Source organism: Micromonospora sp. ABR4_055, assembly GCF_056160425.1.
The window spans coordinates 1-47,738 of the sequence record NZ_JBSWXD010000029.1 but is presented as its reverse complement, the minus strand read 5'-3'; the positions used below and the strand labels follow the sequence as shown (position 1 = coordinate 47,738).

Here is a 47,738-nt window from a genome sequence, read left to right as displayed (position 1 = left end):
TGGGTGGGGGGGTTGGCTGTCCTCCTCCCCCCCTCCGCGTCCGGCAAGCAGGTGGCTCATGCCGGTGTCCCGGTCGCCGTCGAGGCGGCCGGCACGGCGGTGGACGGCCACTGTGCGTCGTACAACCGGCGGAACCGGCCCGACACCAGCCACTGCAGGACGCCGACCGCGATGCCGGTGGAGATGGCCACGTTGGTCGCGAACGCGACGGCGGTGAAAACCGTCAGGAAGCCCGCGCCGCGCCGGCGCAGCACGTAGCGGTACATCGCGGCGTCACCGGCGAGCATCCCCGCGAGCAGCGCCCCGGTGGCCAGTAACGCCCACGGGCTCAGCACGACCAGTGGCAGACTGGCCAGCACACCGAGCGCGGCGAGCGCGGCGAGCGAACGTGAGGCGCTCTCGAAGCCCTTGGCGAAGCGCCGACGCCGGGCGAACAGCGGCACCCGCAGCCGCGCCCGGCGGAACAGCTTGCGCATCAGCGGCAGCAGCTTGTCGTCGTCGTCGTGCCAGCCCCGGACCGCGTCGGTGACCCGGATCTGGTAGCGGGTGGACATCCGCTGCCCGTAGTCGACCTCCTCGGTCTGGCGCAGCCGGGGATTGAACGGGCCGACTTCGTCGAACACCCGCCGGGGGATCGCGGTCAGCGACGAGAACAGGAAACTGACCTCGCCGAGCGATGCCATCCGCCAGCAGTACGCCTGCAGCACCCGGCACTGCTCCACCACGCTGTCGCGGATCAGCGGCTCATCTTCGTAGATGCCGCAGACCGCACCGTACTCGGGATGCGCGCGCAGTTCGGCGACCGCCGTCTCGATAGCGTCCGGCCGCAGCGCCACGTCCGAATCGACGAAGAACAGGATCTCGCCACGGGCCGCGGCGGCCCCCATGTTGCGGGCCACCGCGACGCCGCTGTTGCGGGCGGTCCGCAACACCGTGACGGCCCGCTGCCGGGCGATCGCCAGTGAGTCGTCGGTGCTGTGGTCGTCGACAACGATGACCTCGATCGGACGGTACGTCTGGTCCAGCGCCGCGTCGACGCACCGGCCAATGGAGTTGCCGTAGTTGTAGTTCGGGATGATGACGGACACGAGCGGGTCGGCCATTGCTGCTCCTTGTCGGGTTGGGGCGGTAGTCGGCTGAGGGTGGGCCCGGCCGTCGGTCAGCGCAGCCGGGCGGTGAGATCGAGCGGCACGGCGTAGTGCGCGGCGAGCAGCGTGCCGGCCAGCAGCACGCCCCACAGCAGGGCGTTGACGACCATGACCCGGTCGCGCAGCAGAATCCGGGTCGGTTCCCCGCCGTCCCCGTCGACCACCAGGACCTGCAGGTACCGGGCGACAGCGAAGAACGCGAACGGCACCGAGCCGAGCAGGGCCAGACCGGTGTACGGGTCGGCCACCGTCTCCTGCAGGGAGAACAGGAAGGCGACCACGGTCAGCACCGCGCAGAAGACGATGAGGTGATCGAGGTACTGGACCGAGTACCCGCGCAGCGACGGCCGGTGGTCACTGCCGGAGACGGTCACCTCGTGCCGCCGCTTGCCGAGGATGAACAGCAGGCACAGGGCGAAGACCGCGACCAGCAACCACCGGCCGACCGGTGCGCCGACGGCCAGCTGACCCTGGACGACCCGCAGCACGAAGCCGACCGCGACCACGCACACGTCGACCAGTGGCAGGTGCTTCAGGCCGCAGCTGTAGGCCAGGTTGAGTACCAGGTAGCCGGCGATCGGCCACCAGGCGATGGTCGGCCCGAGCAGCACCGCGGCGGCCAGCAGCAGCGCCAGGGCAAGACCGACGGCGTACGCCACCGGGACACTGATCCGACCGGCGGCGATCGGCCGGTGGCGTTTGGTGGGATGGGCCCGGTCCCGGTGCCGGTCGTAGACGTCGTTGCCGACGTACACCAGGGACGAGGCGAGGGTGAACAGTACGACCGCCCAGCCGGTCCGGGCCAGCGGTCCCGGCCCCAACGCCGGTGCGTCGATCAGGGCGAGCGGAACTACCAGCAAATTCTTCGCCCACTGGTGCGGACGGATCAGACTGATCAGGTCGGTCAGCAGGCCGGGCCGGCGGGCGCCGGCCGGCGGTGGGGTCGGGTTGGGCCCGGCGGTGGGACCGGTGCCGATGGGCTGGTCGATGGCGATGGTCACGACGAGCTCCGGTGGGTGTGGGAGGCGTGGGGTGAGCTACCGGACGGTTCAGAAGACGGCCTTGGCCAGGCTCAGGACGCCCTGTTTCCACGGATCCCGGCTGGTCCGACCGGCCGACGGGCCGCCAGCGGGTGCGGCGGCGCGGTTGGTTCGCCACCAGTGGTACGTACGCAGGATCGCGTCGCGGTTGGAGTACTGCGGCCGCCAGCCGAGGACCTCGCCGGCCTTGTCGATGCTGACGTACGAGTCGTTGCACAGCTTGTGGACGAGCCGCCCGTACACCGGCGACAGCCGCAGCCGTTCGAGCAGTCGCAGAACGGCGACGGCGGGGCGCGCCGGGATCGACACCACCCGCCCGCCGTGCCCGGCCGCGTCGAGCACCGCCTGGAAGTCGTCCCGCAGCGTGCCGAACTCGGCCGCGCCCAGGTTGAACGTGTCGTTGGCGTGGTCGGCGGGAGCGTGCAGGACGACCCGGACCGCGTCGACCAGGTCCTCCACGGCGAACATCTGGATCCGCACGTCGCCCCGGCCGAGCACCGGAAAGCTCCGGCCCTCCTCGGCCCATTCGAACAGCATCGCGAACAGGCCCATCCGGCCAGGACCGAGGAAGGTCTTCGGTCGCAGCATCGGCACGCACATCCCGCTGGCCCGCGAGCGCTCACCGACCTCCTCGGCGGCGGCCTTCGCCCGGCTGTACGGGTCGACCGGGCAGCGCGGGTGGTCCTCGGTGGTCGGTACCTGCCTGGGCAGCCCGTACACGGCGGTGGTCGAGATGTGCACGACCCGGTCGGCGCCGACCGCCCGGGCGGCGTCGAGCACGTTGCGGGTGCCGTCCACGATGATCGACCGGATCTCGGGTTCCGGGTAGCTGGGCAGCGCTGCGGCGGTGTGCACCACCACGTCCGTACCGCGCAGCGCCGCGCGGACCCGGGCTGCGTCCCGCACGTCGGCGGTCAGGTAGTCGACGCCGGGCACCGGTTCGGCCGGTGGCCGCAGGTCGACGCTGCGTACCTGCCATCCGTCGCCGGCCAGGGACCGCACCAGGTTGCCACCGAGCATGCCGCTGCCGCCGGTCACGGTCACCGTCCCGGCCGCGGCCCCGCTCACCACAGCGACGACACCTTCTCGGCCACGAAGCGGGCCAGCAGCCGGGTCATGCCGAGTGAGAGAGTCCGGTCCAGGCAGTCGAGGAAGTGCTCGACCTCGGCGGTTTCGACGACCAGTGGTGGCCCCACCACCAGCGGGTTTCTGCCGTTGAGTGTGTAGTAGCTGTAGATGTCGTGGTCGCGGTAGAGGGCGTTGATCACCGCGCAGGTGACGAGCTTGGTGCCGAACTGCGGATCCTTGGCGAGCCCGCCCGGTGCGACCCTGGCCGCCAGGTCCAGCGAGCGGGCGCTGTTCAGGAAGACGCCCCAGAGCGCACCGGCACCCCGTACCTCGGTCACCACGTCGGGATGTTCCTTGGCGATCCTGGCGAGTCCTGGCGCGAGCACCCGCTCGATGGCCCGTGCCCGGGCCGGGAAGTCCTCGTCGACCACCACGTTGATCGCCTCGATCGCGGTCGCGGTCTCCTCGCCGAAGCCGTAGTAGGTGGTGCTGGTGCTCTGCAACAGCGCGTCGTTGAGGCTGCCGTACGCCTTGGTGAAGATCCGCCGCCGGGCCACGTACGCCGAGATCGACGACTTTCCCCCGCCGAAGGACTTCGAGGTGGTCACCACGTCGGGGATGAGCCCGGGGTAGCGCATGAAGTGGAACATGGTCCCGGTCTTGCCCCATCCGGTGTAGATCTCGTCGAAGATCAACACGATGTCCTCGCGGGTGCACAGCTCACGCAGGCCACGCAGGAACTCCTCCGAGCACCACCGCATCGTCGAGGCGCTGAACGGCTCGATGAGGATGGCGTACACGTCGCTGCGGCCCTTACGGTCGCGGCTGGCCTCCACCGCCGCCCGTACGGCGGCCAGGTCGTCGTAGTCGAACGACACCACCCCGGGGATGCCGGGGAAGGCAAAGTGGTTCTGGGTGCTGCCGGTGAGGCTGCCGGAGCCGAGCAGCTTGCCGTGGAAGCTGATGTCGCTGCGCAGGATCGTGTTGCGCCGCCCGCCGTGGTACTTGTACGCCAGCTTCACCGCGCCCTCGACGGCCTCCGCGCCGGAGTTCGGCAGGAACGACATGTCGAGGTCGCCGGGCAGGACGGCGGCCAGGTTGTGTGACAGCGCGGCGAGGTACGGCGAGAAGTAGGTCTTGTGCACCTCCATCCGCTGCCGCTCGGCGAACCGGCGTCGGGCAGCCACGATGCGCGGATGGTTGTGGCCGTGGTTGAGCACGCCGACGCCGCCGGTGAAGTCGAGAATCCGCCGGCCGTCGCGGGTGTGGATGTAGGCGCCTTCGGCCCGGTCGGCGAGTTCCCGGCCGAACCCGAACGAGGTCATCAGGCTGACCTGGCCCTTGTTCACGTGCCGGCGGTAGAGGTCGTGCACCTGCTCGACGCTGAGCTGTTCGGCGTCGTCGATGGACAACAGTGGTGGCATCTCGCTGGGTCCTTTCTTTCTCTGATCGCGGCGAGCAGGTGCCCGCCGATGGTGGGCGGTGGCGTGCGGTAGCGGGTCAGAACGAAGCCGGGGCCGGGGACCGTTCCGCCGAGGTGTCCGTCGACGTGGCGGCCGCCCGCGCGGCACGCCGGTCGCGCAGCGCGGTCACGAGCAGGGCGGCCCCGGCGGTGAGGACCTCGGCGAGCGTGCAGAGCACCCGGCTGGCGATGGCGGTCGTGACCGCCGCCGGCAGCGGCAGCACGACGGTGAGGGCGGCGATCAGCAGGACGTCGCGCACCCCGACGCCGTCCGGGACGAACAGGGCCAGGGTGCCGGCCACGCTGGCGATCGCGAAGGCGCCCAGGGCCACTGGCAGCGCCTCGACCGGTGCGGCGCCCAGCAGGGTGGCGACCAGCCAGACGTGCACCCCGAACAGCACCCACGAGGCCGTCTGCCAGCCGATCGACCGCCGCAGGTGCTCCGGCCGGGCCAGCCGGGCCGGCTGCGGGCGACGGGCCAGCCTGGCCGCCACGGCCACCACCCGGTCGACCAGCGCCGGCCGGACGAGCAGCAGCCCGAGCAGCGCGCCGAGGGCCGGGAAGAGCCAGAGTGCGTGGGCGCCGAGCAGGGCCGGCGCGACCAGCAGGCCGACGGCCCCACCGCTGAGCAGCACCACCACCACGTTCACCAGGTAGATTCCGGCCATTCTGGAATGGCTCACCCCGGCCCGCTCGCCGAGCTTGAGCAGGGCGAGCAGTCCCCAGACCCGGCCGGGCAGGAACTTGCCGAGGAAGCCGACGAAGAACATCCGGACACCGGCGGTGACCGGCACCGGCGCGCCGGTCGCCGAGATCGTCAGCAGCCAGGCGCGGGCGGCGCAGAGCAGGCCGCCCGAGGTGACCGCGAGCGCCGCGGCCAGCGCCGGTACCGTCCGCGGGCGAGTCAGCTGGCCGAGCGTCGACCAGTCCTGGTCACGTAGTGCGAGCGCGACGGCGACGCAGACGGCGACCACGAACGCCCCGACGACCAGCCGCCCGACGAGTCGGCGACCACGCCGGGCAGTGCCGGTTGCCGGCTCTCGGCCGGCGGGTGTCGGCGCGTCTGTGGCCATGACGGCCTGCTCCTCTCCTCGTGTCGGACGGTTCGTCGGCGGGCCGCCCGCGCAGGGCAGATCGTGGCCCGACCAGGCTCACCACCACGACAATCGTCAATGGGTCGACGGTAGGGGCCGGCCCCTGGGCCGGCCAAGGTGGCAGAGCCCCACTCGCCGACAAACTCCATGAAGGTGGCGACACCGGCTACGACGAAGGACGCGCGACGCCTCGACCAACGACGCGTACGGATGCAGCCGGGACGCACGTGCACCGCCGGTCGGACGACGCGCGGGCGGGCGGGCGGAACGCAGGCCGTCGGACGAGGTTTCGCCATCCACCCCGGAAGCACGACAAACAGGCCGACCAAGTCCGACCGGTTAGGATTACAGTTGATTTATATCGGTAAATTACTAAAGCAACACTTATGGCCTGCATAAATCGTGACCACAGGCTACATACAAGCGGCCCTGGCAGGGATAATCCAATCCCGACACTCAGACCCCGCAAGGGGTGGATGTTCCAGTCGGGAGCGCTATCATAAGTCTCCGTGACAGGAGTCGACGGGGAGGCCTCTTGACAACTGGGCGTGACGCGGACGCGGCCCGAAGCCCGGACACCACGGGGATCCTCGACGAGATCCTCAGTGCGTTCACCAGGGCCCTGCGGCGGCAGGGCAGCCAGTTGATCAGCCGGCCCGAGGTCGTCGACCAGCTCGCCGGCCAGGTCGCGTCGGTCCTCGACGACGTGGCGGCTCAGCTCGAACTGCCGGACGCACCCCGGGTAGCGCTGACCGGTGAGGCTCGACTGTCCAGTGTTGAAATCGGCGCGCAGCGGGCCGAGCACGGCATCCATCCGGTGGAGTCGCTACGCGCCGCCATCACGTTGTTCGAGGTCGGCCTGCCGATCATCAATCGGGAGTTCGCGCCCTCCGACAACATCAGCGCGACCCGGATCAGCAAACTGTTCCATAAGGCGATCATGGCGCGGGTCGCCGTCGGATCCCTGTCCTACGTGACGTTCCTGATGACAAAGCTGCAGGAGTCCCGGCAGGAGGAACGGCGACGGATAGCTCGCGAGTTGCACGACCGGGTGCTGCACGGCATGAGCCTGACGCTGCACCGACTGGACCTTAACCGGCACTACGCCGAACACGACCAGGCGCGTGCGCGGGCCCATCTCGACAGCGCGGTCGAGTACCTCGGCGAGGCGGTGCGCACCGTACAGCAGCTCTCCGCTGAGCTGCGCCGTTGCGTCGGCGAGGAGGGCCTGGCGAGCGCGCTGCGCGACTACCTGAAGGTGACGACACCACCATCGGTACGGGCCTCGCTGCGCATCGCCGGCGATGTCAAGGCCCTGCCGCCGGACACCGCCGAGGAGCTCTACCTGATCCTGCGCGAGGCGGTCCGCAACGCGCTACGCCACGCCGCACCGCGCCGGCTGGACGTCACCGTCGACATAGCTGCCACCGAGGTGCGCGCCGTGGTCTCCGACGACGGACAGGGCTTCGACCCGGGTGGACCGGACCGGGCCGGCGGCGGACTACCGTCGATGCGGGAGCGGGCACTGCTGCTACGGGGCCGACTCGCCATCGTCAGCGAGCCAGGCAAGGGCACCCGCATCGAGGTACGGGTCCCGCTGATGGAGAGCGGGCTTTGACCGCCCCGGACCGGCCGCAGATCCGGGTCTGTCTCGCCGACGACCACACGCTGATGCGCGACGGCATCCGCGAGATGCTCTGCACCGATGCCGGATTCACGGTCGTCGGCGAGGCGTCGACCGGGCCGGAGGCGGTGGCCGTGTGCGTCCGGTTACGACCCGACGTCCTGCTGCTGGACGTGGAGATGCCCGGCCTCGGCGCCGCCGCCGTCGTCCGCCAGGTCGGCCGGGCCGCCCCACAGACCCGGGTCGTCGTGGTGACCATGCACGACGACCCGGACCTCGTGTCCGAACTGCTGGCGGCCGGCGCGGTCGCGTACCTGCTCAAGACGATCCTGCGGGACGAACTCGTCGCCGCCGTCCGGTCGGTGGTGCGCCGGCCCATGCAGAACGTCCTGCTGGCGGTGTCCCGCGCGACCGTGGAACGGCTCGACCGGCAGCGACCGCGCACCACGACGCCGTTGACCGAACGCGAGTTGGAGGTGCTGCGGTTGACCGCCGAGGCGCTGAGCAACGCCCAGATCGCCGGTCGGCTGTGCATCACAGAGGCCACCGTCAAACGGCATCTGACGAACATCTACGCGAAGCTGCGCGCGGTGTCGCGAGTCGACGCGGTCCGCAAGGCCACCGCCGCGCGGCTGATCAAGCCGGTGCCGCAGGCACCGGTCAGCTGACCGGGCTCGCCCGCATCGCCGCACTTCGGCGCTCGGCGTCGCCGCTGGCCACCGCCGGGCCTGGCAAGAACATTCGGCCTAGGGTCCGCGATGGTGCCGAGCATTCGGCAGCCGTAGGTTGATCACCGGACCCGAGAACAGGAGGTGATGTCGGTGGTCGAGGAATCCCAGTGGATGGACAGTCCGCGAACGGGGCCGCATCGCACCTTCGCGCACGGCTGGGTCGAGTTGCTGACCGGCCGGGACGGTCGACTTGACCTGGTCGAGGGCCGGCAGCTGCTCGACCCGGTGACCGGTCGGGCCGGCCGGGACCGCTCGGGCCGGCATCGGTGGGAGGTGAGCGCCCTGGCCGCCGGTCGTCTGCACGGCAGGGACGTCGTGGTGTCCGGCGACCGCCTGGGTACGGTCTGGGTCCGCGACGGGGTGTCCGGCGCCCCGGTCGGTGAGGTGTTGCGCACCGACGGGAAGGTGACGGCCCTGGCGATCGGCGACCACCAGGGGCGGGCGGCCGTGTTCGTGGCCGGTAACGACAGCCCGTGGGGCCCGGATGCCGCGATGATGCTCACCGTATGGGATCCGGACACCGGTGAACGCATGCACGTGTACGGCGACGCGAAGGACGCCACGGTCCGTGCCCGGTTGGTCGACGGGCCGCCCGCGCAGACCTCCATCCATGCCCTGGTCACGTTCGCCGGGCGCATCGTCACGGTGGAGGCTGCCGGGTCCGGGTTGTGCGTGTACGAGCCGGAGACCGGCTCGCCGGTCGGGCCGGTGTTCGGCGATGACCAGCCGTTCCGGATAGCGGCGACGACGGTCGACGACCAGCTCCTGGTGGCGACGTTGAAGGAAGGACGTGTACGGGTGTGGTCCGCCCGTACCGGGGAGCCGGTCGGACCGCCCCTGGAGCCGCCGACCGACGACCCCTTCTGGGAGGTGTGGTTGGGGCCGGTGGCGGGTCGGCTGACCGTGTTCGCCCAGACCGACTCAGGGAGCGTGCGGGCTTTCGCCCCGGACACTGGCGAACCGGCGCCGGTTGCGGTGGTCGACGGGCTCCACGTGGCGTCGATGCTCGTGACGGAGCTCGACGGACGCACCACGGTCGTGTCAAAGGACTACAACAACTCGTACTCCTCGCCAGTGCTGGTGTGGACCGTCCCGTCCGCCGGCGCACCGGAACTGGTCGGCCGGTTCGGGTCGAACGCCAGCCATGTTGTCCTCGCCGCCGCCGCGGGCAGGCCGACCGTGGTCACCGGTGCCGTCGACGGTGGCGTGCGCCAGTTCGACCTCACGACGGGAGTGCAGTCCCCCAGCCTCTACCACGGCTGCGACGCCAGCGGGCCGATGGTCGTGACCGAGGTCGACTCGCGGCCGTTGCTGGTCGGCGGTGGCTCCGACGGGCTGCACCACAGATCTGGAACGCGGTCTCCGGCAGGGCGATCCGCTGACCGAGCCATGGTCGCCCGAGCGTCGGATCCAACAGCTGCACGCCCGGATCACCGCACCTGAACAGCGCAAACACCTCGGCCGGCGGGGAGCATGAGATCGGTGGTACGTCCTCCGAGGCTTCATGCTGCTGGATCAGGTCCAGGCTTGTTCGAGTGCCAGAGCCAGTCGCCTGGTCCATTGCTCGGCGGTGCCGGTGATCGCGGGGTACTCATCGGTGAAGTTGGTCCAGTCGACTTGCCAGGACAGCACCGTCTCGGCCGTGAAGGTGTCCGCTTCGACGCCAAGCTCCGGCCTCATGAGCTGACGGACCAGGTCCTGGTCGACGGTGGTGTGTTCGGCGAGCAGGACCGCGTCGTACAGGTCCTTGCCCTGGGGCCACATGTCGGTAGCCAACCAGAGCAGCTTCCACGCCAGCGACAGGGAGGCGGACGCCGCCAGGATCGGCTTGCCCACCCCGGGAAGCGCCACCGCTTCCGGCGGGCAGGGCAGTTGCTCACCGAAGACGACGTCGATCTGCACCTCGCCATCTGGTAACCCCGGCGCGACGAACGGAACGACGAGGCGGCGGCCGTCGGCGCGTTCGTAGGTCCAGATCCCCGACTCGGCGATCCGCTCTGGTCGCAGCCCCGGACCCGGGTCCGCTCGCAGAGCGCTGCGGATGTCGTCGAGCAGGACGCGGGCATCGGCACTGTCGCTGGTGACGGTGTGCGGGGTGACGACGAAGTCGAGATCGCGAGGCTCACGGGCATCATCACCGAACCAGGCGGCCATGGTGACGCTACCCCGCAGAACAAGACAGCCACCCGCTGACGTTGTCGCGATAGCCGCCAAGACGTGGTTCATCGCAGCACGCCGGGCAGCAGCCCACCGCTGACCGACACTTTCCACCGCGAAGTCTGGTTCAGCGGTGCGGTAGGCATTCGGGTACTGCTTGAGTGCTGGGTCGAACACCGCTCCCTGGCGGACGGTCGAACTGGCCGGTACGGGCAGGTACGTCGGTGGGAAACCCGGGGAACCCGCCGGAGCAGATCGCATCTCGGCCTCACGCGCCTGGACCCAACCGCTCGCAGTCCGCTTCGGCAGGTCCAGCCAGCCCTGGTCGTGGTGGATGTCGCTGTCGAACACCACGTACTCCTGCTCCACCCTGACCGCCTCGTGTCCGGCAGCGTTCAACGCCTGGAGCAGCTCATCCAACCGCTGCTTGGCCGTGACGAGCCCGATACCATGGCACCGCTGGTTGACGAACCGTTCCTGGGCACCGTCCGCCGTTTCCCGACGGGCGTTACGTGACAGCCGCGCCCCGTACGGCACGACCAGGTCGGTGACTGCCAGCAGATCCGCCACCGTCGTCCTGGTCAGCAGCAGTTTGACGTGATGCTCAAAGTACCGGCCCGGCGGCTCGGCCACCGCCTGTTCATCCGACTGCGGTACGCCGACGCACCACGGCGCCGCCTCGATCTTCGAACGGCACGGGTACATGCCCGCCTCACGCAGATCGCGCTGCCAACGCTGCACCGACGCACGCTGTTCGACCAGGGTCCCTTGCCCGGTCAGGGTGATCATCGGTTGAGACGTGAACCTGCCACGATCGAGTACGATGTGGACGAACTTCAGGCCGTGCTGCGCAGCGAACGCGGACAACTTCTCGGCCTGAGGGGCGTGAACCGTAATGTGGATCTCGAAGTCCCCCGCCACATCCAGCACCGGCGCAGTCTATGGCACGCCCACCAGACGGCCCCACGCGATTCCGAGACCAGCACCGGCGGCGTCAAGCCGTCGAGTCGCGCCGTCGCCAGCGGCTGCAGACAGCCGCGCCCGACCCGAGGCCCAGGGTGGCCGCATCCCTCAGCGGCGAACAGACATCCCGGAAGCTGTAGCCAGGGGCACCCCCATCGATTCACCAGGAATTTTGGAGGGGTCATGGCTTGGAAGGAAGCGCACGGGAACCGCCACCGGGTCCGGTACCGACACGCGGGCCGGTTGGTCACTGACGGCACCTACGACACAGCCGAAGCAGCACAAGCCCGCGTCAGCCGGCTCGATCGCCTCAACCGAGCCGTCGCATCGAACGCGTCTGGCGACCCGCCTGTGATGGCCACCCCCACCGCCGAGAACCGATCATCACCGGCTTCCGCTTCCACGACCTGCGGCACTCCACCGCACCTGGATGGACGAGGACGGCATCGCCGAAGCCCTGAAAAGCCAACGCCTCGGCCACCAGCTACCCGGCATCGGGGCGTCTACGCCCACGTCACCGAACCCATGCACCGACCACTGCTGGCGGCCCTGCAGAACCGGTGGCTGGACACTCCCCACCTCGGCACCGCGCCCGCCAAGTGAGTCATCCAGGCCCCGAGCCCTGACTCAGGCCGCGTCCAGTCCGGGACCCGAGGTCAGCCGTGCTCAAGACCAGTAGCCTGCTGTGGGCGGCGCGGGACCATGTCGATCTCCCGCAGGAGTCGACCGCGCCGCCCACCACCCGAGGACAACAACCGGTCAACGGAAGCTGTCACTCCCGGAGAGCGGTCCCGCTTCCCCTGTGGACCGGCCCCAGGTAAGGGTCACCACAGCAGCAGGCCCGTTACCGGATGACCGGTAACGGGCCTTGTGACGTGCTTGTACAGCTGGTGGGCGATACTGGGTTTGAACCAGTGACCTCTTCCGTGTCAAGTAACGATCATGGTCCCGTGACCACTCCCTAAACCACCCCTGACCTGGGCCGCGACGTCCGCCGCTATCCGCCAACGTCCGGGGTAGACCATCACGATTGACGCTCAGTTAGACACTCGGCTGGAGCACCGGACGCGCCCGACCACCCCACCGCAGACGCCGTTCGCTCCGCCGCCGGAGGGCGGTAGGTGCCCCGTCGGCACCAGCCCCGTGACCTGGGCGTCCGTGCATGGCGAACCGCCGGAGCGCCGAACTTCGGCACCACTTCGGCACAGACGTGCGACTGAGGAGCCGGACTCCTCCCCGTCGGAGGCGGGAACCCAACCGTTGACCCGGCGGGATACGTCATGCCAGTCTGCGCGCCCACGTCCGGCTGATGTCACCCCTGTACGTGACCTGCTGATATAGCTTCCGGTCGGTCCCGCCCGACCGCTACTGAACCTCGACGAATGAGACCAAGACTGAGACCAGGCCCGTCCCGGGGGGCGCAAACCTTGGCATCCGATCGCCGGGTTGCCCGCCCCGCTGCTGCAGCCGCACTGCCGGTGAATGCCAACCCAAGCCGATCAGGGGAAGGCGGCCAAGCTTCTAGCGTGTCACTCTTTAGGCATGGCCATGCGCAGATACGAAACTGAATCACGCATATCAATAGTTGTCTCCCCAAAGTTGCATGGGCGCCAAAAGGATATGCGGGACATTGATAGCGCGGTAGTCGAGGATTGCCACTTGTACGTAGTTTCTCGTCGACCCCGCCTCAGTGTCCATCCGACCTCAGTTCGGGCGACGAGTGGCGGGATTCGATTCGAAATTCGGGCTCAGGTGAGTGACACCTTTGTGAGCTATCCGATGGAGATGGCAAGCAAGTCATTTCGGGGTGAACTTTCTTGGGAGGCTGAGTGGCCGTACGAAGACTTCCGTTTGATGCACGAGGGAAAAGTTGTTCTTGAGGGCGCTGTCGGCATTCTTCCTCACGCAATGCAGGTGGAAGAGGAAAAGCTATTGGAACAGGAAGTGCTGTATATCGGCCAGGCGTTCGGCAAAGATGGCGAGAGAAGTGCGTACGATCGCCTCAAGAGTCATTCAACGCTGCAAGCCATATATGCCGAGAATAGGCCCGACTTTGAGATCTGGCTCACTCATTGTGAGATCAGCGACGTGGCACTGATTCAAGACATGGATACAGGGGATGCGCAAGTTTCGGGCGATGATGACATGGCCCATATGCTGGAGGTCTACCGCCGCGTGAATTCGCCGCAATTCTACAAGAGAGAAGCTTTGGCGATGGCGGAGGCTGGCCTGATTCGCTTCTTTAGACCGCAGTACAATGAGAAGTTCAAGAACAACTTTCCTGATCCAAAACATGTGCATATTTCCACCGCATACGAGCTTGATCTAGCCGACTTAATGGTGGAGCTTGTTGGAGAGGCAATAAACGTAAGGTTCTGGACTAAGCAACAGCCAGGACGGTCGACGTTGTGCCACACTGCCCGCTTCATCCTACGAGCCTCAGGCGGCCTTGCCTCTCTCGTGCTCCCTGATGTCACCCAGAACGCGCCCGAAGTGGAATGATTGACAGTCCTCGGTGCTGTTACCGGATAACCGGCACGGGTCGGCGGGCGGCAGACATGCCGGCTAGGTCTTCGGCGTAATCCGGCCGCTGCGGGCAACGCAGCGGCCGGGTACGCGGCTAGAAGGTGCCTGACTGCTGGATCCGCATCTTGGTCTCCATCCCGGTCTCAGCGCGGGCGCTACGACCTGGAGCCCGGCGACATCTCGCTTACAAGATCCGCTGCCCGCTGTACGCCTCGGTCCGCCACCGCCCACGACCAGGCACACGACCATCCCGAGGACCCTCCCGGACCGCCCCGAACAGCGGTTAACGAGACTGAAACGGAGACTGCATGGCTCCTGTCTCAGCCTGGGAACCGGCCGATTCGGCGTGAAGCAACGAGCCCTGGTCACGTGACCTGACCCGAAACCGCTCTTGAACTGAGCCCAACGTCCGCCGACGCGACGCCAAAGGCGGCGCGTGTACCGACGAGTCCAATGGACGGCGCGCTGAAGCACAGCTGAATCGACTTAACGGAATAAAGCACCCAAACCATTGCAGCACGGATATTCCATCAAATCACCCCTAGACAAAACGTGACGCGTCATGCATCGTCACAGACCGTGTCATCGTCCGAAAAGGTCACCGCAATCATCGCCATCGTCGGTCTACTAACCACCTTCTTCTCTCCCGCCATTGCGGCTTATGCGACAAATAGGACAAACCGCAAGGCTGAACAAAGACAGCTGAAAATTCAGCTTTTGATCGACTTGGCATATCACGTGGAACAGATATCAAAAACAATCGAGGCCATCGCAGACGATCTGCAGGAGTACACACCAGACCGACCGCCAGAACTCGCACACCAGATAACCCTAGACGCGCGCGTCAATCTCTTGGCTCCATATTACATCAGACGAGCATGGAAGCGACTACAAATGGCAGAGGCAAATGTGCTCGAGGACTACAATAATAGGGTCGAATACAGCCAGGGAAACATTCCTTACTTACCCACAGATTCCATCTCCCTCACCGAGGCAAGAAGTGCTATAAAGGACCTCGAAGTACAGATGAGAATAACAATCAAGAACGTTGAGAAACGCTACTAATCCACCAGTAAGGCAACTCAAATTAGCTCTCGGAGTTGTCCAGTTCACGTCGGAAGACTTCGGCGGCCAGCACCCGCGCAGATGGCGGGTACTGAATTTCGGGAGGCGCGGTCCGGCGGACCTCTTTCAAGGTGCATCCAGCAGCTATCAGGTTGCCGACCTGAAGGTACAGCCGCGTGATGTCCATAAGGTATGCGGCTCTGTGTTCTGCGGGAAGATGCAACCACTGGCCTCCTTGTATCGCTTCCTCGTGTTGAGCAAGCGCCTGGCGCATATTACCAAGGATTGCTTGCGTAATGACTTGAGTGAGCTCGACGGCGGCAGGACCAAACCTATTTCCCCGCTCTATGTCGTTGTTCCTGACCTGACGGGCAAGGCTGACCGCTTGCTGTAGTAGTTCCCGTACAGCGACCGCGTCGCTGTTGCCGGCGGCGGCTAACGCCGCTTGTAGCAGCAGGGCACCGTGCACGGACGTCCGCTCGGCGGATACGACATATTCGGGTGGCTGGGTGATGTGATGTGCGGCGGCTAGGGCGGTTGCGAGCGCAAGCCTGTTCTGGCCCAGGGCGCGTAGTGCTTGGGTGAGGCTCAGTGCTGCGGTTGCGGCAAGCATGCGGTCGTTTCCGGCTGTGATTATTGCTCGGTCTGCGGCGATCCATGCAAGGTGTGCTTCGTCGAGCTTCACCAGTACCGAGGAAGTGATCCTGTATGCCTGTACCAGCGAGTCAGCCATGGTCTCCGGGTGTAGCGTGTGCAACTGCTGACTGGTGCTCAGGAGGTCAGGAAGGATGCGGAGCAGTTGTGGGTAATCGCCGTGCCCGTACGTCAGCCAGGCGTGCTCTATCTGCCGCTGCAACTGACCTGGTTTCGGTGGGTGCAGAGCTTCTGTCGGACCGTTGAATGTCGCGTGACAGGCTAGCGTCGCTTTCAGCTTTTCCAGCCCACCGATTGCACTGCCGCTGGCTGGCGAGGGTTCATGTTCGTCGAGTAGTTCCACGGGATCGATGTGGAGTACTTCGGCGATGTGTTGGATGACGGAGACCTTGTCGAGTTTCCGTATGCCGCGTTCGACTTTGTCGACCCAGCTTTTTGATTTGCCGATGCGGTCAGCGAAGACTTGCTGTGTCATCCTGCGTCGCATGCGCCATTGGGCTACCCGACGGCCGACCGGTATCGGCGTCGCCGCCTGCCCTTGCTTGGTCGTTGTCACGGCAGTGGTTGGCGATCCGTGTTGCCGCTTCGCTGTTCGGCCTGCTCGTTCCGGTTCGCCGGTCGCGGATTCGCCGTTGGGATTTCACTGGCTCGGTGGTCCCGTTCCTGCGCTGGATGCACCACGTCGATTGCCAGGTCTGGACGCTGGAACCATTTCCCGAGCACGATTCCTCCGTAGAGATTGAGCGGTTGTTGTCGCCCTTGCTGGGGAGCCGTGACGCGCTTCTGTGAACCGTCGAATGTTGGTCCGGTTGACGGGTCTGGCTCGGAACGTTCGAGTACCGCTCGCCTTACGGGTGGGTCCAGCGTACGAAGCGTTGGTTGAGGTCTTCGGGGTCGGTGATGGCGTTGGGGTCGAGTTTGGTGATGTCTCGGGTGGCGAGGTGGAGCATGACGCCCATGAAGGTGGGGAGTGCTGTGGGGTTGTCGCGGAATTGGTTGATGAGGTCGATTCGGGCTTGTCCACATGGCCAGGGGTGGGCGCAGGTGCGGCAGAGCCAGAGTGGGCGTAGTGGTGTGTGGGTTTTGGGGGGTTGGCGGTGGTGGACGGGTGATTGGTTCGGTGGTGTCGTCACGAGTTCAAGGGTGTCGGTGTGACTAGCCCCTTGTCAACACGCTAGTAGCGGTTTGCCAAGTAGCGGTGTGACTAGTTGGCGTTTGAATAGTGTGCGGGCATGGGTCGCCACCTGTACGGGCCGCAGGAGCTGCAAGAGCGGCTCCGGGTGTCCCGTCAGCGGGTACAGCAGCTCATCCGACGTCCGGATTTCCCGGAGCCGTATGACCGTCTGGCTATGGGTTCTGTGTGGCGTATCGCGGACGTGGAAGCGTGGATCAGGAAGTTCCGGCCGCATCTGGATGAGCCGGACGAGGATTAGCCCGTTCTGGTGTCCGTGAGTGCGCCGGTGGCGTGGTGGATGGTGTGGGCTGCCTCCTGCGGGTCGGTGGTGGCGGTGTCGATGGTCAGGTCCGCGTCGACGGGTGGTGTCTGGTCCCACGCCGTGAGGCGGTCGGTGGTGTCGCCGGTGGCCCGTGCGTGGATGCGCTGCGCGGCGATGTCGCGGGGGCACCACAGGTAGACGACCAGCCACCGGGCCGACGGGGTGGCGTCGGTGACGGCGTGGATGCCGTCGGGTTGGCCCATGTGCAGGACGGGGACGCCCGTGGTGAGCGCCTGGTCCAGGCCGTGGCGGTCAATGACGTAGGTGGCCCCGTACCGCTGGTTGCGCCAGATGATGCCGCCGGCCGCGTCCAAGGCGTCAAGGTGGTCGGGGGTGGTCATGCGGTAGCCGCTGGTCCGTCCCCTACCGGTTTTGAGCCTGGCGAACAGGCGGTAGGCGGGGTCGATGGCGGCAAGCCGGCCGGTGACGGTGTCCTTCCCGGCCGCTGGTGGGCCGTAGAGGATGACACCCCGGTTCATGCGCTGGCCGCCGGCGCGGCCAGGATCGCGGACAGCAGCTCTTTGGCCTGCTTCTGCAGCGGGACGCTGGACGCGCAGTTGTCGATCACGGTGTGGGGTGCGGCCGGGCGCATGTCGAAGTTGACGGTGTCGAGGTAGGCGGGCCAGTTGGCGAGTTTGGCCGCGTCGCGGGCCGCGCCCCGGTGGCGGACGTAGGTGTGCATGGTGTCGGCGTCGCAGTACACCCACACGAACAGGGTCTGGGCGTTCATCGCGGTGTGGCTGGCCTGGATGCGGTCGACCCACGCCGCGTCGGTGAACTCGCGGATGAACGGGGCGGTAACGATGGCGCTGTTGCCGCAGGCGACGTTCTCATGGGCTACCGCGATGAGGGATTCGTACTCGCGTGGCCGAACCTTGGTGAAGTAGTCGTCCGACTCGCGGTCGTGGGGTGACAGGCCGAGGAGTTCCAACGCGGCTTCGACGACGGGGCGGGTGATGGTGTCCTTGTCGAGCATGGGCCAGCCGGTTTCCCTGGCGAGGACGCGCCCGAGTTCGGTCTTCCCGCTGCCGGCGTAGCCGCCGATCATCACGACCCGTGGGGTCCGCAGGCGGATGTCACCGCCGCGTGTCTGGTTGGGGGCGTTCACGATCCGCTTCGATCGGGACTTGCTGACGATGAGCCCTTCGTCGCCGAGGATCTTCATCGCTTCGGAGATCGTGAACACGCTGACGTCCCAGCGTTCGGCGAGTTCGCGGGTGGACGGCAGGGTGTCGCCGTCGCGCAGTACGCCCGCTTCGATCTCGTTGCGCAGGTTCCGGGCCACCTGTTGGTGCAGGGAGTCTGGTCGGCTGAGTCGGGGCTGAGGGGATGTCATGGGGTCCTCTCGCGTCGGGCGTCTGTCCGCGTCTGTCCAGGGAAGCCTACCAGTTGCCTAACAGATGGTATGCCCATCGTCGCAGCTCAGAGGCCAATTTTGATCTTCATCCTGCCCTAACAGTTGACCTGTCTCCATATCAGTTGTTAGCTTCATGTCGCTGGTCACGCCGACCAGCCAGGCCGAACAGGTCTGCAGAGGTCACCGCTGTGTCTTGTGGAGGAACGCGACATGCAGGCAACCCCTGTCCCGGACCCGACCGAGGTCGGTCCCACCGCCGCCGATCTGGTGGCGATCGAACGTGAGTGGCCGTTGATTGAGGCCGAGTTGGCGTTGCTGGATGCGGAGATCACCGCCCTGTACGCCGATGGCGGGCCGTCGCTGCTTGACCGCCGTCGGGTGCGGCGGGCTGAGCAGCGGGTGATGCGGGAAGCCGCCGCCCTGGGCGACGTCCAGGCCGTGACCGCGCTGCGAGTACGCAAGGCGGTGGCCTGATGACGACGCCCGCGAGCATGTACCCCCGCCCGGTGCAGGAGCTGTTGCCCGCCGCCCGTGCGATCGCCGCCCGCCTCGGTCAGGTGCCGTCGCGGAACCTGCTGATGAGGGAACTGCGGGTGGGTTCACCGAAGGCGACCGCCCTACGGGAAGCCCTCAACCAGGAACAGCAGGACCAGGACGCGGGTCAGGCCGAGTCCACGGGTGGGCACCGGGGGTTGCACCTGGTCCGCGACACCACCACCGACCAGCCTGCCGAGGCCGACGCACCGGCCCCGGTCGACCCGTCGCCGGAGTCAGCAGATGTGTCGGCAGACCCGGTACCGACCGCCCCGTCTGACGAGCCGCCCGCCGGGTCCGGGGCGGACCAGCCGTCGCCGGTCGCCGAGGACACCGCGCGACCGTTGTCGCCGGTGGCGGTGGACGGACACCCGGACACGAAGATCACTCCCGCTGACCGTCGGGCGGGTCGGTCGCCGGTGCGGTCGTGGGTGCTGCTGTTGCTGGCCGCTCCCGCGTTCGTGGCGATCTGGTCCGGCTGGGTGGGCTTGGGTGAGCTGACCGGGTTCGGTGTGGTCCACCCGCTACCGGGCATCTGGGATTCCCTCGCGGTGAACACGGCGATCACGCTGCCGATCGGCGTCGAAGCCTATGCCGCGTACGCGCTGCGGGCGTGGCTCGCACCGGACGGGGTTCCGCCGAGGGCGCGCAGGTTCGCGGCCTGGTCGGCGATCGGGTCGCTGGTGTTGGGTGCGGCCGGTCAGGTGGCCTATCACCTGATGGAGTCCGCCGGTATCACTGCCGCCCCGTGGTGGATCACGACCGTTGTCGCCTGTCTGCCGGTGGCCGTGCTCGGTATGGGTGCTGCTCTGGCGCACCTGCTGCACACCGACCGCCAGCAGCGGGAGCCGTGACTTTGCCCGGCGGCGCGGCCCATGGCCTAGGAAACCGCGCCGCGCCGCCGGCCCCTCAACCCTCAGCAAATCGCTTCGGGAAGGACTCTCATCGTGGCATCCACCGCTTCGCCGGACGAATTGCCGTCCACGGAAATCGTGTCGCGTATCCAGCACACCCCGGCCGGCGCGGAAGCGTGGGTGGAGCGTGACGGGCGCGGCCGGCTGTTCGTTCGCTGTCAGGGCTGCACTCTCTACCGGCAGGTCGACGGGATGGCTCCTGCCCTGGCCGCGCTGGTCACCCATCTACCGATCTGCCCCGGCGACGCGACCGGCGTCGGCCCCGGTCCGGTCTGACCCTGCCTGTGTGCCGGTGGCGTGGCCGGACGGCGTACCCGCCTGCCCGCCACTGGCCCCTCAACCTTGCGCGTTCCCCCTGGTTCCCTTTTGTTGGAGGCAACCCCTCATGCCCACCCCTGACGACGGTTACGACTGGCAGGCAGCGGAAACCGACCTCACCACCGACGGCAACGGTGCCGATGTGGTCGACCTGACCGCCCGCCGCCGCAAGACCAACCCGGCCGGGTCGTTCGCGGTCGACATCGACGACGAGAGCGACGACCGCGACGACGACGCCCCGGTCCCGGTCAACCCACCGACCAACCCGACCGGTGGCCGGTCCCGCCTGGCCGCTGTGGTCGGTGCGGAGCGTCGACCGATCATCCCCGCCTGGCTACGCTCCCGGACCGAACTTGCCAACGCCGTCCGCTGGACGGCAGGCCACTACACGCACGTCAGCCTGTATCACCTGTCCCGGTCACCGAAGTACGCCGCACGGCTGGCGTGGCGTGCCCCGTTCGGCGTGGCCCGGCTGCTCGGTCACACCGTGCGGTGGGTCACCGACGCCGAGGGCATCCCCGTGCGGCTGGCAGTGGTGCGGCAGGAAAACGCCGAACTGTATTTGAAGCTGTCGCGGCAGCGTGACATACGGGTCCGGTGGCGCGGCCTGGTCCTGACCGCGATCCTGCTGCTCGGCATCCCCACTGTGCTCACATTGATGGCCCTGGCCGGGTCGTGGCAGCGGTGGGCGATCCTCGCCGGTGTCGTCGCCCTGTTCGGTGTCGCGGGGACGCCGAAGGACAAGCCGCTGCTGGACGTGGCCGCTGTCAGTCCGCGTGTGCGGAAGCTGTCCGCCGACGTGGTCACCCGCGCGTTCCTCGCGGCCGGGTTGTGCAAGCCGGACGACCTGATCACCTTCCCCGCCCCGATCATGCGCGACGGACCCGGCTGGCGGGCCGTGATCGACCTGCCGTACTGGACGAACGCCGACAAGGCGATCAAAAAGCGTGACCAGTTGGCCGCCGGCCTCGACCTGGATGAGGTGCAGGTGTGGCCGGAGCGGGTACGCGGCACCACCGGATCGGCCCGCCGGCTGGCGTTGTGGGTCGCCGATGAGGACCCGTACGCGAAGGGGTCCGGCGCGTGGCCGCTCATCGGCAAGGGCGGCGTGGACATCTTCGCGCCGTTCCCGTTCGGGCAGGACCAGCGCGGACGCCCGGTCCCGCTGCTGCTCATGTTCACCTCCCTGCTGGTCGGAGCGATCCCGCGCATGGGCAAGACGTTCGCCGCACGCCTCCCGGTGCTCGCGGCGGCGTTGGATCCGATCGTTGAGCTGCACATCTACGACGGCAAGGGCGGTCAGGACTGGCGACCGTTCGAACGGATCGCCCACCGCACCGGCTACGGCGTCCGCGACGAGACGGTTCAAGCGCTGGTCGACGACCTACGCGGCCTGGTCGCCGACATGAACCGCCGCTACGACACCATCGCCACCCTGCCCGCCGACCTGTGCCCCGAATCCAAGGTCACCCGACAGATCGCCGAGAAACGGTCACTGAAGCTGTGGCCGGTCCTGGTCGCGGTGGACGAGTTTCAGCGCTACTCCGCCCACCCCGTGCACGGCGACGAGATCGTGTCGCTGCTGACCGAGCTGTGCAAGGTCGGCCCGTCGGTCGGGATCATGATCCTGCTCGCCACGCAGAAGCCCGACGGCAAAGCGGTCCCGACCGACCTGCGCGACAACATCGGTACCCGCTTCGCGCTCAAGACGATGACGTGGCAGTCGTCGGAAGCCGTCCTTGGTGCCGGGTCGTACACGGCCGGGTATGACTCGTCGCGGTTCCAACGCGGGCACAAGGGCGTCGGCATCCTGCTCGGCGCGGACGACTCCGGATCGGTCGACGAGGCCGTGACCGTGCGGACCAACCTCGCCGAAATGGCCGACGTCGAAAAGGTGGTCACCCGTGCGCGGGAGTTGCGGGAGCGGGCCGGAACCCTGACCGGCCACGCCATCGGCCAGGCACCCGAAGCCGTCGCCCGTGCCGGGGACACCCTGTTGGACGACATCCTCACTGTCGTCCCCAAGGGTGAGGCGAAGGTGTGGTCAGAGACCGTCGTCGCCCGACTCGCCGAGCTGCGCCCCGAGGTCTACGGCGGGTGGGAGACCGGGAACCTCGCCCCGGCGCTCAAGCCGCACGGGGTCACGGTCGGCCGGCAGGTGTGGGGCACCGACCCGGTCACCGGGGAACGCGCCAACCGTAAGGGCATCCTCCGCGACGACATCACCACCGCCGTAACCAAGCGTGACCAACGCCGCAAGGCGGGATAGCCGCTCGCGGGCCGCTAGGTCTATCGGCGACACCCGCTAGACCTAGCGGCACCGCTAGCCCTCGAAACAAACCCCTGCCAGGACGCTAGCCGCCTAGCGCCCCTACCCCCGCACGCCCGAAAACCGCCTGTGGAGGCACCCCGTGGACCCGTACGCCACCCTCGCTAGCCTGCTCTGCCCCCTCCTGACCCTAGTCACGTTCGGTTACCTGGTCACCTGCGCGATCTGGCCGTTCGGCCCCTGCCGACGCTGCCACGGCACCGGGAAACGCCGCGCCCCGTACGGCAAGGCGTTCCGCCTCTGCTACCGCTGCGACGGCACCGGACGCCGTATCCGCATCGGCCGACACGTGTGGAACGAGATCCGCCGCGAACACCGCAACGGCACCCACCGATGAACCGCCGCCGGCACCCGCACGGGGAACACACCGACTGGTGCGCCCGTGACCACCGCTGCGGACACGACGGACACCGCTCCCCGTCCATGGTCGTCGACCTGCCCGGCCAGGCACGCGCCGTCCTCACCCGCATCCGCACCGGCGACGGACACGACCAGGCCGAAATCCGCGTACGGGTCGCCCTGGCCGACGCCGACCCCGCCGCCCGCCGACAACTGGCGGTACTGCTCGCCGACCTGGACGACCTGATCACCCGCGCTGGTCGCGCCCGGTACCCACGTCCCGCCGCCTGACCACCCACGGACACCAGAGAAGGAGGAACGCCGTATGAGTCGACAGTCCACCCACGACCACGCTGCCGAGCGGGCCGTGATCGGCGCGGCGCTGGTCGCCCCGCCGGTCATGGCCGACCTGATCGCCCTGCTCACCGCCGAGGACTTCCACCGACCGGCCCACGGGATCATCTGGCAGGCGTTGACCGCCGTGCACGCCACCGGGCAGGCCACTGACCCGATCACCCTCACGGCGCATCTCGCCGAGTCTGGCGAGTTGGGCAAGGTCGGTGGTGCCCCGTACCTGCACACGCTCATGCAGGGCGTTCCCGCCGTCGGCAATGCCGGGCACTACGCGCGCATCGTGGCCGATCATGCCGCCCGCCGCCGGGTCGTCGACCTGGGCGAGCGGCTGACCAGCCTCGCCGCGTCCGGGGCGGACGTCGCCGACGTGGTGGCGACCGGCCGTGCGCTGCTCGACCAGGCCGACCAGGGTGGTTGGGCACCGTTGATTCCGCTCGGCGACCGCCGCCACCTGCCCGCGTTCCCCGCCGAGATGCTGCCCGCATGGGTCGCCGAGATGGTCTACGGGGTTGCCGAGTTCACACAGACCCCGGTCGACCTGCCCGGCTGCATCGCCCTCGCCGCTCTGTCGACGGCTGCCGGTGGACGGGCCGAGGTGGAGGTACGCGGGTCGTGGCGGGAACCGGTCAACCTGTTCACCGTCGCCGTGTTGCCGCCCGGTTCGCGGAAGTCGGCGGTGTTCGCGGCGATCACCGGGCCTCTGTTGGCCGCTGAGAAGGCGTTGGTGGAACGGACCCGACCAGCCATCGTCGAAGCCGAGTTGGCCGCACGGGTGGCGGGGAAGACGGCCGAACGAACGGCGATCGCTGCCGCGAACGCCGATGCGTCCGGCCGTGACACCCTCTTGGCTGAGGCGACCGCCGCCGCGATGAACGCCGACACCATCACCGTTCCGGCGTTGCCGCAACTCGTTGCGGACGACGTCACCAGCGAGGAAGCCGCATCCCTCCTAGCCGAACAGGGCGGACGCCTGGCCGTGCTGTCCCCCGAAGGTGGCATCTTCGCCACCATCGCCGGCCGCTACTCCGGAACCCCCAACCTGGAAGTCTTCCTCAAGGGCCATGCCGGGGACATGCTGCGCGTCAACCGCCGGTCCCGTGCGCCGGAACACGTCGAGCATCCGGCGCTGACACTCGGTCTGGCCGTGCAACCCGACGTCCTACGGGACATCGCAGACATGCCGGGATTCCGCGGCAAAGGGCTGCTGGCGCGCATCCTGTTCTCGCTGCCGGAGAACACCGTCGGACGGCGCAGGATCGGAGCCGACCCGGTCTCTGAGCCGGTGGCAACCACGTACGCGGGCAACCTCGCCACGCTCGTGATGTCCCTCGCCGAGTGGACCGACCCGGCCGTGTTGCCACTCACCCCCGACGCCAACAACCGCGTCATGGACATCGAACGCGCGGTGGAACCCCGCCTGGCTCCCGGCGGAGCGTGGTCACACCTCGTCGACTGGGGCAGCAAGTACACCGGCGCGGTCGTCCGCATCGCCGGACTGATCCACCTCGCCGAACACCTACGCGACGGATGGGGAAAACCCATCCAGGCCGACACCATCGACCGGGCCGCCCTGCTCGGCGACTACTACGCCGCTCACGCCCTGGCCGCGTTCGACGACATGGGAGCCGACCGGACCAGCCGCCACGCCCGCCACGCCCTGAACTGGATCGAACGCACCACCACGACCGCGTTCACGAAGCGGGAACTGTTCCGGGCGGTCCGCAGTAGCCAACTGCCCACCGTCGCCGACCTCGACCCCGCCCTGTCCCTGCTCGAAACCCACGGCTACATCCGCCAGCTTGAGCAACCCCGCACGCGGGCCGGTGGCCGACCGCCGTCGCCGTCGTACCTGGTCCACCCCGACGTACACGGGCAACCCGCCGCCACCGTCCACGCCCTACCCGACGCCGTCCGGCGGACCGCCTGATGCCCCGGACAGAACTGACACAACTGACACAACCCCCTGCCGACCGAGGTTCTGTCAGTTCTGTCAGTTCTGTCCACGACCAAACGAGGTGCCCGCCGCCCCGGCCGACCGTCGGCAGCAACCGAGGCCCGCCACGTCCGCCGGACCGCCGAACCCCTCGGACAGAACTGACACAACTGACACAACCCCCCGCTGACCGAGGTTCTGTCAGTTCTGTCAGTTCTGTCCCACGACCAACCGCCACCACCACTCACCGCCTCAGGACTGACAGGAGCACCCCTCACCGTGCCACCCAAGGCGCTCTACAAGGTCTCGGAAGCCATGGTCATCCTCAGCCTCAGCCGCACGATCGTCTATGAACTCATCCGCTCCGGCCGGCTCCGGTCGGTCCGGGAAGGCCGCGCCCGGCTGATCCCCGCAGCCGCGATCGCCGACTACGTCGCCCTGCTCGAACGCGAGAGCACCGGGCGGGCCGCCTGATGACGAAGCGACGCAGCAGAGGCGACGGTGGCCTGTACTGGAGCGAAGCCCGGCAACGATGGATCGCTGAGATCACCATCGGCTTCACCCCGGCCGGGAAGCGGCTCTACCGGCGCGGCAGCGGCAAGACCAAGACCGAAGCCAAGGCCAAGCTCAAAGAGGTCATGCGTGACCATGAGGACGGGATCGCCATCGGCCCAACCGGCGTCACCGTCGCCGACGCGGTGAAGGACTGGCTGACGTACGGGTTGAACGGCCGGGCCGCGAGCACGGTCACCAAGTACACGATCTTGTGCGACACGCACGTCATCCCGGCCCTGGGCGCGCGCAAGCTCCGTGAGTTGAGCGCCAGCGACGTCGACCGGTGGTTAGCCGACAAGGCGAAGGAGCTGAGCACGGGAACCGTGGGGGTGATCCATTCCTGTCTGAACCGGGCGGTGAAACGGGCGATGGCGCGCGACCTGGTCAAACGCAACGTGGTCGACCTGTGCAGTATCCCGTCCGGGCAGGCCGGTCGCCCGTCGAAGTCGCTCAACCTCGACCAGGCCAAGGCGGTCCTGAAAGCCGCTGAACGCAGCGGCCTCTACGCGTACGTCGTGGTGTCGCTGCTCACCGGCGCCCGTACCGAGGAGCTGCGGGCGCTGCGGTGGGATCATGTCGACCTGGTCGGCAAACCGGACGCCGATCCGCCCACTCCCCCGGCAATGAACGTGTGGCGGTCGGTGCGGGTCGGTGGCGACACCAAGACCAGGAAGTCACGTCGCACCCTCGCCCTATCCGCCCGGTGCATCGCGGCCCTCAAACAGCACCAGGCCGAACAGGAACGGGCGCGGCAGCGTGCCGGGAGCCGGTGGACGGAAACTGGTGTGGTGTTCTCGTCGTCGACAGGGCAGGAACTGGACGCTGCGAACGTCCGGCGAGCCTTCCGCCGGATCGCCAAGCTGGCCGGGCTGAACGAGAGGGAGTGGACGCCCCGCGAACTGCGACACAGCTTCGTGTCGCTGCTGTCGGACAGCGGCATGAGCCTTGAGCAGATCGCCGACCTGGTCGGCCACGCGGGCACGTCGGTCACGGAGAAGGTCTACCGGCACCAGCTACGGCCGGTCCTGCTCGGCGGAGCACGGGCCATGGATGAGATCTTCGGACCCGACGACGAACCAGCCGTGGAAGCTTAGACACTCAGTTAGACACTCAGAGGCCGTGCCGAGTGATCGGCACGGCCTCTGACCTGGTGGGCGATACTGGGTTTGAACCAGTGACCTCTTCCGTGTCAAGGAAGCGCGCTCCCACTGCGCCAATCGCCCTCGTTGTGACGAGGTGGAGACGGGATTTGAACCCGTGTACACGGCTTTGCAGGCCGTTGCCTCGCCTCTCGGCCACTCCACCGAGGTTGCCCCCGACGTGCTGTGGTGGCATCTCCGAGCGGACGACGGGACTCGAACCCGCGACCCTCACCTTGGCAAGGTGATGCGCTACCAACTGCGCTACGTCCGCTTGTCTCAGTCGGCCTTCCCGCCCCTCGGGCGTTCCTGCCAACGGATGGAAACTTTAGCCCAGCCGCCGCGAGAGTGCCAACTCGGGGGGTGGGCCGGCGCGCCCGATGCACGATACCCGACAAAGTTCTCATATCACTCTGCGGGCCGTCTGGCTCCGTGAAATCGATTCGCCTTACCTGATCCCGGCCCTTTCCTGAGTCAGGAAATTGACTGGTAACTCATCGTATCGATGATAGTGCGTTACCGTGTTCGCCGTGACAAGACGTTCGGCCGAAGTACGCCTTGACTCGCTGCTGCGTACCGCCTGTGAGGTGATCGTGGAGCGCGGTCTGGCCAACACCCGCACCGCGGACGTGGCGGAAGCCGCCGGGGTGAGTCAGGCGCTGGTCTTCTACCACTTCTCCACCAAGGACCGGCTGCTCGCCGAGGCGTTCGCGTACGCCGCCGAGCAGGACCTGGCCCGGCTCGACACGGTCGTCCGGTCGACCGCCGAGCCGCTGGAGAAACTGAAGAAGATCATTCGGCTGTACGCCCCGACCGGTAAGTCCAAGGCGTGGACGCTGTGGATCGACGGTTGGTCGGAGTCGCTGCGTACCCCCGCTTTGAACCGGGTGTGCCGCAACCTCGACCTGCGCTGGAAGGAGGCACTGATCAAGGTGATCGCCACCGGGTGCGCCGACGGCACCTTCCAGTGCCCGGACCCGAAGGGAGCGGCCTGGCGGATCAACGCACTGATCGACGGGCTGGCGGTGCAGGCCGCGATGCACGATCGGGTGGTCTCCCGCCGACAGCTCACCGAGTGGATCCGGTTGTCCGTCGCGCGGGAAATCGGCCGCAAGCCGGAAGAGCTCGCCTGACCGTCGGCCGCGTCGAAGCGGTTCACGCCGCTACCCGACCACCTACCCCAGCATCTCGACAACCTGCTGACGGCTGAGTTCGCCGTCAACGACCAGCACCTCGTGCCGGCGGCCGATCCGTCCGCCGGCCGGCACGGTCAGTGGCTGGGCGAACGCCAGTGCCACGCACACGCCGGGGTAGCCGCCGGTCCGGACGAACCAGTGGTCACCGTCGCCGAGGCCGGTGAAGACCAGCGTGTACGGATCGCCGTCGGCGCTCCGGCCGGTCAACGCCACCCACGGTTCGGTGCTGCCGTTGACCGTCTACTCGCCCTCGGCGGCAGCGGTGAACGCGTGCGGTACGCCGGGGGCCAGCCGCCAGAAGAAGCCGCCGTAGTGGGGATCGACCTCGGGCCGTACGACGTAGTCGGCGACCGGACGTCCGGCCACCTCCAGCACCACGGTGTCGCTCATGCACGTACCGTCTCTCGGTGTCCGTCTGCTCAACCGGGTGTCCAGCTGCGGCCAGGATCGCCGGCCAGGGGGCGGAGGCGACGGTGCAGCCGGTTACGGACGTATCTGCCCACGGCGGGCGACGTCAGAGCCTGGGTCGGCGGCGGCCGCCCGGGTCGGGCTGCCGGCCGGAGCCGAAGCGACCGGGCCGGCCGGACCGGCTCGAAGGGCTCCAGCCGCGGAACGGTGCCCCGGCACCCACACCGGCGCCGGCGACGGCTGGCACCGCGTCGTCGGGGTCGGCGAGGCCGCGCATCAGCCGGGCCCGGACCCGCAGCAGCAGACCGAAGCCGACGAAGACCATCGCGCCACCGACGACGAACCAGGCGACCGGGATACCGGAGGCGTCGCCGGCCGGGATCGCGTCCACCGGCTGTGGGCCACCACCACCGGCCCCGGCCGGCGCGTCGCCGCCCGGCACCGCAGCCCCGGGCTGGCTGTCCACCGGTTCCTCGGCCAGCTCGGACGGCTCGGGATCCGAGCCACCCGGCTCGCCGACCACCGGCAGCGTCGCTGCGGTGTCGGCCAGCAGTTGCGTGTTCTCGTCGTACACCTCGACGGTGAAGGTCACCTTGCCCTCGGCGTCGTCGGCGAAGCTGAACTGGTACTGCGCGGTGACCGTACGGTCGGCGCAGAGGATGCCGGGATCAAGCTGCACGTCGGTCAGCCGGGCGTCGTCACCGTCGGTCTGCACGTCGACCGCGAACGCCGCGCCCTGCTCGACCCGGGCCGCCCGGATATCGTCGAGGCCGACACCTTCCGAGCGCAGCACCAACGACCAGCGGACCTTCTCGCACTCACCGCCGAGGTTCCGGCTGACCACAACGGTCATCTCGACCGGCCCGGCACCCGCGACCGCCTCGTCCGGCAACTCGGTGACCTGCGCCCGGTAGCCGGCCTGGGCGAACGCCGGTGTCGCCGCGGTCAGCACCAGTCCGGCCACTGCAGCCAGCCCGACCCCGACCCGGGCCGCGATTCGCCCCACCCAGCTCACCACCTTCTCCGGGTTGCCACCCGGCATCCGTCGCCGTGTCCACTGGCCACGGTACGGCCGTACCGGTGGACCGGACAGGGTCCGTTCTTCTCACCCAGTGCGAACTGAAACGGGTTAATTCACCACCTGTGGTGAACCGGTAACCGCTGGCCGCGACCGGCGCTCGCCGGGCCAGCCGGGCACAATCCGAATGGTGACCACTGATCTGTCGAGCGCCGAACTGTCGAGCGCCGAGCTGTCGACCTTCGTCCGCGCCCATGCCCGGCTCGCCCCGGTGGCCCACGTGCCGGAGCTGCGGCTCTACCAGGCGGCCGAGCCGATCGGCCTGTGGGAGCTGACCGAGGGTGAGTTCCGCAGCGAACAACCGCCGCCGTTCTGGGCGTTCCCCTGGGCCGGCGGTCAGGCGTTGGCCCGGTTCCTGCTGGACCACCCGCAGACCGTCGCCGGCCTGCGGGTGCTGGATCTGGCCTGCGGCTCCGGGTTGGTCGCGATCGCGGCGGCCAGGGCAGCGGCTGCGACGGTACGCGCGGTCGACGTGGATCCGGTGGCCGGCGCCGCCGCCGGGCTCAACGCCGCCGCGAACCGGGTACGGCTGGACGTCACCGTCGCCGACCTGCTCGACGGCGATCACGGCGACGCGCAGGTGGTGCTGGCCGGTGACGTGTTCTACAGCGAGGCGATGGCCGCGCGGATGCTGCGGTTCCTGCTGGCCGCCGCCGCCGACGGGGCCCGGGTGCTGGTCGGTGACCCGGACCGGGCGTACCTGCCCCGGGAGCGGTTCACCGAGCTGGCGGACCACCAGGTGCCGGTGCCGCCGGCGTTGGAGAGCGTCCGGGTCCGGCGTACCCGGGTCTGGCAGCTGCGCCCGCCGGTGCGCCGGCCGGCGCGGGCGCTAGCGTGACCGGGTGCTGTTCCGCAACTGGGAGAGGGTCGACGACCGGTGGCCGCCGGTGGTCCGGGTCGCCGACCACACCGGTGCCCCGCATCTGTTGGTGACCCGGCACGCCCTGGTCCGTCAGGTGCTCGCCGATCCGGTGACCTTCCGGCCGGACAACGCCCTGGACGCGGTCACGCCGGTGCCGGTCGCCGCGTTGCGGGTGCTGACCTCGTACGGGTTCCGGCTGCCGCCGACGCTGGCGAACAACGGCACCGCGAGTCACCCGGCGATCCGGGCGGTGGTCGCCGAGGCGCTGCACCCGACCCGGGTCGCCGCCCACCGGGACTGGCTGGCCGGGCTGGTCCGCGAGCGGGTGGCCGGGCTGGCGGCGACGCTGGCCCGGGGCGGCCGGGTCGACCTGTACGCCGGGCTGGCCGCCGACCTGCCGCTGCTGGTGCTGTCCCGGCTGGTGCAGTTGCCCCCGGCCGCGACCGACACGGTGAAGCGGTTCGCCCGCGCCGCGCTGGAGCTGTTCTGGGCTCCGGTGGACGCCGACCGGCAGCACGAGCTGGCCCACACGGTGGGCCGGTTCCACACCGTGCTGCGCGACTTCGCGGCGACCGGCGGCGGGCTGGCGAAGTCGCTGCGCGACGCCGGGCAGTCCGCCGACTCGGTGGTCGGGGCGCTGTTCTTCCTGCTGGTCGCCGGACAGGAGACCACTTCGCAGTTCCTGACGCTGCTGTTGCACCGGCTGACCGGTGAGCCGGCGGTGCTCGCCGGGCTCGCCGACGGCTCGGTCGACGTCGACGACGTGGTCGAGGAGGGGCTGCGCCTGGTGCCGCCGATCGTCACCTGGCGGCGGCGGGCGGCGCTCGACACGACGGTGGCGGACGAGCCGGTGCCCGCCGGGTCGAGCATCGTGCTCTGGCTGGCCGCGGCCGGCCGGGATCCGGCCGTGGTGGCGCGGACCGACCGGTTCGTCCCCGGTCAGCCGGGTTCCCGCCGGCATCTGGCCTTCGGTGCCGGGGCGCACCGCTGTGTGGGGGCGCAGCTGGCCAGGATGGAGACGGCGGTGGTGGTCGGCCAGGCGGTGCCGCTACTCACCGGTGCCGAGGTGGTCCGGGCGCCGTGGTCACCGGACAACCTGTCGTTTCGGATGCCGGACGCGCTGGTGATCCGGCGGCCGCCGCCGGACACCGCCCCGGCCGGCTGACGCTGACCTGCCCCGGCCCGCTGACGGCTGACCATCCGGCCCTGGCCCGGGGTGGTCAGCTGGTCTCGTCGGCCCACGCCCGCCAGTCGTCCAGTACGCCGTACAGCGCCGGGGTCAGCCAGCCGGGCGCGGATCGGCGGAACACCCCCGGTTCGAGGGTGCCGGCGCCGTCGGGCACCGCGCCGACCATGGTCGGCACCAGTTCGCTCAGGTTCGCCCAGTGCACCAGTTCGGGCTCGGCCGGCCAGGCGCCCAGCACCACGCCGGCGGGGACCGCCCGGCGGTCCAGCGCCTCCAAGGTCAACGCGGTGTGGTTGAGGGTGCCGAGCCCGGCCCGGGACACCACCACCGCCGGCGCGCCCAGCGACACCGCCAGGTCGGCGATGGTCCACGGCTCGCCGGAGGGGCGCAGCCCCATCGGCACCAGCAGCCCGCCGGCCCCTTCGACGAGCACCAGGTCGTGCTTGTCGGCCTCCTCGCGTACCGCGTCGACGGCCGCGTACAGCTCCAGCGGCTCGGCCGCGGCGACCCGGGCGGCGGCCAGCGGGGCCAGCGGTTCGGGATAGCTGGCGATGGTGCGTACGGTGGCCGGGTCGGCCAGCCGGGTCACCACGTCGGCGTCCGACGGCTCGCCGGTCGCCGTGCCGGTCTGACCTGGTTTGACCATCGCCACCCGCAGGCCGGCAGCCTGGGCGGCGGCGGCGATCGCCGCGGTCACCACGGTCTTGCCGACACCGGTGTCGGTGCCGGTGACGACCACCGCGCCGTGCCAGCCGGTCACGGCGCGCACTCCACGATCACGTCGAGCGCCCGGTCGAAGTCGGCCCGGGGGATCCCGGCGTTGACGGTGATCCGCAGCCGGGCCCGCTGGTCGGGGGTGGACGGTGGCCGGAAGCAGCCGACCGCGACCCCCCGGTCGCGGCAGTCCCGGGCCCAGGCGAGCGCGGTCTCCGGCCCGGGCGCGCCGATCGACACCACCCCGCCGGCCGGTGGCCCGCCGACGTCGAGACCGGCACCGGCGAACCGGTCCACGGCGGCGGCGACCCGGGCGGTCAGCTCGGCCCGTAGCCGCGCCCCGTCGCGGGCCAGCGTCAGTGCGGCGTGCGCCCCGGCGGCGACCGCCGGGGCGAGCGCGGTGTCGAAGATGAAGGTACGCCCGGTGTCGATCACGTGCCGGATCAGCGGCTGCGGCCCGGCCAGCACTCCCCCGCCCCCGCCGAGCGCCTTGGACAGGGTGGCGGTGACCACCACGTCGGGTTGGCCGGCGAGCCCGGCGGCGGCGCCGCCGCCGGCACCGGCCGGCCCGATGACACCGAGCGCGTGCGCGTCGTCGACCAGCAGCAGCGCACCGTGCCGGCGGACGACCGCGTGCATCGCGGCCAGCGGCGCCAGGTCGCCGTCGACGGAGAAGACCGACTCGGTGACGACCACCGCCGGCCGCCCGGCGTGGGCGGTCAGCACCGCGTCCACCGCGGCCGGGTCGGCGTGCGCGACGACCTCGGTCTGCGCGCCGGCGAGCCGGCCGCCGTCGATCAGCGAGGCGTGGTTGTGCGCGTCGCAGACCAGCAGGGTACGGGGCCGGACCAGTGCCCGGACCGCGCCGAGGTTGGCCAGGTAGCCGGAGGAGAAGACCAGCGCCCGGTCGGCGCCGAGCCAGTCGGCCAGGTCGGTCTCCAGGGCGGCGTGCGCGTCGGTGGAGCCACGGACCAGCCGCGAGCCGGTGGCGCCGAGGCCGTACCGGTGCAGGGCGTCCGCCGCCGCCGCGACCACCTCGGCGTGGGCGGCCAGCCCGAGGTAGTCGTTGCCGGCCAGGTCGGTCAGCGGGTCGTCGGCGGTACGGGGGCGCAGCTCGCGGGTCAGCCCGGCTTTGGCCCGCAGCTCGGCCCGCCGCCGTAGGCCGTCCAACCAGTCCGCCACGGGTCCCCCTCGTCGTCTACGCCGCCTTGTAGGGTACGACCATGTCCGACATCCTCGATCTAGCCCGCGCCCAAGTCCTGGAGCGTGGCGTCGGCCTGGACGAGGCCGGGGTCCTCGCCGTGCTACGGCTGCCCGACGAGCAGGTTCCGGCTGCGCTGCAACTCGCCCACGAGGTGCGGATGCGCTGGTGCGGGCCGGAGGTCGAGGTGGAGGGCATCGTCTCGCTCAAGACCGGCGGCTGTCCGGAGGACTGCCACTTCTGCTCCCAGTCCGGCCTGTTCGCTTCACCGGTACGGGCGGTGTGGCTGGACATCCCGTCACTGGTCGAGGCGGCGAAGCAGACGGCGGCGACCGGGGCCACCGAGTTCTGCATCGTGGCGGCGGTGCGGGGGCCGGACGCCCGGCTGATGCGCCAGATGCGCGACGGCGTCGCCGCGATCAGGGCCGAGGTGGACATCCAGGTCGCTGCATCACTCGGGATGCTCACACAGGAGCAGGTCGACGATCTGGTCGACATGGGGGTGCACCGGTACAACCACAACCTGGAGACCTGCCGCTCCTACTTCCCGAACGTGGTGACGACGCACAGTTTCGAGGAGCGGTGGGAGACGCTGCGGATGGTGCGCGACTCCGGCATGGAGGTGTGCTGTGGCGGCATCCTCGGGCTGGGCGAGACGATCGAGCAGCGGGCCGAGTTCGCCGCGCAACTGGCCGCGCTGGACCCGCACGAGGTGCCGCTGAACTTCCTCAACCCGCGGCCCGGCACGCCGCTGGGTGACCGTCCGGTGGTCGAGGCCCGGGACGCGTTGCGCGCCATCGCCGGCTTCCGACTGGCGATGCCACGAACCATCCTGCGGTACGCCGGCGGCCGGGAGATCACTCTCGGTGACCTGGGCACCCGGGACGGGCTACTCGGCGGCATCAACGCGGTGATTGTCGGCAACTATCTGACCACTCTGGGGCGCCCGGCGACGGAGGACCTGGCACTGTTGGACGACCTGAAGATGCCGGTCAAGGCGCTGTCGGCGACGATCTGAGCGGCCGGGCGTGCAGGCGATCTGGTGCGACCGGTGCGGTGCCGGGACCAGCACCGGCAACCACGACGGCTGCGCCGCGGCGCGGGCCTGGGAGCCGCCCCGCTTCTGTACCAGGTGCCGACGGCGGATGAAGGTGCAGGTGCTGCCGGCCGGTTGGTCGGCGCGGTGCGTCGAGCACGGCGAGGTCCGGCCGACCTGACCGGCCCGGCGGTGCTGGTCGGCGGCAACCGGGCCGGTCATCGACACCGACGCGGCGGCTCGTCGCCGACCGCACGGGACGCTGGCGTCGCCACGGCGCAGAGCCGGGCCGCGACCCGGTCCGGGTCGAGGTCCCACACCTGGGCCGAGGTGTCGGTCGAGCCGCTGAGCAGCAGGCCGTCGCGGGTGAACGCGATCGCGTTGACGTTGTCGACGTGCCCGACGAGCACCGCTGTCAGCTCCCCGCTGTCGACCTGCCACACCCGGACCAGGTCGTCGCTGACGGCGGTGGTGACCAGCCGCTCGCCGTCCGGACTGAAGGCCACCGCGGACAGCCTGGTGGTCGGAGTGTCCACTGTGCCGACCAGGTCCAGTCCGGCGACGGTGCGCAGCTCTACCTGACCATTGCTGCGGGCCACCGCGACCAGGTGTCCGTCCGGACGGACCGCGAGGTCGGTCAGCTGAAGGTCCGCGATTACTGCCCGGTCCCTGCCGGACAGGTCGGCGGTGTGCCAGGATCTCAGCTCGGTCCGCACCACCGTCTCGTCGCCGCTCACCACACCGTGGTTGGCGGTCGCCAACAGGGTGGTCCCGTCGGCGCTGAAGCCCAGTGCACTCACCGCGCCACCGGTCGGTAGGAATGTCGGTTCGGCGTCCCGGTCGAGCCGCCAGACCAGCACCCCGCCGTCCTCGCCGGCCGGGTCGAGCACGGCGACGGCGAGCAGCCCTCCGTCCGGCGAGTACGCCGGATGTCTGGTCGTCCAGCCGTCCCGCCCGGCGGCGGTGTCGTGCCCGACCAGTTCACCGGCGACGGTGTAGCGCAGTACGCCGCTGCCGGTGGTGCTGACCGCGAACGTGCCGTCACCGGCGACCGCGACCCCGGTGACGGTGTCCGACGCGCGGACGGTGGCCCGCACGGCGCGGGTGCCCAGGTCCCAGATCCGCACCACGTCGTCGCCAGCGGCGGTGACGACCCGGTCCGCCGCCGGGTCGACCGCGACGAACTGGACCGACTGCGGATGCCGCAGCAGCACCCCGGTGCGCCGGAACAGCACGGTCGGGGCGTCCGGTCCGGTGACGGCCACGGTCCGGCCGTCGGCGGCCACCGCCACGTCGGCGACGACCCGGCCGACGTAGCCGGTGTGGGCCGAGGAGACCACCCCGGTGGTCAACGCCCAGCTGTCGATCCGACCGGTACGCCACCCGCCGGTGGTCAGCAGCGAACCGTCCGGGGTGACGGCGAGCGGCACCGCAGCGCGAAACGGCCCGGCCGGCAGGGCGGTGCGCTCGCCGGACGACACCGACCAGCTGTTCAAAGCCCCGTCGGGTCCGCTGGTCACCAGCGCGTCGTCCGGGCCGAAGGCCACCTGTTGGGCGGCGGGCAGGCTGCGGATCAGGGTCTGGTCGGTCAACTGCCAGACCTGGACGTCACCGTCGGTGGGGTTGGCGACGGCCAGCAGCGTACCGTCGGCGTTGACGGTCAGGTCGTAGCCGAGCATCCCGGTCGGCAGCGACCACTGCAGGTCGCCAGTGGTCGCCGACCAGCCGCCGACCTGCAACTCGGGCGACAGGTCGGTGCCGAGTCGACCGGCAACGACCGTGGCGCCGGTGGGCAGCCAGCCGAGCGCGCCGACCGCCGGCAGGGTGTGCCGCAGCTGACCGGTCGACACGTCCCAGATCCGGACACCGTCCCGGCTGAACGAGCCGGAGGCGAGGAACCGGCCGTCCGGTGAGAAGGCCAGTGCCACCACACCGACGTCGGTGGCGTGCCGCAGCTCGACGTCGCGCTGGCGCAGGGTGGCGACGTCCCAGAGCCGGACCAGACCGTCCTGGTGTCCCACCGCCACCGCCGTGCCGTCCGGGCTGACGGCGGCGGACAGCCCGCCGGGCGCGGTGCCCAGCGGCCCGATCGTCCCCGATGCCTGCGCCGACAGCAGCGCACCGTACGCCTCGACAGTGGGTGCCTGGTCCCAGGCGTCGAGCGCCCTGCCGACGGCGAGCAAGTCGTTGTCGGCGGCCGCGGCGATCTGCGACTCGGCGGCCAGTTGTCGGGAAATCGCCTGCCGGCGTTGGTCCTCGGCTGCGACCTGCCGGTTCACCGCGACCAGCCCGCCGGCGACGGCGAGCAGCAACGCCGCCGCGAGTGACACGGTCAGCCGGCGCAGCCGCCGTATCCCGCGCAGCCGGGCCAGTTCGGCGGCCTCGGCGGCGGCCACGCTCGCGGCCAGGAAGTCGACCTCCGGCGCGGACAAGTCGTTGCGGTCGACCTGGTCACGCACCAGCGCCAGCCGGGTGCCGCGCAACAGCAGGTCGGGGTCGCGGCCGGCGGTCTGCCAGTCCTCGGCGGCGACGGTCAGCCGCTGCCGCCGGATCAGTTCGTCCCGGGCCTCGGCGAGCCAGCTGTCCAGGCGCGGCCAGTTGGTCAGCAGCGCCTCGTGGCTGATTTCGACGGTGTCGGCGGCGACGGTGACCAGCCTGGCCCGTACCAGCCGGGCCAGCAGGTCGGCGTCGAACAGCCGGCTGGCGCCCCGACGGCGGGCCACCGCCCCGGTGTCGGTGACGGTGACCAGGCGCAGCATCGCGGTCCGCAGCGCGGCGCGGCCGGCGGGATCCAGGTCGAGGTGGATCCGCTCGGCCGACTCGGCGACGGCGCGGCGGATCCCGCCGGTGGCCCGGTAGCCGGCCACGGTCAGCCGCCGCCCGTCGCGCCGCTGCCAAGTCGCCCGCAGGGCGTGACCGAGCAGCGGCAGCGCCCCTGGGTCGTAGCCGGCCGGTGCCGTCGCGTTCAGGTCGGTGAGCAACAGCTCGACCAGCCCGGGTTCGATCTCCAGGCCGGCCCGCGACGCCGGCTCGGTCACCGCGCGACGCAGTTGATCGGCGTCCATCCGACCGAGGACCAGATGCCCGGCGGCCAATGCATGCGCCAGCGGCGGCAGCTCGGCGCAGTCGGCATAGAAGTCGGCGCGGACCGCGATCACAACGACGGCCGGGGCGGCGGCGCCCAGCGCGGTCACGAAGGCCAGCCGGTGGGCCGGGTCGGCGCACTCGGTGAACAGCTCCTCGAACTGGTCCACCACGATCACCAGCCGACCGTCGGCGGGCGCGGCCCGGGCGGCGAGCGCACCGAACAGCTCCGGGGCCGCGTGCACGCGCGACGCCGGCAGGTCCGCGGCGTCCGCTCCGGCGGCGACGAGCGTACGGTCGACGAGCTCGTCCAGCGGCCGGGCGCCTGGGGTCATCAGCAGCCACGGCCACCGGTCCGCCGGGCCGAGCGCACCGGCGGCGATCGCTGGCAGCACCCCGGCGCGCAGTACCGACGACTTGCCGACCCCGGACACGCCGGTGACGATCAGCGGTGGACCGCCCACCGCCTGCTCGGCGAGGCGGCTGAGCACCTGCGAGGTCTGCTCCTGCCGGCCGTGGAACCAGGGCGCGTCCTCCGGTTCGAAGGCGGCCAGGCCGGGAAACGGGCACACCGGGTCGTCGGTCGCGGCCGAGCCGGGCTCTGGCCGATCCGGGTCGGTCTGCGGTTCGGCGGGTGCCTGCACCCGGCTGCTCAGCTGGGTGACGGTGAGCAGTTGCCGGCGTACCCGGTCCATCTCGACGCGCTGCTCATGGCTGCGTTTCGCCAGTTCGCGGCGGACCTCGCCGAGCACGCGGTGGACGTCGGTCAGCATCCACCGCAGCGCGCCGACGTCGTGGCCGAGGGCATGGAAGGTGGCGGCGAGGTCGTCGCGCAGCTGCGCGTCGGTCTCGGCCGCGGCGGCCAGCGCCACCTCGACCGCGTCGATGCCCCGCAGCAGCTCACCGAGTTCGGCGCGGATCGCCCGGGACTGTTCCCCTTCGTCGGCGAGCCGGGCCAGCAGTTCCTCGGCCAGCGCCTCGCGCCACTGCGCCTCGGTGGCCCGCCGGCCGCGCATCCGGTCGGCGGTGTCGACCAACACATCGGACAGGTAGCCACCGCCGATCTGGCCGAGTTGTTCGACAGCTGCGGCGAGCAGCCCGCCGGAGCCGATTCCGGCGGCGATCGGCGCCAGCGCCGAGGCGGTGAGGAAGGCGAGGATGCCGTACGGGGTGGCGTCGCTCAGTCGTGCCCCGGAACGCCGTGCGGCGGCGCGGACCCAGTCACGTACGCCGCGGCGGGCCCGTGTGGTGGCGTCGCCGGCCCGTCCGGCATCGCCCGAGCCGGCGGCCCCATCGGAGCCGGCGGCATCGTCCGCAGCGGCACCGTCCTGATCGACCATGCCCGTCCTCCTCACCATGCGTCGTTACACAGTGAACAGCAGGCGCACCCGCAGGCGGCGAAGACGCGCCGCAGCGCGGCAGCCGCCGGCCATCGCCCGCCGCGCCATGCACCCGGGCGGCACCATAACGTCAACTAGATATCCATGATGACGGGTATCTAGACGGCTACTCCTAGCAAGAGAGTAGGGAGTGAAGCTCGGCCCAACCGGCGTCGGCGCGGGTGGGGCGGGCCAGACCTGTCGAAGGGGACGTCCTGTGACCATTTCCGCAACCCGGAAAACTCTCACCGCCGGGCTGACCGCGCTGCTGGCGCTGGTCAGTTGGCCGGCAGCGGCCCAGGCCGCCGGACCGCTCGGCGAGATCCGCCGGGCCGGTGGCACCACCGCCATCCCGGACAGCTACATCGTGGTGCTGGACGACGAGGCTGCCACCGCGCCGACGACCCGGCGGCTCGCCGACCGGTACGGCGCCACCGTGCAGCATGTGTTCGACACCGCTATCGAGGGCTTCACCGCCCGGATGAGCGCCACCGCCGCCCGCAGGCTGGCTGCCCACCCGGCCGTCGCCTACGTCGAACAGGACCACACTGTCACGCCGTTGACCGCCGGTGTACAGCTGAACCCGCCGTCCTGGGGACTGGACCGGATCGACCAGCGCAACCTGCCGCTGGACAACCGCTACGCCTACCCCACCACCGCGCCCAACGTCCACGCCTACGTCATCGACACCGGAATCCACCGCACGCACAGCGACTTCTCCGGCCGGGTCAGCACCGGCTTCGACGTGATCGACGGTGGCCCGGCCGACGACTGCAACGGCCACGGCACCCACGTCGCGGGAACGATCGGCGGCAGAGTGTACGGCGCCGCGAAGGCGGTCCAACTGGTGCCGGTACGGGTACTCAGCTGCAGCGGCTCGGGGTCGATCTCCGGGGTGATCGCCGGAATCGACTGGGTGACCGCCAACGCGATCAAGCCCGCCGTCGCCAACATGTCGATCGGCGGCGGTGCCAGCACCACGCTGGACGCTGCGGTCGTCACCTCGATCCGGTCCGGCGTCACCTACGCGGTGGCCGCCGGCGGCTCCAACACCAGTGCCTGCAACACCTCACCGGCCCGGGTGCCGGAGGCACTGACCGTCGCCGGCACGACGATCACCGACGCCAGGATGAGTTCGGCGAGCTACGGCCCCTGCCTGGACCTGTTCGCGCCCGGGATGAGCATCACCTCGACCTGGCACACCGACAACTCCGCGGTCCGGACACTCAGCGGCAGCTCGATGGCGACCGCCCACGTCACCGGCTGCGCGGCACTCGTCGCCGCCAGAAACCCGTCGTGGAGTGCGGCGCAGGTCGGTAACTACCTGATCCGCAACGCCACCACCGGCGTCGTCACCGGCCCCGGGGCGGGCAGCCCGAACCGTCTCGTCTACTGCGCCGGCTGACCGCCGGCCCGAGCGCCGAGGAGTTCGACGATGGCAACGACCGTCAACGCGCACCCGCCCACCCGTACCGGCAACGCCACCGGCCGCCGCGGCACCGCCCGCCGGATGATGGCCACCGGTCTGACGCTGATCCTGACCACCGCAGCGCTGGTCGCCGGCACCGCAGCACCGGCGCAGGCGGCCACCACCCCGGGCATCGACGTCTCACACTGGCAGGGGCTCGATCAGCTGGACCAGCGTGCGCAACAGCGGCGTCGAGTTCGCCTACATCAAGGCCACCGAGGGCACCAGCTACAAGGATCCCCGGTTCAACACCAACTACGTCGCCGCGTACAACGCCGGTGTGCTCCGGGGGGCGTACCATTTCGCGCTGCCGGACCGGTCCTCCGGCTCGGTCCAGGCCAACTACCTGGCCAGCAACGGCGGCGCCTGGTCGGCGGACAGCCGGACCCTGCCGGCCGCGCTGGACATCGAGCACAACCCGTACGGCGCGATGTGTTACGGGCTGAGCCAGTCGGCGATGCGTAGCTGGATCAGCAGCTTCCTCGACACCTACCGGTCCCGCACCGGGCGGTACGCCGTCATCTACACCACCACCAGCTGGTGGAGCAGCTGCACCGGCAACTGGACCGGGCCGTGGAGCAACCACCCGTTGTGGCTGGCCCGGTGGGCGAGCAGCCCTGGCACCCTGCCGGCCGGGGCACCGTACTGGTCGTTCTGGCAGTACACGGCCAGTGGCAGCGTCCCCGGCGTCTCCGGCGCGGTCGACCGTAACCACTGGAACGGCACCCGCGCCCGGCTGGTGGCGCTGGCCAACAACGGCTGATCTGGCTCGTCGCCCCGGCTGGACCATCCGGACCGGCCGGGGTCGGCGGCACGCCCTGCTGGTAGCGCCGCCGTCATCAGCAGCACGCCGAACATGATCGCGACCGTGACCATCCTGATGGACCGACTCTGCGGGTTGTAGAGATCGGTGACCAGGGTGGTCACCACCCGTACCCACCAGATGGCGAGCAGCAGGATCGCCGCCTCGACAACGCCCAGCACACTCAGCCGCCGGGCGAGGGTCTCCGACAGCAGGGCGAGTGCGACCACGAAGGCCAGGTCGACGACAGCTCAAGGTGGCGCGCCGTGGTGCCAGCTCGCCACGGAGTAGGCCGCGCGGGTCGGCGGCCGCCGTCACGACCTCACCGCAGGTCAATCAGCCAAAATCAACCGGCCGTGCAGGCCAGGCCGTTCACCGTGAACGAGGTCGGCCGGGGGTTGCTGCCGGAGTGGGTGCCGTTGAAGCCGATGCTGGTGCTCGTGCCGGGCGCCAGGCTGCCGTTCCAGGCCGCGTTGCCGGCGCTGACCTGGTTGCCACTCTGCGACCAGGTAGCCGACCAGCCCTGGGTCACCTGCTGGCTGCCCGGGAACGCGAACCGCAGCATCCACCCGTCGATCGTCGACGCACCGGTGTTGGTGATCGTCACCGATCCGGTGAACCCGGTGGACCAGTCGTTGGTGGTGTAGTCGACCCGGCAGCCCAGCACCGGCGGGCCGCCGGTCGGAGTCGGCGACGGTGACCCAGTCGGGGGCGGGGTCGGAGTCGGTGTCGGGGAGACTGACGGCGATGGGGTGGGCGAGACCGACGGCGACGGGGTCGGGGTGGGGGTGGGCGAGACCGACGGCGTGGGGGTGGGCGACGGTGGTGGGCCATCCGGCTCCTGTCCCCAGATGAGGGTGCCCGCCTCGTAGAGCGGGACCGCTCGGTTCGGCCCGGCGGCCGCCTGGTAGGACGGGTCATTCGCCGGATTCCAGGTGCCGCCCTCAGCAACCCCGATCTTCAACTGCACCTCCATCCGGTGCGCCGACTGACCGGCCGGCGCGATCGTGTGGCCGGAGCAGTCGACCTCGACGTACCACAGGTCGCCCGAATGCTGCCGGGCCTCGGTGGGTTTCGGACACCCCTGGCTGTACGGGCTGCTCACCTGCAGCGCACCTGCACCGTCGCGGACGAAGTAGTACCGGAACGTCGCGGCGGTCAACGCCCGGGCGGGGAAGGCCGACTTGTTGTAGATCATCACCTTGACCCCGGTCGACCGGGTCTCGTTCTGCATGACGGTCGTCTCGATGGAGATCTCGTCGATGTCCGGCGTCTCCGGTTGCGGGAAGTCGGGCAGCGGCGTACCGCCGTACTCCTGATGCAGCCGGACCAGCGCGGAGGTGAAGCCGGCGTTGTAGTCGGTGGCGACTTCGTTCATCACGTAGTCGTCGCGGCGGTCGGTGTACGCGTCGTCCGGCGCGGACGGACCGCCGACCAGCGCCCCGTACAGCACGTGCCGGGTCTCCTCGGGCACCTGCATGCTGTCCCACCAGGAGCCGTGCGCGGTGCGGTGGTGTGGGTTACGCGGCGAGTTCGCCCCGAACCCGATGACGTAGCTGGAGTTGCGCGGATTGTCGCCGAGCGCGTAGTCGATCTGCCGCACGGCGAAGTCGTGGTAGCGGGTCCGGCGGGTCGGGTCGGTGATGCTGTCGCTGTAGACGAGCGCGGCGAAGGCGGTGTTCGCGGCGTAGCGCAGCGCCCCCCAGGTGTCGAGGACCGCCATCCCGCCCGGTGAGGTACGCACCTTCTCTCCGTTGACGCCGACGGTCCAGTAGTCCAGCCACCGGTTGGCATCGTCGACGTACTTCTGCTTGCCGGTCAGGTTGGCCAGCAGCACGTACGCGCCGAACTGCTTGTTGTCCCAGGCGAGGGTCCACTTGTAGGCCCGGGTGTCGGTCTGCGGCTCGGTGCCCAGGTCGTCGTACTCGGCTTCGGCCTTGGCCAGGTAGGACGCCTCCCCGGTGGCCCGGTGCAGCCAGATGGCGCCCCACACCAGTTCGTCCTGGTATCCGCTCCACGACCGGTAGAAGCTGGTCGCGTCGGTGATGCACTCGTGGTACGCCCTGCGCACGGTATCGGCGAAGGTATAGAGCTGCCGGGCGTGGCTGACCAGGGTGTCGGCGTACGCCGGATCGGTCGGCCGGAAGACCATCGACGACGCGGCCATCGCGGCCGCCGTCTCCGCCGCCAGATCCGAGCCACCGCAGGTCGCGTCGATGCGGTACGCCGGACGCGCCATCGGCATCACCTCGGCCGGTCCCCACCACTTGTGGTCGTCGTCGCCCTTGCCGACCTGGCCGTAGAGCACGTTGGGCGACGGATGCGCCTTGATGAAGTAGTCGTTGACGAACCGCAGGTTGTTCAGCAGGTGCGGCAGCTGCCCGGAGTCGGCGTAGCCGACCCGGTATTCGACCGCGCCCCAGGCGAGCATGGTGGTGGTGAAGGCCATCGGGAATCCGAACTTGACGTGGTCCCCGGCGTCGTACCAGCCGCCGGTGAGGTCGAGGCCGACGTCCGCCCCGTCGTCGAGTGCCGAGTCCGCCCGCCAGGAGACCCGGTTCCACTGCGGCAGCGGGCCGGACTGCTGCGCCTCGTAGAACAGCAGTGACTTCTGCAGCGCCTCCCCGTAGTTGAACGGTGGCGCCGCTGCGGCACCGGGTCGCGGGACTGCGGCTGTCGCGGCTACGGCGGTGAGCAGGATGGCCATGCCGGTGGTCGCCAGCCTGCGCCGCCAACGGGTCCGGCCGGCCGGCCGATTGTCTGCGCGCACTACACTCGCTCCTGTCCGTGGAGCCGCGCGCGGCAACGCGTCGTGGGAGGACACCGGGGGGCGGATGTGGGCGCATCCGCCCCCCGCCTCATGCCGGTCGCGCTGTCGCGGCGGTCAGCGGCCGGGCCGCCGGTGGGGTGCGGGGCCGGCCGGTAGATGGCGGTTGATGGTTCTCGGCTGACGGTTCACAGGGGTCACGGTGTCCAGCTGACACCGACGCGATGAGAGCGCTCCCATCGACAGGAAACGATTGCCACGCGTACCGATGATTCAACCGCCTGGGCCCGGCTTTGGGAAGCCCGTAACCACGATCAACCGGCACCGGAATAGGGGCGAGGTCTCCTCCTGCCGTCCTACAGGAGGAGACCCCGCCGTGCCACCCGGGACCTCGCGTCCAACGCACCGGACCCGCACCAGGACCGGGACGTCGGGGCAACCGCCTAGGTCGTGGTGGCGGGAGTCGGTGCCGAGATGTCGACCGGCCGATCGACCAACGGCACCGTGACGCTCATCATTTCCCCGTCGCGCTCGACCGGACCCGGCCGGTGCAGCCGGGCCAGGGTACGCAGCATGCCGAGATCGTCGGCGGCGACGTGTGCCACCAACGCCGCCTGCCCGGTCCGACCGGCGTGGCCGGCCAGTCGGCGCAGCAGCGCCGTGCCGACTCCACGCCGGCGCCACCCATCCTCGACCAGCAGTCCGACCTCGCCGAGGGCACCCTCGACGATCAGTTGCCCGGCGCCGACGATCCGGTCCGCCGCCGCGCTGGGGTCGACCGCGACCAGCAGCACCCCCCGGGGCTGTTCCAGCATCCGCCGCAGCCGGGCGGCGACGACCTCGGGCGGTCGGCCGACCAGACCGGGCGTGCCGCTCTCCGGCGAGCACCGGACCACCATCGCGTGCAGCGCGTTGAGATCGTCGGAGACCGCCGGCCGCAGCTGCAGCTCGGCACCGTCCGGCATCATCAGCGTCACCTGATCGCCGGTCCGCCGGTTGACCGCCGCCGCCAGCTCGACCAGGGCCTGAGCTCGGGCGAACTCGGCCGGAGTGAAGCTCGGCTCCCGCCGGACGACGTCGTAGCAGCCGCCCGCCGGATCCGGCAGCCGCATCGTGTCCGTCGACCGGGCAGCCGCCTGCGAAGCTGGCGCCGGCCGCCAGGTCACCGAGCCGGCACCGAGCAGGGTACGCAGCACGTCACCGAGCGCCTCCGGATCGCGGACCAGCCGGTTGGCCAGGGCGAGCGCCCGGGTGGGCTGGTCGGCCAGGCCCCGGGCCTCGGCGCGGGCGGCCCAGGCGTCCCGGCCCCGGCCACGCTCCACGGCGGCGACGAGATCCTTTTCGGTCATCGCGTCGGGCGCGTCGACGAGAAAATCGTCGACCGCCCCGGCCTCGGTGGTGTGCACCTGCACGGCGAGGATGTTGACCGCACGCAAGGCCAGGCTGGCGGTCAGCACGGCCAGGTAGCCCGGCCGGTCGTCGACCGTCGCTCTGATCCGCCACAGCGCCATGGCTGCTCCTCTCCCCAGGTGCTCGGTGCCCGCTTGGTCAGCGCCGCACTGCGCCCGTTTCCTACCTTGCCGCCGCGCTGTTTCCCTCAGGTTGCCCGGCGGTGACTTCTCGCGGTGCCGTCTGCGACCTGCGTCTCACCGCCTGGCGGCGACCGGATCGGCGGTCACCAGATCCAACCGGTCGCCCAGGATCACCGTCGCCGCCCGGACCAGCTGCGCTATCCGGTCCACCTCGGTGACGTGAAACGCGGCTGCCGGCAGACCGTCCCCATCGACCCGGGACACGATCAGCACCAGGCCGGCCCGACCGAACGGCACCGAGGCGTACCGCACCCCGTCCGGACCGTCCATCGGCCGGGCCCGCAACGGAGTGACCTCGGGCAGCCGCAGCGGCACCGGCGCCCGCCAACTCGCGTAGGCGACGGCCGGTTCGCCGCCGGTAGGTGGCTCGTCCATCGGCACGGTCAGGCCGGTGATGAAGTCGTCGTCGGGCAGCTGCCCACCGTCGAACCGCGACTCCGCACCGGGCGTCGGAGCGGGCCCGGCCAGGCCGGCGGACTGCGCCGTAGCGGCACCGGCCGGCGGCCGCGACGCACTACGGATCGCCCAGTCGGCCGGCACCACGGCCGCCGCCGCCCAGTCGGCCGCCAGCAGCCCCGGCACCGCGTCGACCAGCGTGGCCAGGCCGTCGACCGGATTGGCGGCGACCTGGGCGAGCAGTTCGGCGTCCTGGCCTCCGGTCACCGGAGTGCCGATCGCCCGCCACACGCCGTCGACCTGAACGCCGGGAATCGCCGCCAGTCCAGCGAGCAGCCGGTCGACCCGGGCGGCACCCGGCCACACCACGGTGAAGTCGTCCACCGCCCGACCACCCAGCCGCTCCAGCACGGTCACCTGGACGATGTCGGCGCCTGCGACGCCGAGTGTGCGGGCCACCTGGCCGAGTGCGCCGGGCCGGTCCGGCAGGGTCACGCGAACCCTCAGCAACATGTCAGTCCTCCCGTAGCGCAGGCCGGCCCCTCCCCCGGTCGACAACTACCCTGCCCGATGACCATTTCATCCCTGTTGCGATGACATGACTCGGCAGGTAAACCGCTGGAGAACGGGGTTGGACACGCTGCACCATCACCCGTTCGGATGATCTTCACCGGTCGGCCGAGTCGCGGTCAGGCCGAGTCGCGGGCCACCATGTGGGTCTCCAGCAGGACGTACGGGACCTGCAGCTCATCGTGCCGGATCCGGGACAGCAGCAGTCGGGCCATCTGCCGGCCCATCTCCTCCACCGGCTGAAAGACGGTGGTCAACGGCGGATCGGACTGCCGGGCGATCGGGGCGTCCTCGAATCCGACAACCGCCACGTCGTCGGGCACCCGCCGGCCGGCCTCACGCAACGCCCGCAGCGCGCCGCAGGCCATCAGGTCGGACGCGACGAACACGGCGTCCAGATCGGGATGGCGCTCCAGCAGCTGGCGCATCGCCGCAGTGCCGCTGCCCTCGCTGAAGTCGCCGTACGCGACCAGGGATTCGCCACCCGGCGGGCCGCTGTGCCGGATCGCCTCGTGGTAGCCGGTCAACCGGGCGACGCCGACCCCCATGTCCTGCGGGCCGGCGATGGTGGCGACCCGCCGCCGGCCGCCGGCCAGCAGGTACTCGACCGCCAGCCGGGCGCCACCGGCGTTGTCGACGTCGACGAAATAGGCCGGACGCGCGTCCGGATGCAGCATCCGAGCCGGCCGGCCGCCCAGAACGCTGGGCAGACCGCGCTGTTCGAGCAGGGTAGGCAGCGGATCCGCGTCGTGCAGTGACAGCAGCAGTACGCCGTCGACGTGCTGATTGGTCAGATGGTGCTCGACCCGCTCCCGTTCGGCGGGTGACTGGGCCATGGCCAGCCAGAGCTGCATCGGGGTGTCGAGCAGCCCGGAGCTGATACCCCGGACGATCCCGGCGAAGAAGGGTTCACCGAAGACCCGCTCCTCGGATTCGGAGACCACCAACGCGACCGAGTCGGTCCGTTGAGTGACCAGCGCCCGGGCTGCCCGGTTCGGTACGTACCCCAACTCGGCGATCGCCTGCTGTACTGCTGCTCGCGCCTCGGGGCTGACCTGCGGCGAACCGTTGACGACACGGGACACCGTGCCCCGCCCGACCCCGGCACGCGCGGCGACCGCGTCGAGGGTGGGCCGCCCGAGTGACCGGGTGCGCTGGGTTGTCATCGTCTGTTCCTCCGACCCTGGGCCGCGCGGCGC

General features: G+C 69.9%; 40 protein-coding genes, 3 tRNA genes and 3 pseudogenes. 22 read left to right on the top strand and 24 right to left on the bottom strand.

Going from position 1 to position 47,738, the window contains the following annotated elements:
• Nucleotides 1–56 precede the first annotated feature (56 nt).
• From ACXAHD_RS10050 to ACXAHD_RS10030, 5 genes are all read right to left on the bottom strand, one after another.
• On the bottom strand, nucleotides 57–1,103 hold the full coding sequence (locus ACXAHD_RS10050; RefSeq protein ID WP_281554134.1) for a glycosyltransferase family 2 protein: 1,047 nt from the start codon (nucleotides 1,101–1,103) through the stop codon (nucleotides 57–59).
• Between the two features lie 56 nt (nucleotides 1,104–1,159).
• The gene (locus ACXAHD_RS10045; RefSeq protein WP_475049959.1) at nucleotides 1,160–2,149 is read right to left on the bottom strand and encodes a decaprenyl-phosphate phosphoribosyltransferase; all 990 of its coding nucleotides are present in this window, start codon (nucleotides 2,147–2,149) and stop codon (nucleotides 1,160–1,162) included.
• A 48-nt stretch (nucleotides 2,150–2,197) separates the two neighbouring features.
• Entirely contained in the window at nucleotides 2,198–3,256 is a 1,059-nt protein-coding gene (locus ACXAHD_RS10040; RefSeq protein WP_289212547.1) for an NAD-dependent epimerase/dehydratase family protein, read from the bottom strand.
• Nucleotides 3,253–4,581 (bottom strand): aspartate aminotransferase family protein, encoded by a 1,329-nt coding sequence (locus tag ACXAHD_RS10035; RefSeq protein WP_281555528.1) that lies wholly within the window; start codon nucleotides 4,579–4,581, stop codon nucleotides 3,253–3,255. The genes ACXAHD_RS10040 and ACXAHD_RS10035 overlap by 4 nt, the downstream gene beginning before the upstream one ends.
• Before the next feature lie 175 nt (nucleotides 4,582–4,756).
• A complete protein-coding gene (locus ACXAHD_RS10030) occupies nucleotides 4,757–5,791 on the bottom strand; it encodes a lysylphosphatidylglycerol synthase domain-containing protein (RefSeq protein WP_281554131.1) in 1,035 nt (344 codons plus the stop codon).
• A gap of 556 nt (nucleotides 5,792–6,347) precedes the next feature.
• Here ACXAHD_RS10030 and ACXAHD_RS10025 point away from each other — a divergent pair.
• From ACXAHD_RS10025 to ACXAHD_RS10015, 3 genes are all read left to right on the top strand, one after another.
• Nucleotides 6,348–7,430, top strand: a complete 1,083-nt coding sequence (locus tag ACXAHD_RS10025) for a sensor histidine kinase (protein ID WP_281554130.1) — start codon at nucleotides 6,348–6,350, stop codon at nucleotides 7,428–7,430.
• Nucleotides 7,427–8,104 carry a response regulator gene (locus ACXAHD_RS10020; protein WP_281554129.1) on the top strand — a complete coding sequence of 226 codons (678 nt, stop codon included), beginning with the start codon at nucleotides 7,427–7,429 and terminating at the stop codon, nucleotides 8,102–8,104. The genes ACXAHD_RS10025 and ACXAHD_RS10020 overlap by 4 nt, the downstream gene beginning before the upstream one ends.
• A 153-nt stretch (nucleotides 8,105–8,257) precedes the next feature.
• The gene (locus tag ACXAHD_RS10015) at nucleotides 8,258–9,610 is read left to right on the top strand and encodes a WD40 repeat domain-containing protein (RefSeq protein ID WP_475049956.1); all 1,353 of its coding nucleotides are present in this window, start codon (nucleotides 8,258–8,260) and stop codon (nucleotides 9,608–9,610) included.
• 72 nt (nucleotides 9,611–9,682) lie between these two features.
• Here the strand turns inward: ACXAHD_RS10015 and ACXAHD_RS10010 are convergent, their stop codons facing one another.
• Nucleotides 9,683–11,254: a nucleotidyl transferase AbiEii/AbiGii toxin family protein gene (locus tag ACXAHD_RS10010; RefSeq protein WP_475049953.1), complete on the bottom strand. Its 1,572-nt coding sequence runs from the start codon at nucleotides 11,252–11,254 to the stop codon at nucleotides 9,683–9,685.
• A gap of 1,785 nt (nucleotides 11,255–13,039) precedes the next feature.
• Here ACXAHD_RS10010 and ACXAHD_RS10005 point away from each other — a divergent pair.
• Together ACXAHD_RS10005 and ACXAHD_RS10000 are read left to right on the top strand one after the other, a co-directional pair.
• The gene (locus ACXAHD_RS10005) at nucleotides 13,040–13,789 is read left to right on the top strand and encodes a hypothetical protein (protein ID WP_475049950.1); all 750 of its coding nucleotides are present in this window, start codon (nucleotides 13,040–13,042) and stop codon (nucleotides 13,787–13,789) included.
• 603 nt (nucleotides 13,790–14,392) lie between these two features.
• A complete protein-coding gene (locus ACXAHD_RS10000) occupies nucleotides 14,393–14,878 on the top strand; it encodes a hypothetical protein (RefSeq protein WP_475049947.1) in 486 nt (161 codons plus the stop codon).
• A 22-nt stretch (nucleotides 14,879–14,900) separates the two neighbouring features.
• Here the strand turns inward: ACXAHD_RS10000 and ACXAHD_RS09995 are convergent, their stop codons facing one another.
• Nucleotides 14,901–16,088 (bottom strand): helix-turn-helix domain-containing protein, encoded by a 1,188-nt coding sequence (locus ACXAHD_RS09995; RefSeq protein ID WP_475049944.1) that lies wholly within the window; start codon nucleotides 16,086–16,088, stop codon nucleotides 14,901–14,903.
• Here ACXAHD_RS09995 and ACXAHD_RS09990 point away from each other — a divergent pair.
• Nucleotides 16,082–16,321, top strand: coding sequence for a hypothetical protein (locus tag ACXAHD_RS09990; protein WP_475049941.1), 240 nt, complete (start codon nucleotides 16,082–16,084; stop codon nucleotides 16,319–16,321). The genes ACXAHD_RS09995 and ACXAHD_RS09990 overlap by 7 nt on opposite strands.
• A gap of 640 nt (nucleotides 16,322–16,961) precedes the next feature.
• On the opposite strand, the gene ACXAHD_RS09985 is transcribed toward ACXAHD_RS09990, so the two are convergent.
• Both ACXAHD_RS09985 and ACXAHD_RS09980 read right to left on the bottom strand, forming a co-directional pair.
• Nucleotides 16,962–17,507 (bottom strand): ATP-binding protein, encoded by a 546-nt coding sequence (locus tag ACXAHD_RS09985; RefSeq protein WP_475049938.1) that lies wholly within the window; start codon nucleotides 17,505–17,507, stop codon nucleotides 16,962–16,964.
• Nucleotides 17,504–18,364, bottom strand: coding sequence for a GntR family transcriptional regulator (locus ACXAHD_RS09980; protein WP_475049935.1), 861 nt, complete (start codon nucleotides 18,362–18,364; stop codon nucleotides 17,504–17,506). The genes ACXAHD_RS09985 and ACXAHD_RS09980 overlap by 4 nt, the downstream gene beginning before the upstream one ends.
• 231 nt (nucleotides 18,365–18,595) lie before the next feature.
• Here ACXAHD_RS09980 and ACXAHD_RS09975 point away from each other — a divergent pair, with 231 nt between their 5' ends.
• The 9 genes from ACXAHD_RS09975 (at nucleotide 18,596) to ACXAHD_RS09935 (ending at nucleotide 26,755) form a co-directional block, all read left to right on the top strand.
• The gene (locus ACXAHD_RS09975) at nucleotides 18,596–18,859 is read left to right on the top strand and encodes a DUF6284 family protein (RefSeq protein ID WP_475049932.1); all 264 of its coding nucleotides are present in this window, start codon (nucleotides 18,596–18,598) and stop codon (nucleotides 18,857–18,859) included.
• Entirely contained in the window at nucleotides 18,859–19,773 is a 915-nt protein-coding gene (locus ACXAHD_RS09970) for an ABC transporter permease (RefSeq protein ID WP_475049930.1), read from the top strand. Before ACXAHD_RS09975 ends, ACXAHD_RS09970 begins: the two co-directional genes overlap by 1 nt.
• 93 nt (nucleotides 19,774–19,866) lie before the next feature.
• Complete coding sequence (locus ACXAHD_RS09965) at nucleotides 19,867–20,109, top strand: hypothetical protein (protein WP_475049928.1); 243 nt, start codon at nucleotides 19,867–19,869, stop codon at nucleotides 20,107–20,109.
• A gap of 109 nt (nucleotides 20,110–20,218) precedes the next feature.
• The gene (locus ACXAHD_RS09960) at nucleotides 20,219–22,420 is read left to right on the top strand and encodes a cell division protein FtsK (RefSeq protein ID WP_475049925.1); all 2,202 of its coding nucleotides are present in this window, start codon (nucleotides 20,219–20,221) and stop codon (nucleotides 22,418–22,420) included.
• A gap of 142 nt (nucleotides 22,421–22,562) precedes the next feature.
• Nucleotides 22,563–22,817, top strand: coding sequence for a hypothetical protein (locus ACXAHD_RS09955; RefSeq protein ID WP_475049921.1), 255 nt, complete (start codon nucleotides 22,563–22,565; stop codon nucleotides 22,815–22,817).
• Nucleotides 22,814–23,110, top strand: coding sequence for a hypothetical protein (locus tag ACXAHD_RS09950; RefSeq protein ID WP_475049919.1), 297 nt, complete (start codon nucleotides 22,814–22,816; stop codon nucleotides 23,108–23,110). The genes ACXAHD_RS09955 and ACXAHD_RS09950 overlap by 4 nt, the downstream gene beginning before the upstream one ends.
• 34 nt (nucleotides 23,111–23,144) lie before the next feature.
• Complete coding sequence (locus tag ACXAHD_RS09945; RefSeq protein WP_475049917.1) at nucleotides 23,145–25,100, top strand: YfjI family protein; 1,956 nt, start codon at nucleotides 23,145–23,147, stop codon at nucleotides 25,098–25,100.
• Between the two features lie 264 nt (nucleotides 25,101–25,364).
• The gene (locus tag ACXAHD_RS09940; RefSeq protein ID WP_475049963.1) at nucleotides 25,365–25,580 is read left to right on the top strand and encodes a helix-turn-helix domain-containing protein; all 216 of its coding nucleotides are present in this window, start codon (nucleotides 25,365–25,367) and stop codon (nucleotides 25,578–25,580) included.
• Nucleotides 25,580–26,755, top strand: coding sequence for a site-specific integrase (locus ACXAHD_RS09935; protein WP_475049914.1), 1,176 nt, complete (start codon nucleotides 25,580–25,582; stop codon nucleotides 26,753–26,755). The genes ACXAHD_RS09940 and ACXAHD_RS09935 overlap by 1 nt, the downstream gene beginning before the upstream one ends.
• Before the next feature lie 54 nt (nucleotides 26,756–26,809).
• Here ACXAHD_RS09935 and ACXAHD_RS09930 read toward each other — a convergent pair.
• The 3 genes from ACXAHD_RS09930 to ACXAHD_RS09920 all read right to left on the bottom strand — a co-directional run bounded on the left by ACXAHD_RS09930 (nucleotide 26,810) and on the right by ACXAHD_RS09920 (nucleotide 27,074).
• Nucleotides 26,810–26,884, bottom strand: a tRNA-Val gene (locus ACXAHD_RS09930).
• A gap of 11 nt (nucleotides 26,885–26,895) precedes the next feature.
• Nucleotides 26,896–26,966, bottom strand: a tRNA-Cys gene (locus tag ACXAHD_RS09925).
• Nucleotides 26,967–27,001: 35 nt separating this feature from the next.
• Nucleotides 27,002–27,074 (bottom strand) — tRNA-Gly (locus ACXAHD_RS09920).
• Nucleotides 27,075–27,330: 256 nt separating this feature from the next.
• On the opposite strand from ACXAHD_RS09920, the gene ACXAHD_RS09915 reads away from it, so the two are divergent.
• On the top strand, nucleotides 27,331–27,933 hold the full coding sequence (locus tag ACXAHD_RS09915) for a TetR/AcrR family transcriptional regulator (RefSeq protein WP_475049911.1): 603 nt from the start codon (nucleotides 27,331–27,333) through the stop codon (nucleotides 27,931–27,933).
• Nucleotides 27,934–27,975: 42 nt separating this feature from the next.
• Here ACXAHD_RS09915 and ACXAHD_RS09910 read toward each other — a convergent pair.
• The 3 genes and pseudogenes from ACXAHD_RS09910 to ACXAHD_RS09900 form a co-directional block, all read right to left on the bottom strand.
• Nucleotides 27,976–28,221: pseudogene (locus tag ACXAHD_RS09910) on the bottom strand (DUF6807 family protein); the annotation flags it as partial.
• Between the two features lie 15 nt (nucleotides 28,222–28,236).
• The gene (locus ACXAHD_RS09905; protein WP_475049909.1) at nucleotides 28,237–28,386 is read right to left on the bottom strand and encodes a hypothetical protein; all 150 of its coding nucleotides are present in this window, start codon (nucleotides 28,384–28,386) and stop codon (nucleotides 28,237–28,239) included.
• A 124-nt stretch (nucleotides 28,387–28,510) separates the two neighbouring features.
• Nucleotides 28,511–29,446, bottom strand: coding sequence for a hypothetical protein (locus ACXAHD_RS09900; protein WP_475049907.1), 936 nt, complete (start codon nucleotides 29,444–29,446; stop codon nucleotides 28,511–28,513).
• Between the two features lie 166 nt (nucleotides 29,447–29,612).
• Between ACXAHD_RS09900 and ACXAHD_RS09895 the strand changes: the two genes are divergently transcribed.
• Entirely contained in the window at nucleotides 29,613–30,320 is a 708-nt protein-coding gene (locus ACXAHD_RS09895) for a class I SAM-dependent methyltransferase (RefSeq protein ID WP_475049904.1), read from the top strand.
• 4 nt (nucleotides 30,321–30,324) lie between these two features.
• Nucleotides 30,325–31,509, top strand: a complete 1,185-nt coding sequence (locus ACXAHD_RS09890) for a cytochrome P450 (RefSeq protein ID WP_281554122.1) — start codon at nucleotides 30,325–30,327, stop codon at nucleotides 31,507–31,509.
• Nucleotides 31,510–31,564: 55 nt separating this feature from the next.
• On the opposite strand, the gene bioD is transcribed toward ACXAHD_RS09890, so the two are convergent.
• A complete protein-coding gene (gene bioD, locus ACXAHD_RS09885; RefSeq protein ID WP_475049901.1) occupies nucleotides 31,565–32,299 on the bottom strand; it encodes a dethiobiotin synthase in 735 nt (244 codons plus the stop codon).
• A complete protein-coding gene (locus ACXAHD_RS09880) occupies nucleotides 32,287–33,426 on the bottom strand; it encodes an 8-amino-7-oxononanoate synthase (protein ID WP_475049899.1) in 1,140 nt (379 codons plus the stop codon). Before ACXAHD_RS09880 ends, bioD begins: the two co-directional genes overlap by 13 nt.
• Nucleotides 33,427–33,467: 41 nt before the next feature.
• On the opposite strand from ACXAHD_RS09880, the gene bioB reads away from it, so the two are divergent.
• Both bioB and bsaP read left to right on the top strand, forming a co-directional pair.
• Complete coding sequence (gene bioB, locus ACXAHD_RS09875) at nucleotides 33,468–34,463, top strand: biotin synthase BioB (protein WP_289212535.1); 996 nt, start codon at nucleotides 33,468–33,470, stop codon at nucleotides 34,461–34,463.
• Between the two features lie 10 nt (nucleotides 34,464–34,473).
• Nucleotides 34,474–34,662, top strand: a complete 189-nt coding sequence (gene bsaP / locus ACXAHD_RS09870) for a biotin synthase auxiliary protein BsaP (RefSeq protein ID WP_281554118.1) — start codon at nucleotides 34,474–34,476, stop codon at nucleotides 34,660–34,662.
• Nucleotides 34,663–34,699: 37 nt separating this feature from the next.
• On the opposite strand, the gene ACXAHD_RS09865 is transcribed toward bsaP, so the two are convergent.
• Entirely contained in the window at nucleotides 34,700–38,905 is a 4,206-nt protein-coding gene (locus ACXAHD_RS09865) for an NACHT and WD repeat domain-containing protein (RefSeq protein ID WP_289212534.1), read from the bottom strand.
• Between the two features lie 256 nt (nucleotides 38,906–39,161).
• Between ACXAHD_RS09865 and ACXAHD_RS09860 the strand changes: the two genes are divergently transcribed.
• Nucleotides 39,162–40,349 carry a S8 family peptidase gene (locus ACXAHD_RS09860; RefSeq protein WP_281554116.1) on the top strand — a complete coding sequence of 396 codons (1,188 nt, stop codon included), beginning with the start codon at nucleotides 39,162–39,164 and terminating at the stop codon, nucleotides 40,347–40,349.
• Here the strand turns inward: ACXAHD_RS09860 and ACXAHD_RS09855 are convergent.
• On the bottom strand, nucleotides 40,334–40,546 hold the full coding sequence (locus tag ACXAHD_RS09855; RefSeq protein WP_475049966.1) for a hypothetical protein: 213 nt from the start codon (nucleotides 40,544–40,546) through the stop codon (nucleotides 40,334–40,336). The two genes, ACXAHD_RS09860 and ACXAHD_RS09855, sit on opposite strands and share 16 nt — an antisense overlap.
• Here ACXAHD_RS09855 and ACXAHD_RS09850 point away from each other — a divergent pair.
• Nucleotides 40,455–41,175: pseudogene (locus tag ACXAHD_RS09850) on the top strand (lysozyme). The gene ACXAHD_RS09855 and the pseudogene ACXAHD_RS09850 overlap by 92 nt on opposite strands.
• A 65-nt stretch (nucleotides 41,176–41,240) precedes the next feature.
• Here ACXAHD_RS09850 and ACXAHD_RS09845 read toward each other — a convergent pair.
• The 5 genes and pseudogenes from ACXAHD_RS09845 to ACXAHD_RS09825 all read right to left on the bottom strand — a co-directional run.
• Nucleotides 41,241–41,444 (bottom strand): annotated as a pseudogene (locus ACXAHD_RS09845) (low temperature requirement protein A); the annotation flags it as partial.
• A gap of 116 nt (nucleotides 41,445–41,560) precedes the next feature.
• Nucleotides 41,561–43,921, bottom strand: coding sequence for a glycoside hydrolase family 9 protein (locus ACXAHD_RS09840; protein ID WP_475049961.1), 2,361 nt, complete (start codon nucleotides 43,919–43,921; stop codon nucleotides 41,561–41,563).
• A 503-nt stretch (nucleotides 43,922–44,424) separates the two neighbouring features.
• Entirely contained in the window at nucleotides 44,425–45,492 is a 1,068-nt protein-coding gene (locus ACXAHD_RS09835) for a GNAT family N-acetyltransferase (protein ID WP_281554114.1), read from the bottom strand.
• 135 nt (nucleotides 45,493–45,627) lie between these two features.
• On the bottom strand, nucleotides 45,628–46,482 hold the full coding sequence (locus tag ACXAHD_RS09830; protein WP_281554113.1) for an ACT domain-containing protein: 855 nt from the start codon (nucleotides 46,480–46,482) through the stop codon (nucleotides 45,628–45,630).
• A gap of 176 nt (nucleotides 46,483–46,658) precedes the next feature.
• Complete coding sequence (locus tag ACXAHD_RS09825; RefSeq protein ID WP_123600762.1) at nucleotides 46,659–47,705, bottom strand: LacI family DNA-binding transcriptional regulator; 1,047 nt, start codon at nucleotides 47,703–47,705, stop codon at nucleotides 46,659–46,661.
• Between the last annotated feature and the right edge of the window lie 33 nt (nucleotides 47,706–47,738).

Excerpts from the sequence above, each read along its gene's own strand:
- ACXAHD_RS10050 (WP_281554134.1), bottom strand. The coding sequence starts at position 1,103 with ATGGCCGACCCGCTCGTGTCCGTCATCATCCCGAACTACAACTACGGC.
- ACXAHD_RS10035 (WP_281555528.1), bottom strand. The coding sequence starts at position 4,581 with ATGACCTCGTTCGGGTTCGGCCGGGAACTCGCCGACCGGGCCGAAGGC.
- ACXAHD_RS10030 (WP_281554131.1), bottom strand. The coding sequence starts at position 5,791 with ATGGCCACAGACGCGCCGACACCCGCCGGCCGAGAGCCGGCAACCGGC.
- ACXAHD_RS09985 (WP_475049938.1), bottom strand. The coding sequence starts at position 17,507 with ATGAACCGGGGTGTCATCCTCTACGGCCCACCAGCGGCCGGGAAGGAC.
- ACXAHD_RS09980 (WP_475049935.1), bottom strand. The coding sequence starts at position 18,364 with ATGACATCCCCTCAGCCCCGACTCAGCCGACCAGACTCCCTGCACCAA.
- ACXAHD_RS09975 (WP_475049932.1), top strand. The coding sequence starts at position 18,596 with ATGCAGGCAACCCCTGTCCCGGACCCGACCGAGGTCGGTCCCACCGCC.
- ACXAHD_RS09970 (WP_475049930.1), top strand. The coding sequence starts at position 18,859 with ATGACGACGCCCGCGAGCATGTACCCCCGCCCGGTGCAGGAGCTGTTG.
- ACXAHD_RS09960 (WP_475049925.1), top strand. The coding sequence starts at position 20,219 with ATGCCCACCCCTGACGACGGTTACGACTGGCAGGCAGCGGAAACCGAC.
- ACXAHD_RS09950 (WP_475049919.1), top strand. The coding sequence starts at position 22,814 with ATGAACCGCCGCCGGCACCCGCACGGGGAACACACCGACTGGTGCGCC.
- ACXAHD_RS09945 (WP_475049917.1), top strand. The coding sequence starts at position 23,145 with ATGAGTCGACAGTCCACCCACGACCACGCTGCCGAGCGGGCCGTGATC.
- ACXAHD_RS09935 (WP_475049914.1), top strand. The coding sequence starts at position 25,580 with ATGACGAAGCGACGCAGCAGAGGCGACGGTGGCCTGTACTGGAGCGAA.
- ACXAHD_RS09905 (WP_475049909.1), bottom strand. The coding sequence starts at position 28,386 with ATGAGCGACACCGTGGTGCTGGAGGTGGCCGGACGTCCGGTCGCCGAC.
- ACXAHD_RS09900 (WP_475049907.1), bottom strand. The coding sequence starts at position 29,446 with ATGCCGGGTGGCAACCCGGAGAAGGTGGTGAGCTGGGTGGGGCGAATC.
- bioB (WP_289212535.1), top strand. The coding sequence starts at position 33,468 with ATGTCCGACATCCTCGATCTAGCCCGCGCCCAAGTCCTGGAGCGTGGC.
- ACXAHD_RS09865 (WP_289212534.1), bottom strand. The coding sequence starts at position 38,905 with ATGGTCGATCAGGACGGTGCCGCTGCGGACGATGCCGCCGGCTCCGAT.
- ACXAHD_RS09855 (WP_475049966.1), bottom strand. The coding sequence starts at position 40,546 with ATGCCCGGGGTGGTGGCCGCCTGCGCCGGTGCTGCGGTGCCGGCGACC.
- ACXAHD_RS09840 (WP_475049961.1), bottom strand. The coding sequence starts at position 43,921 with ATGGCCATCCTGCTCACCGCCGTAGCCGCGACAGCCGCAGTCCCGCGA.
- ACXAHD_RS09835 (WP_281554114.1), bottom strand. The coding sequence starts at position 45,492 with ATGGCGCTGTGGCGGATCAGAGCGACGGTCGACGACCGGCCGGGCTAC.
- ACXAHD_RS09830 (WP_281554113.1), bottom strand. The coding sequence starts at position 46,482 with ATGTTGCTGAGGGTTCGCGTGACCCTGCCGGACCGGCCCGGCGCACTC.
- ACXAHD_RS09825 (WP_123600762.1), bottom strand. The coding sequence starts at position 47,705 with ATGACAACCCAGCGCACCCGGTCACTCGGGCGGCCCACCCTCGACGCG.